Below are 49,347 nucleotides of genomic sequence, written 5' to 3'. Positions count from 1 at the left end.
AGGTATACCCAAGTTCGGCTGAAGGGATCGGTCTTGAAAACCGACAGGCGGCGAGAGTCGCGCGGGGGTTCGAATCCCTCTACCTCCTCCATTTTTTTAATTTAATATTGTCGCGGGGTGGAGCAGTACGGTAGCTCGTCGGGCTCATAACCCGAAGGTCGCAGGTTCAAATCCTGTCCCCGCAACCAAATGGTCCCGTGGTGTAGTGGTTAACATGCCTGCCTGTCACGCAGGAGATCGCCGGTTCGACCCCGGTCGGGACCGCCATTTATGTTGGCTCGGTAGCTCAGTCGGTAGAGCAGAGGACTGAAAATCCTCGTGTCGGCGGTTCGATTCCGTCCCGAGCCACCATTTTTTTTATGCCGGCTTAGCTCAATTGGTAGAGCAACTGACTTGTAATCAGTAGGTTGGGGGTTCAAGTCCTCTAGCCGGCATCATTTAGGGGCATAGTTTAAAGGTAGAACTGAGGTCTCCAAAACCTCCAGTGTGGGTTCGATTCCTACTGCCCCTGTAAAGTATATGGGCCTATAGCTCAGCTGGTTAGAGCGCACGCCTGATAAGCGTGAGGTCGATGGTTCGAGTCCATTTAGGCCCACCATATATTATTCCGCAGTAGCTCAGTGGTAGAGCTATCGGCTGTTAACCGATCGGTCGTAGGTTCGAGTCCTACCTGCGGAGCCATGGCCCGTTGGTCAAGTGGTTAAGACACCGCCCTTTCACGGCGGTAACACGGGTTCGAATCCCGTACGGGTCATACAAAAAAGAGTCAGCATTATGCTGGCTCTTTTTTATTTTGTTGATCCTTTTTATAATGTTACTTTCCAGAAATAAATAAAGGAATTTTGGAAAAGCTATGGTATGTATAAAAAGGAGGAAATAAATAATGACACGAGTTAGAGACTTAATGAGTACCCGTATTGTACATTGTACACCGCTAGACAATGTATATGAGGCAGCTGTAAAAATGAAGGAAGAATCGGTTGGATTAATTCCTGTTGTTGAAAATGAGCAAGTTGTTGGGCTTGTTACTGATCGAGATTTAGTTGTTCGAGGGATTGCTGAAAAACATCCTGGATCTAATAAAATTACAAATGTAATGACAACAAATATTATCTCAGTTTCTCCAAATGATTCTATTGAAAAAGCTACAGAGCTAATGGCACAGTATCAAATTAGACGGTTACCAGTAGTTGATAGTGGTCAGCTTATTGGCATGTTAGCACTAGGAGATTTAGCTATAAGGGAATCGGCAGATGATCAAGCTGGATTTGCCTTGAGCGAAATCTCAGAGCATACGGAATAAATCGAAAATTTAATTAACCAAGATTTTAATGGTCACTCATAAAGAGCTAAATTATATATAAAGTTCAGATGCATTATTCTAGTATATATGGATTAAACTAATATGTTAGCGTGATGTATCTGAGGCATTATATAATAAGTATATGGTGAATACTTTCGACAGTTTTTTAAAATTTGTTATTCTTAATTTTTAATAAGAGAAAAGATGATATACTGATAGATATAAGTATTATGATAGATTTCGAATATAACAATATTAATTTTTAATAGTACGATAATAAATTAATATTTCCTACATAGATGAAAAGGGAAGGGGAATTATATGAAGGCTGTACAGGGCGATCCAAATTGGAATTTGGTTACAGATACATATATAGAACCAAATAATTTCGCTGAATTATTTTCTTTGCTTGTACCTTGCCACCCAAAAGGTGAGGGGAAAGAACGAACTATATTAGTATGGAAAGAGAAAGAATTTTATAAAGAAGAAAATTTAGCGGCATTTATCGTATATGGCATGAATAAAGTAAAGAATTTACCGCAGTTTCATAAAGATGAAATTCCAACTTTAGTGCGTATTCTTCGCTTATGCCAAGAGATTGGTTGGTATGAAGAGGCAAATACTTTTATGATAGCGCAAGGATTAGCTGAGTTTGTTCATACTTCATTGGAATATGAAACATGGGATCTTTTGACGCAATCAGTTGCTTTAAACTATTTAATTATTAAATATCGTATCGGTGAGTTGATAGATAGGGATATTGAAATTTGGGATAGAGTTAAATTTAATGAGAAATGTATAACAGAGTGTAAACATTTATTATCTCATAAAGAAGTATTGGAATTTACATTCTTTTATATGTGCAAGAGAGCAAAATCATTATCAAAAGAGCAATTAAATAGTGATATGATGAGTTTAGCAATGTATTGTAATACTTTCGTATATGATTTATATACACATGATTTATTACGTAAATATCGTAAGTGTACAGATTTCCTATCATATTATGGACCTAGTCAGGCAGTTTTAGCATGTCAAAGAGCTGTATTATCTCAAATTTCCGATCGCTTAGACCCGTTAAAGACAACTCATGTAGATGATTATTTATATGTGATGAAAGAAATGATGGAGCATATGACGCTAGGAGTAATGGATCGATACGGTCATTTTATTGGCAAGCTACTATCTTACGTACCATTTTTCGAAATGATACAAGTTCCACAACATGCATATTATTGTGAAGAATTACTGTATATTTGTAAGGGCATTGAATATAAAGAAGAAACACTACGCAATTATATATTTATACAATTACATGATTGTTTACCATCATTCTTTAGGCTATTTCTTAAAAATAAGCGTTACGCAACGATTCATGATATTCTTTTCTATTGGTGCGATGACGAACAACGAATGAGCTTAGAGAAAAAATATAATCTGAGCTTTATTTATGAAAAATATGCTTGTGGATAAACAATATTTTCGATATGAAAAATTAATATAAATTAAAAAGGATCTCCAGTTTATGTGAGATCCTTTTTTGTTAGTAAAACAAGGAGAAAGTGATTAAGACAAGAAATAACATTCCATATAGGAGAAGTTGTGCAGTATAACTTCCTTGTATACCAAAAAAAGTATTGGCTTTCTTATACAAATTCAATATGTATTTTATTGGAGTATCTTTGAAAGATTGGTACACAGTGTCCCCTCTTTCTAAGCTTCTTGTTCTTGTTTTTGTTTATAAGGGACATTAATATATCTAGCTACAAATAATAAAACAGCCATAAAGAATACTGGAAATACAGTAGATAAATAAAAGCCATTACTAATTATATTTGTTATGAGAGCACTCAAAAGAAAAATAGCATTATAAATATGGGCAATTTTTTGTTTTAGTTGCACTTGAAATGATTCCATCATAATTTCTAATGCAACAAAAGCAATAATAATAGATAAAAATACAATGTTTGTATTGTAAATGATTAAACAACAGATTAAACCTAAAAAGGCTACGTATTCAATTATAAGAGGTATATTGCGTGGCATACAATTTACCTAACTAAATATGGCAGTGGATTTACTGCATTTGTTTTTTCAAAATTCCATTCTCCATTATGTAATTCAAAATGAAGATGTTGCCCGTATGAATGACCTGTGTTTCCCATATGACCTATTAATTGTCCAGTTTGTACTTGATCACCAGCTTGTACAGTGCGATCCTTCATATGAGCATAAACAGTTGTATATAATTTCCCATTGATTTGATGCGCAATGAAAACAACATTGCCATAGCTAGCTGAATAATAAGATTTCACAACTTTACCTGCAGCAGCAGCTTGGATAGAGACGTTTCCTGGAGCGGCAATATCTATACCATAATGCATTTGTTCCCAGCGTATATCAAAGGTTGAGCTAATTCTTCCTTGAGCGGGGAATTTGAAAGCAGCTGGAATTGATGAAGGCTGATCTGTTTTAGCTTGTGGTTGATTTTGTACTACATAGTGTTTTGCTACATATCCGTATCCTGTGCCAAAACGAATTTTATACCAAGTTCCTACAGTTTCTACTACTTGTACTTGTGTACCGTTTTGTAATGAACCGAGTAGAGCGCTACTTGTACTAGCGTTGCTACGTACATTTAGATTAGATGTTGCAACAGTATATTTTGTATTATTTTGAACGGTGATTCCTTTTACTAAGGGTTGTGAACCATTAGAGATGAATGTTTTTTGTACGTAACCTGTTTGGCCATTATGTGATATTTTATACCATTCGCCTTGATCTTCTTGAACGGTAATAAACTTGCCATTTGGTAATACATCTAAAATAGAAGATTCTAAATTAGGTTCAGAGCGAACGTTTAATGCATTAGCATTAACGATGTATTGATCATTAGATTGAAGTTTGTTTTTTAGTAAAATAGCATCTTTTTGTACATAACCTACTTTATTATGAACAGATACTTTATACCAAACATTAGTTGTTTCAAGGATGTTCACTTTTGTATTAAAGCGAATTGTATCAATTGATGTGCTTTTTACATTATCTTCTGTATGCAATGCTACTTGGTCAACTTTGACATACCCAGTTTTAATATTAGATAATTGTTCAGCGTTTGCTTTTTGTACATTTATTTCACCCATAGAAGGAAGTAAAGAAGCAATCGCTACAGTAGTTGCTGTTAAAGCAGTAGCTTTCATATTCATGGAATAGAGACCTCCTCTAGTTGTATAGTTGTAATTTTATTATAGTATAAAGATATAATATAGTGGGTGTATTCACATAAATGTAATATGAAATCAATATAAAAATAAATTTTTTGAGGATAATGATTCCTTTTTATACGATTAATTAGGGTTTTATATTCTAAAATAGAATGAATGCATTGTATAATTTAGATATTTTGTTGATAATTAAGAAAATTAAAACAGTTGATGATGTCTTATTAGGGTGTTATACTGACAGTGATAATTTTATAGTTTGCTAGGAGAGCTGGTGTTGCCAGCTGAGAGTAGGCCGTAAGCCTTTGATCCTTTTTATTACCTGATCTAGATTATGCTAGCGTAGGGAAGCAATTCGGACACTAACAATGAGTCCCCGTTTCTTTGCGTATAGAAACGGGGCTTTTTTATTTGAAAATTTCATATTGAAACCACTAGGGGTGCTTGATTTGCTGAGAGAGGAATAATCCTTAACCCTTACAACACCTGATCTAGGTAATACTAGCGAAGGGAAGTGGAACATCGAATAAATGTATAATTTTATTTGCTGTAACCACTTCTTATATATAGAAGTGGTTTTTTATTTAGATACATATATTGAAAGGGGATAGAGAAATGAAATTTTGCGATAGATTATTAGAAACTGTGCAACCGGTTTGGGAGATGAGTCATAATCATCTGTTTGTAGTGGGTATGGGAGATGGCACGTTAGAAAAAGATAAATTCAAGTATTATATTATTCGAGATTATTTATATCTACTAGATTATGCAAAGTTATATGCGATTGGTGTTGTAAAAGCAACGAATCCACAAGTAATGGGAAAGTTTGCTGAACAAATTGATGGAATATTAAATGGCGAAATGACAATTCATAAACAATATGCAAAAAGGCTTGGAATTTCTATAGAGGAGATAGAGTCTGCGAAACCATCTGCTAAAAATTTAGCTTATACAAATTACATGATGTCTGTATCTCAAAATGGCACACTTGCGGAATTAATAGCAGCGCTTCTTCCATGTATGTGGAGTTACTGGGAAATTGGAAAGCGTTTAAATGATATTCCTGGGGCAAGAGATCATGAGTTCTTTGGTGAGTGGATTCAAGGATATAGTTCTGAAGAATATGGTAACCTTTGTATTTGGTTAATAGATTTATTAAATGAAATGGCAGTTGGAAAGTCTGAGAAGGAACTAGACCGATTAGAGGAGATTTTCCTATATTCCAGTCGATTTGAATATTTATTCTGGGATATGTCCTATCGTAAGGAGATGTGGGGATTTGAGGAGCAAGAACATACTACAGTTTCATAATGTTTCTTTTCATTATGATGAGAAGCCAATCATCCATGAATTAAATGCTTCTATACACGAGAAAGAGTTTGTAAGTATTATCGGACCGAGTGGATGTGGGAAAAGTACTTTATTTCGCCTTATTACAGGTCTAGAGAAGGTAAGTACTGGACAGATAGAACTGACAGAAACGAAGCACCATCCTGTAGGGTATATGCCGCAAAAAGATATGCTTTTGCCGTGGAGAACAATTATTGAGAATGCCGCGTTGCCGCTAGAGTGCCAAGGTGTACAGAAGAACGAAGCACAAGTAAAGGCAAAGGAACTGTTACATAAATTTGGTTTACAAGGATATGAGACAAAACATCCGAAAGATTTATCTGGTGGTATGAGGCAACGCGTATCTTTTATCCGAACTTTATTAACGGGCGGGGAGATATTGTTATTAGATGAACCGTTTAGCGCGTTAGATGCTTTAACGAAGGCCTCTTTGCAAGAATGGTTGTTTGAACAATGGCAAGAGTGGGAAAAAACAATTTTATTCATTACTCATGATGTTGAAGAAGCGTTATTTCTTTCGAACCGAGTTTTAGTAGTGGAACAGCAGCCGATAACGACTTTGACTGAGCGGATTGTACCGCTTGATCATAACAGAACACGAAAAGATTTATATAAACCGGAAGTATTAGCGCTGAAAGATGAGCTTCTTAGTATGTTACAAAGGCAGGTACTTGTGTGATGAACCAATTGAAAGAATTAGTTCCTGCTATTACACTTTCTAGTATTTTACTTGCTGTGTGGGAAATAGGAGCAAGAATTGTAGATGAGATGTACATTTTACCGTCACCGTCTGCGATTGTAATGAAGATATGGAAACTAAAAGACATATTATTTACAGTTCATTTACCTGCAACGCTATACGTCGTTTTAATAGGTGTTGTTATCTCTATCGTATTAGGTGTAGGGCTAGCGATGTTAATGAATGCGAGTACATGGATGGAGAGAGCATTTTATCCATTATTAGTTGCTTCACAAACGATTCCGATTACTGCGCTTGCTCCGCTATTTGTTTTATGGTTTGGATACACAATTTGGAGTAAGGTTGTTGTCACAGTTTTAATTACGTTTTTCCCAATTGCGGTCAATACGTATGATGGACTGCGTAGTACAAAAAAAGAATGGGAGGAGCTCTTAGTTACATATGGAGCAACAAAAAGAGATATTTTTCTTAAATTAAAGTTGCCGTCTGCTCTTCCTTATTTTTTCTCAGCTTTAAAAATTGCAGTTCCGCTTAGTGTTATCGGAGCAGCAATTGGAGAATGGCTCGGTGCACAAGCTGGGCTTGGGTATTTCAGTAAGAGAATGATGACGCAGTTAGATGGAGCTGGCGTATTTGCACCCATTGTATTGTTATCATTATTAGCTATTTTCTTCGTCGTACTTATTTCCATATTAGAAAAGAAATTCATTAGTTGGAGGAAGCATTCATGAAATTTTTAAAGCGCATCTTTGTGTTTACATTATTAATTGCAATGATTGCAGGATGTTCGAGTAATTCAGCATCAGACAAAAGTAAAAAAGAGAAAGAAATAACAGTCATGTTAGATTGGTATCCAAATGCGGTACATAGCTTTATCTATGCAGCAATTGAAAAAGGATACTTTAAAGAAGAAGGTGTAAAGGTAAATATTAAATTCCCTTCTAATCCGACTGATCCATTAACACTGGCAGCAGCAGGGAAGGTGACAGTTGGCTTGTACTATCAGCCAGATGTTGTTATGGCGAGAGCGAATGAGCAAATTCCAGTGAAATCAATTGGGGCTGTCGTACGTTCACCATTAAATCATGTTGTATCACTGAAATCAGCAGGCATTCAATCACCGAAAGATTTAGAAGGAAAAACAGTAGGATACTCTGGAACACCTTTAAGTGAGATGTATTTAAAAACGATGGTAAAAGAAGCTGGTGGTAATCCTGATACAGTGAAAGTAGTTGATGTTGGATTTGATTTAGTACCAGCATTAATTACGAAGAAAGTAGATGCTGTAACAGGGGCGTACATTAACCATGAAGTACCTGTTATGCGTCATGAAGGCCATGAACCAGCGTACTTTAATCCAGCTGATTACGGAGTACCAAATTATCATGAGCTTGTGTTTGTAACGGGTGATAAAACGTTGAAAAAAGATAAAGAAGCGTTGCAAGCTTTCTTACGTGGTACGAAAAAAGGCTATGATTTCATGAAGAAAAACCCAGATGAAGCATTGAATATTTTATTAAATCATCAAGAAAAAGAAAACTTCCCACTTGTGCCGGAAGTTGAAAAGGAAAGTATGAAAATTTTATTAGAGAAGATGGAAACGAAAGATGAGCCATTCTTATCAGATTCAAAAGAGTCTTGGGAGAAACAAAATAAATGGCTGAAGGACAAAGGAATGGCGAAAGAAATCGTTCCGGCCGATGAGCTATTCGAAAATATTTTAAAGTAGGCGAATGAATATGAAAAATGAGCTCCACGTAATCTCAAATGGCCATATGTCATTCGAAGAGTTAGTGAATGTAGCGATGCAGATTGAGAGTGAGATTGATTATTTGCATATTCGTGAGCGTGAGAAGAGTACGAAGGAATTATATGAAGGGGTAGAAGGTCTTTTAATGGAGGGATTTCCAGCTTCTAAAATTGTTATAAACGATCGAATTGATATCGCCATTTTATTAAATATTCCTCGTGTTCAACTAGGATATCGAAGCACAGATGTAAAGTCAGTGAAAGAAAAGTTTTCGTATTTGCATGTCGGTTATTCTGTGCATTCGCTAGATGAAGCGATTGTAGCATTTAAAAATGGAGCGGATTCACTCGTTTATGGCCATGTATTTCCGACAGAATGTAAAAAAGGTGTGCCAGCGAGAGGGCTTGAAGAAATCGCAGACATTTCAAGGTGTTTATCTATACCGATTACAGCAATTGGAGGAATTACTCCAGAAAACACAATGGATGTTCTTACTAACGGTGTAAGCGGTATAGCAGTTATGTCCGGAATTATAAGTAGTAGTAACCCATATAGCAAAGCGAAATCTTATAAGGAATCAATAAGAAAGTGGGCGGAAAAACATGTGTGAGAAGTATGATGTAGCGATTATTGGTGGTGGTGTAATTGGTAGTTCAGTTGCACATTTTCTAGCAGAAAGAGGACATAAAGTAGCGATTGTCGAGAAGCAAAGAATTGCATCGGAAGCTTCGAAAGCAGCTGCTGGTTTACTTGGTGTTCAAGCAGAATGGGATGCGTATGATCCGCTATTTGAACTTGCTAGAGAAAGCCGAGCTATATTTCCACAACTTGCAACAGTTTTACGTGAAAAGACGGGTATTGATATTGGATATGAAGAAAAAGGAATTTATCGTATTGCTCAAAATGAAGATGAGAAGAAAAGAATTCTTCACATTATGGATTGGCAGCAAAAAACAGGTGAAGATTCCTATTTTCTAACGGGGAACCATTTGCGGGAAAAAGAGCCGTACCTATCTGAATCCATTATAGGAGCAGTATATTATCCGAAAGATGGTCACGTTATTGCACCAGAGCTTACGAAAGCATTCGCACATTCTGCGGCAACTTCCGGTGCGGATATATATGAACAGACAGAAGTGTTTGATATTCGTATTGAAAATAATAAAGTGACCGGAATTGTTACAAGTGAAGGTATGATTGCATGCGAGAAAGTTGTTATTGCTGGTGGTTCATGGAGCACGAAGTTACTAAGTTATTTTCACCGCGATTGGGGTACATATCCAGTTAAAGGAGAAGTGGTTGCAGTAAGAAGTAGAAAACAACTTTTAAAAGCACCTATTTTTCAAGAAAGATTTTATATTGCTCCAAAGCGCGGTGGACGTTACGTAATTGGGGCAACAATGAAGCCTCATACGTTCAATAAAACTGTACAGCCAGAAAGTATTACTTCTATATTAGAGCGGGCTTATACAATATTGCCAGCTTTAAAAGGAGCAGAATGGGAAAGCACGTGGGCAGGGTTAAGACCACAATCGAATCATGAAGCTCCTTATATGGGAGAGCATGAAGAAATAAAAGGTTTCTATGCTTGCACGGGCCATTATCGAAACGGTATTTTATTAAGTCCTATTTCTGGCCAATATATGGCCGATTTAATAGAAGGAAAGCAAGAGAATCATTTACTAGATTCATTGCTTTCTAGAAGAGTTTAGAAAGGGGATGGAAGTTTGAAATTAAAAATTAATGGTAACCAAATTGAAGTGCCAGCGAGTGTAAAAACAGTAGCTGAGCTACTTACACATTTAGAGCTAGATAACAGAATTGTTGTAGTAGAGCGTAATAAAGATATTTTACAAAAAGATGATCATACAGATACATCTGTTTTTGATGGAGACCAAATTGAGATTGTAACTTTCGTAGGAGGCGGTTGATTATGTTAAACATTGGGCCATTTTCATTTCATTCTAGACTTTTATTAGGAACAGGTAAATTCCCTGATTTTGACGTACAACAAAAAGCAATTGACGTTTCTGAAGCTGAAATTTTAACGTTTGCAGTACGTCGTATGGATATCTTTGATGCAAAGCAACCTAATTTATTAGAGAAACTTGATGTGAAAAAATATACGTTATTACCAAATACAGCAGGGGCAAAAAACGCTGAAGAGGCTGTTCGTATTGCAAAATTAGCAAAAGCTTCTGGGCTTTGTGACATGATAAAGGTAGAAGTTATTGGTGATGATAGAACGTTATTACCGGATCCGGTAGAAACGTTAAAGGCATCTGAAATGTTACTGGAAGAAGGATTTATCGTACTTCCGTATACATCTGATGATGTTGTATTAGCACGTAAATTACAAGAACTTGGCGTGCATGCGATTATGCCAGGAGCATCTCCAATCGGATCAGGACTTGGTATTGTAAATCCATTAAATTTGAGCTTCATTATTGAACAAGCGACAGTACCAGTTATCGTTGATGCCGGTATTGGTAGCCCAGCTGATGCGGCATTTGCAATGGAATTAGGAGCGGATGGTGTGTTATTAAATACGGCTGTGTCAGGAGCAAAAGATCCTATTAAGATGGCACAAGCAATGAAATTAAGTATTGAGGCAGGACGTTTAGGCTTTGAAGCAGGTCGTATTGCACGTAAACGTTGTGCAACGGCAAGTAGTCCTTTAGAAGGAATGAGCGTAGTTGAATAATCGATATTCTCGCCAAGAATTATTTTCTCCGATTGGGGAAGAAGGCCAGCAAAAGATAAGAGAAAAGCATGTGCTTATTATCGGCGCGGGCGCACTAGGTAGTGCAAATGCAGAGATGTTTGTAAGAGCAGGTGTTGGCAAGATAACAATTGTTGACCGTGATTATGTCGATTGGAGTAATTTACAAAGACAACAATTGTATGCAGAGAGCGACGTAAAGAATAATCTTCCAAAAGCTATAGCGGCTAAAAAACGTTTAGAAGAGATTAATAGCGATGTAACAATAGAAGCTCTCGTTCAAGATGTAACAGCTGAAGAGTTAGAAGAACTTGTTACAAATGTTGATGTAATTATTGATGCGACTGATAATTTTGAAACACGCTTTATTGTGAATGATATAGCACAAAAATATTCTATTCCATGGATTTACGGTGCATGTGTAGGTAGTTACGGTCTTTCTTACACAATCCTTCCTAGTAAAACACCATGTTTATCATGTTTATTACAGTCGATTCCGCTTGGCGGGGCAACATGTGATACAGCCGGTATTATATCACCTGCTGTATCTCTTGTCGTTTCTCATCAAGTAACAGAAGCTCTTAAACTGTTAGTAGAAGATTACGAATCACTTCGAGATGGGCTTGTATCGTTTGATATGTGGAAGAATGAGTATTCATGTATGAATGTGCAAAAGCTTCGCCAGCATAATTGTCCTTCATGCGGAGAGAATGCATTATATCCGTATTTAAATAAAGAGAACACATCAAAAACAGCAGTTTTATGCGGGCGAAATACAGTTCAAATTAGACCACCTCATAAAGAGGAAATGAATTTTGAACAATATAAAGAGTTGCTGGAAGGTCGTGTGAATGATTTAAATGTAAATCCATATTTACTATCATTTTCTGTTGAAGACAAGAGGTTAGTCGCCTTTAAAGATGGCCGTGTGCTTGTACATGGAACGAAAGATATAAGCGAAGCAAAAACGATTTATCATCGCTATTTTGGATAGAAAAGGATGAGTGGGATGAAAGTGAATAAAGCTTTAACAATTGCAGGGTCTGATAGCGGCGGCGGTGCTGGAATTCAGGCAGATTTAAAAACATTCCAAGAGCTTGGTGTATACGGAATGACGGCTATTACGGCAATTACTGCTCAAAACACGCTTGGCGTTCAAGGGGTATATCCTGTTCCGTTAGAAGGTGTTACAGAACAGCTGAATTCAATTGGTACGGATTTAACACCAGATGCAGTGAAACTAGGAATGTTATTTAGTAGTGAAATAATTCAAATTGTTGCAGAACAAATTAAAAAGTTTGGCTGGAATAATATTGTGCTAGATCCCGTTATGATTGCAAAAGGCGGTGCATCATTATTACAGCAAGAAGCAGTTCAAGCATTAAAAGAATATTTATTACCAGTAGCAACTGTTATAACACCGAATGTCCCAGAAGCAGAAGTGTTAACTGGGATGGAGATTCATAACGTTGAAGATAGTAAGGAAGCTGCAAAAGTATTGCACGAATTAGGTGCTAAATATGTGCTTATGAAGGGCGGACATGCAGAATATCAAGGTAATGAAGTAATTGATTTCCTCTTTGATGGAGAAAAATTTATTGAGTTTAGAAGCGAGCGAATTCCTTCAAAGCAAACGCACGGAAGTGGGTGTACATTTGCTTCAGCGGTTACAGCAGGACTTGCGAAAGGATACTCAATTGAAGATGCTGTTCAAGAAGCAAAACGATTTATTAGTATAGCAATTGAAGAGCCATTGAATATTGGTAGTGGCCATGGGCCGACGAATCATTTTGCATATAAGTTGAATAAAACGCGCGCATAGGTGAGTAAAAAGTCAGTTTGATAACTGGCTTTTTTTCTGTTTACTTTTTCAAAATACAGGAGTAATATATCAGCCAGAATATATTTTTTGTAAACGCTGAGTCCAATTATATGGAGCGGGGGAACCAATTTGTGCGTCGGCACTAGGGGTGAATCTTTCAATTTTGAAAGTAGGGCTACTCTCAAAGTCCGAATCCGACAGCTAACTTCGTAAGCGTCTTGAGAGAGGACGGTGCCATGATGGATACATCACTTCATCGATCTGATTAGTATAGGGGAATATCAATCTATGCTTGATTTCTTTTATACTAAGGAGGATGAGGTACATGGAACTAACACTTATTTGTGTTGGAGAAGAGAACAAGATAAAGAGTTTAAGAGAGCTAGTATCATTTCAACATGAGTTAATTATTTGTACAGCAAATGAAGAGATAGCGGCTGAAGTTAGGAATTGTGGGTTTGATTGGACTTATAGCTGCAGTAAGGAGCAGGACTTTACTAGTATTTGTGAGTGTATTAAGAAGGTGATTTTACTAGGGGATGAGCTTCCAATCGTTAGTTTTTTCACAGAACACATTCGCTTTTCTTTTCAAGCACCTATTACTGTTGTTACAAGGAATAAACGATATCCAGCGAGGCTCTATGAAACAATTGGAGCTAAGTTTGTCGTGTTTACAAATTGTGATAATATTTCTTTTTTATTTTTTGAATAGGGCGGGGGAAGAAATGATGAAGGTATTATTACTTGGAGATATAGCAAATCGTTGGGCAGTATCGGTAGAGCGAGTTCAAGAATTGGTTCAGATCGATCCCCTTTTTCCAGGGCCATATATTATATTACCATCAAAAGATGCTTTGTATTTAGAGATGGATATTACCGAGTATGAGCAGCTACATGCAGAATTGACACAAGTTTATATTCGCGGGAGAAATTTACGTGCATTTTTACGAGGAGAATAAAGGTTGAATAAAAAAGAGCGAATGCTGAGTGCGACAAGCTATGCACTTCATGTCATTCGCTCTTTTTATTTCATATTTAAAAGGTCATTTTTAAGAAAAAAGAAGAGAAATAAAGAAAATAGATGAAATAATAGTAATAATCTTCAATGTAAGCGTTTAAATGAATGTAAATATTATTATTTTCAGTAATTTACCCCTTTACAAGTGAAATATAGAGGAGTATATTTACTCTCATAAATCATTCATAAAATTTCCAAAAAAACCTAAAATCGCTGAGTTCCAGAAATGGAGCGGGGGAACCAATTTTGTGCATCGTCACTTGGGGTGAATCTTTCAGTTTTGAAAGTAGGGCTACTCTTTAGGCCCGAATCCGACAGCTAACCTCGTAAGCGTTTAGAGAGGAGGTTTACTTTTTGTTGTTCATTTTTGAACACTGAGTAGAGCTCAGTGTTCTTTTTTAATATTTAAATGGTAAATTTTAACAAAAGAAGTGAGGGATAGCTATGTTAGATGTTGTAATGGTCGGGATTTTTATTTTATTAGTTGCATCGATGGCAAGTCTTGCAAGTTGGTCAGATAAAGTTGTGAAAGAAGGAAAACAATCATGATGATTGTCTTATCGGTTATTGTCGCAGCAATTACAGTGTATTTAGTGTATGCATTATTAAATCCAGAGAAGTTTTAATTAGGGGGAATCATTCATTATGATTTGGGTTGCAGTCATTATTACAATGCTCTTGTTTATTTTAGTAGCAAAGCCAACGGGGATTTATTTAGAAAAAGCTTTTCAAGGTAGCAAAACGCTAGATAAAGTATTCGGGCCTTTTGAAAAACTTATTTTTAAAATTACGGGTGTAAAAGAATACAATCAAACGTGGAAACAGTACGCATTATCATTAGTTTTACTCAACGGATTTATGATTGTTGTTGTATATTTCATTTTCAGATTACAAGGTGTGTTGCCGCTAAATCCAGCGCATATTGAAGGGATGGAGCCTACGCTCGCTTTTAATACAGCGATTAGTTTTATGGCTGATACAAACTTACAGCATTATAGCGGTGAAAATGGTTTATCCTATTTATCACAATTGATCGGGATTACATTTTTAATGTTTGCGGCACCAGCAACGACATTAGCGCTCGTTATGGCTTTTATAAGAGGACTTGCTGGAAAAGAACTTGGTAACTTTTTCGTTGATTTTACGAGAGCGTTAACGAGAGTGTTTCTTCCTATCGCATTTATTGCAGCACTAGTTTTTGTCGCACTTGGCGTACCACAAACGTTAGATGGGGCGGTTACAGCACAAACGATTGAAGGTGCAAAGCAAAGTATTTTACGTGGACCTGTTGCATCATTCGTTTCCATTAAGGAACTTGGAAATAACGGCGGTGGATTTTTCGGAGCAAACTCTACGCATCCTTTCGAAAATCCAGGACAAATGAGTAATATTTTGCAAATGATGCTTATGATGTTATTACCAACAGCACTTCCATTTACGTACGGACGAATGGTAGGAAATAAAAAACAAGGTCGCATCCTTTTCGTGTCACTATTTATGGTATTTTTACTAGGGTTTATAACAATTACGACATCTGAACTAAACGGGAATCCGGCATTAAATGGAATGGGTATCGAACATGTACAAGGGAGTACAGAAGGGAAGGAAGTACGATTTGGAACAGTATTTTCTTCACTATACGCAACGGTAACGACAGCTGCTGAAACAGGCGCTGTTAATACGATGCATGATACATTAACACCAATTGGCGGTCTAGTTCCACTTGTAAATATGATGTTAAATACAGTGTATGGCGGCGTTGGAGCAGGTTTTGTAAACATTATTATGTATGCAATTATTGCAGTGTTTATATCTGGGTTAATGGTTGGACGGACACCAGAGTTTTTAGGTAAAAAGATTGAAGGTAAGGAAATGAAATTAATTGCGGTCACGATTTTATTTCATCCATTGCTCATTTTAGGATTTTCGGCATTAGCTCTTTCAACAAATTTAGGGACGGATGCTATTTCTCATTCCGGTTTCCACGGTTTAACGCAAGTTGTATATGAATATACATCGTCAGCTGCGAATAACGGATCTGGATTTGAAGGATTAGGAGATAATACACCGTTTTGGAATATTACGACTGGTTTAGTTATGTTTTTAGGACGCTACTTCAGTTTAATTACGATGTTGGCTGTGGCAGCTTCGCTGAAAGAAAAAGCGGTAGTGCCAGAAACAGTCGGAACGTTCCGTACAGATAATAGTTTATTTGGTGGCATCTTCATCGGAACAATTGTAATTGTCGGTGCATTAACATTCTTCCCGATGTTAGTACTTGGACCAATTGCAGAATTTCTTACATTGAAGTAATGGAGGGTAAATGATGAGACCGGTAGTAGTAAAAGAAAAACAATTAAATAAGTCACAAATACATGCTGTAGAAGATGAAGTTAGACAAGCAAAAACGATGGATCGTGATATCGTAACACATGCGATGAAACAATCCGTTGCGAAATTGAATCCGAAAGTCATGATAAAGAATCCGATTATGTTCGTTGTGGAAATTGGGTTTATCATTACGTTCATTTTATCTTTTATTCCAAGCAGTTCTAGTAGTATACCAGGATGGTTTAATATAACAGTTTCTCTTATTCTATTATTTACAGTTTTATTTGCAAATTTTGCAGAAGCATTAGCAGAAGGTCGTGGTAAGGCGCAAGCCGATTCTTTAAAGCAGTCGAAGAAAGATGTGTTTGCAAATGTTGTAAAAGAAAATGGAGACATTGTCCAAGTTTCAGCAACTGATCTTAGAAAAGGTGACGTTGTTATCGTAAAACAAGGAGAAATGATTCCGAATGATGGTGAAGTTATTAAAGGATTAGCGTCTGTAGATGAATCTGCAATTACAGGGGAATCAGCTCCTGTTATAAAAGAAGCAGGCGGTGATTTTTGTTCCGTAACAGGTGGAACGATGGTGGTAAGTGATGAAATTACAATTGTCATTACGAGTAATCCTGGTGAATCATTTATCGACAAAATGATTTCTTTAGTAGAAGGAGCTGCTCGTCAAAAAACGCCGAATGAGATTGCTTTAAATACAGTATTAACGAGCTTAACTCTTATTTTCTTGATTGTCGTTGTGACGTTGCCGATTTTTACAAATTATTTAGGTTTTCAAATTGATACAGCTGTACTCGTAGCATTGTTAGTATGTTTAATTCCAACGACAATTGGTGGTTTGCTATCAGCGATTGGTATTGCTGGGATGGACCGGGTGACAAAATTTAACGTGTTAGCGATGTCAGGGAAAGCAGTAGAAGCTGCGGGCGATATTAATACAATTATTTTAGATAAAACAGGTACAATTACTTTTGGGAACCGGATGGCTCATACATTATTGCCTGTAGGAAATGAAACGATTGAGCAAGTTGGAAAGTGGGCTGCTATTAGTTCTGTTTTAGATGAAACACCAGAAGGTCGATCTGTTATCGAGTATGTGCAGGGAAAATCTATATCATATAATAGAGAACTTGCAGAACAAGGTGAGTTTGTTCCGTTTAAAGCAGAAACGAGAATGAGTGGTGTTGATTTACAAGACGGAACGAAAGTGAGAAAAGGTGCTGTAGGTGCCGTTATTGAATGGGTTGGGTCACAAGGCGGAACAATTCCGAAAGATGTAAATCAAAAAGCAGACTTAATTTCAAAAGAGGGTGGAACACCACTTGTAGTTGCAGTAGATAATCGTATTTACGGTTTAATTTATTTAAAAGATACAGTAAAACCGGGTATGCGTGAGCGTTTTGAACAGTTACGCCAAATGGGGATTAAAACGGTTATGTGTACAGGTGATAATCCGTTAACAGCAGCAACGATTGCAAAAGAAGCAGGGGTAGATGAATTCGTTGCCGAGTGTAAACCAGAAGATAAAATTGCTGTTATTAAAGCAGAGCAAGATAAAGGGAAACTTGTAGCGATGACAGGTGATGGTACAAATGATGCTCCAGCATTAGCACAGGCTGACGTTGGATTAGCGATGAATAGTGGTACGACAGCAGCGAAAGAAGCGGCGAACATGATTGATTTAGACTCGAATCCGACAAAAATTATTGAGGTTGTAGGAATTGGTAAGCAATTGTTAATGACGCGTGGTGCGTTAACGACATTTAGTATTGCGAATGATATAGCGAAATACTTTGCGATTATTCCAGCGATGTTTACACTTGCAATTCCGCAAATGGAAGCATTGAACATAATGAAGTTAACATCACCACTGTCAGCGATTTTATCAGCATTAATATTTAACGCTGTTATTATTCCATTACTCATTCCGTTAGCGATGAAAGGTATCGCATATAAACCGATGAGTTCTAATGCATTGCTTAGCCGAAACTTACTTATTTATGGGCTTGGTGGAGTTATCGTTCCGTTCATTGGAATTAAGGTAATTGATATGATTGTCGGCTTGTTCATATAAGGAAGAGGGGAAAAAGATGGAGAAGAAACAAAGTATAGTATCACCAATTATTCGTATTACTTTTACATTTCTAGTGTTGTGTGGACTTGTATACCCACTTATTGTTACTGGTATTGCACAAGCAGTGATGAAGGATAATGCGGATGGAAGTCTAATATATAATGATAAAAATGAAGTGATTGGTTCTAAATTAATCGGGCAAAACTTCACGGATCCACGTTATTTTCAAGGGCGTGTTTCTAGTATTGAATATAAGGCTGAAGCATCTGGTTCAAATAACTATGCACCATCTAATCCAGATTTAGCAAAACGGGTAGAGAAAAGTATTGAAGAGTGGAAGAAACAAAATCCAACTGTTCCAGTTACAGAAGTGCCGATCGATTTAGTAACGAATTCAGGTTCAGGGCTAGATCCTGATATTAGTCCGAAGGCGGCGTCCGTACAGGTAGAGCGCATCTCGAAATTAACGAGAATCCCGAAAGAAACGCTGGATCAGTTGATTAAAGATCAAACAGAAGGTGCAGCACTTGGTTTATTAGGAGAAGATCGCGTGAACGTTTTAAAGTTAAATTTAGAATTACAGAAACTACTGAAATAGTAACAGTGCTACCTCAATCTAATGGATTGAGGTAGCGTTGTTTCGAAAGAAAGGTTGTGAATGTTTTGTATGCAGATGACTATAAACCGACGTTTCAAAGGCGAACGCCAGAGGAATATTTAGAATATATTCGTCAGCAAAACCGCGGGAAGTTAAAGCTATATGTAGGGGCAGCTCCAGGCGTAGGAAAAAGTTATAAAATGCTCTTTGATGCAAGAGAGATGAAAAAAGATGGAATTGATATTGTAATTGGTTTAATTGAAACGCACGGAAGAAAAGAGACGGAAGAAGCAATTGCTGATTTAGAAAAATTTCCTTTGAAAGAAATACAGTATAAAGGAAAGGTATTTTATGAGCTTGATGTGGAAGGAATAAAAAAACGCGCACCGCAAGTAGTTGTAGTGGATGAACTCGCACATAGTAATGTTCCTGGTTCTAAGCATAAAAAACGTTATATGGATGTGCAGGAATTGTTAGAGGCTGGTATATCGGTATTATCAGCTTTTAATATTCAACATTTAGAAAGTGTTCATGATATTGTAGCTCAAATTACGAATGTAAAAGTAAGAGAACGAATTCCAGATTTTATTTTACAAAAGGCAAATGAAATTCAGCTTGTTGATGCAACGCCCGAGGTATTAAGGAAGAGACTAATAGACGGAAAGATATATAAAGAAGAAAAAATTCAGCAAAGTTTACAAAACTTCTTTACACTTAATAATTTAGGAGCACTTAGGGAATTATCACTTCGAGAAGTTGCTGATGATATGGACGAGAAAATTAGCCAAACAGTAATAGAACCGATTGGTGTAAAAGAAAAAATTCTCGTTTGTGTACAATACAGTTCAACAGCGGAGAAATTAATACGACGGGGATGGCGCATGGCTGATCGGTTAAATGCTGAATTGTACGTATTAAACGTTGAGAGGGAAAATATAGATTCTATTTCAGCTGGAAAAAAGCAGACGATTGAAGAGTGGAAGTTGCTAACGAATCAATTTGATGCAAGTTTTATATTAGAAGAAGCAAAGGGAAGAAAGCCAGCAGATGTTATTATTGAAGTGGCAAAAAGATTACAGGTGACGCAAATTTTACTTGGACAATCGGCAAGAACAAGATGGGAAGAAATACGAAAAGGCTCTATTGTAAATGAAATTATGAGACAAACAAAGTATATTGATATTCATATTGTTGCGGATCAAAGAGGGTAAAATAGAGCCGACCTTTTTGGGGGGCTCTATTTTACTTTTTGTACAGCATGAAAGCGTAGCATTTTCATTGCATATAAGATTACAAGTAAAAATATAATTGCGCCTAGGAAGAAAATCCAAAAGTGATTTTGGTTAAATAAAAGAAATCCACCTATAAGTGGCCCTGTGCCCATACCAATATAGCGGATGAAGTTGTACATACCGATAGCTGTTGCGCGCTCTTGTACGAATTCTGCTGTTAATAAAGTAGTGTGAGTTGGCATAGAAAGTCCCATACTAAAACCGTACAAAGATGTAGCGATAATGATGAATGGGATATTGATGCTATATGTGAAAGAGAATAAAACGACACATATAATATTGAAGAAACTCGTAATAAATAAAGCTTGCTTTGTTGTGAGGCGTTTTTGCAAAAACTTGTAGCAATAACTCCCTAGCATAATAGAAAGAGACATTGGTACAAACATAAGACCAATTTCACTTGCAGTTAAGTGAAATGAATTTGTTAAAATGCTCGGTAAAAAAACGAGGAAGCAAAAGTAAATACAAAATTGAATGAAGCCAATAAGAGTAATAGAAAATCCAGTTTTATTTTTTAAGATAAGAGAGTAATTCTTTCGTGCTTTAGACTGCTTAATTACATTTGGCTTTGTTTCTGGAAGTAGTGAAATGTTTATAATTAATAAGATAATGCCAAGTATAGATAAAAAGAGAAATACAGATAAGTGACCATTTATACTGCCGAGATAACCACCTATGAGAGGGGCCATTGCAGGTGCGAGGGCAAGTAACATTTGGTATAGGCTCATCGCTTTACCTCGTTCTTTTCCCTCAAATAAATCGCCGATAATCGTTGCTGAAACTACAGGTATAGCCGCTATTCCTATAGCTTGAACAGCTCTAAAAAATAGAAATAAATAAATGTTCGCCGAAAAAGCACATCCGATTGAACCAATTGTACTAATGACTAAACTAGGGATAAGGACAGATTTTCTCCCTTTTGTATCAATTAAAGGTCCATATATGAGCTGCATAATCGCAAGAACGAATGTGAAAAGTGAAACTGTTACATTTACAAGATAAAGAGAAGTATGAAATGAATTTTGAATCATCGGTAAGATAGGTGTATAAATATTTTGAGCGAAGGAACCAAGTAAGGCACTAATACAGATAACATATAAAATGAAATTTAGTTTAGATTTTTTCATCATGTTAACCTCCTTGTAATTTAGTTTCCTTGGAAACTAAATTTATTTTAACATGTTTTTCTCACTTGTAAATATGAAAAAATAATTTTAAAATGATATATAGTTAAATTGTTTCTTTGGAAACTTAGGGGGCGAACGGATTGGATCATGCAACGAAACAAATGGAAATACTTTCGGACATTCGTACACTTTTGCATAAAAAAGAAGAACATTTAAAACGACAAAACGAGAAATTTCTTCGTGAGACAGGTGTAAGTGGCATGTCATTATCTGAGTTACATGTAATCGAATGTATCGGAAAAAATGGTTTGATGAATGTAACGGCAATTACGACAGAAATGGGCATGACGAAGGGAGCAATCTCTAAAATTTGTACAAAGTTGTTTCAAAAGCAATTCGTTGAGAAGATGCAAATGTTAGATAATCAAAAAGAAATCTTCTTCCGCTTAACGGAAAGTGGAAATGAAATATATATAGCTCATGAAAAATTGCATAAGCAAGCTGAAGAAAAGTGGTTGTTACTTTTAGATGGATATACGAAAGAAGAGCAAGACTTTATTCAAAGGTTTATAAAGGATGTCTCCGATTATTTGGAAATATAATTGGAAGAAAAAACTCCTTTTTCTCAAGTCTTTTCAATATAATTTCTGAAAGAACTCATATATAATAGAAAAAGATACTTAACATGGTGAATAATTAAAGAGTCAATATATATAGAGGAGAGAGTAACATGCTTGAAAGTACGGGGTTAGTATTAGAAGGCGGCGGTATGCGTGGTGTATATACGGGCGGGATATTAGAATACTTTATGGAACAAGATTTATATTTTCCATATGTAATTGGTGTATCAGCTGGTGCTTGTCATGCAGCGTCGTATCTTTCCAGACAAAGAAATAGAAATAAAACGGTCAATATTGATTACGCATCACATCCGAAATATTTATCGTATAAAAACTTATGGAGAAAACGTCAACTATTTGATATGGATTTCATTTTTCATGAAATTCCAGAAAAGCATGTACCGTTTGATTTTGAAACATACTTTAATAGCCCAGAGCGTTTCCTTGTAGGAACGACGGATTGTGAAACAGGACAATCAGTTTATTTTGAAAAAGAAGGAACGAATGATGATGCGCTAAATTTATTACAAGCGTCTAGTTCATTGCCTTTCATTGCACCGGTAGTAAATTATCGTGGTAAGCAGTTATTAGATGGTGGGATTTCTGATCCAATTCCAGTTCGTAAAGCACAGGAAGATGGATTTGAAAAATCAGTCGTTATTTTAACGAGAAATCATGGTTACGCGAAGAAAAAATCAAAATTCGGATGGATTGCAGGAAAAGCTTATAAAAAATATCCGAATCTTGTTAACACGATGCTCAATCGTTATGAAGTGTATAATGAAACACTACACTATATTGAAAAAGAAGAGCAAGCTGGTAATTTATTTGTTATTCGCCCAGAAGTGCCGCTTCAAGTAGATCGTATGGAAAAAGATACAGCAAAACTACAAAATTTATACGAGCAAGGCTATGAAGATGCAAAGAGACAATTTGCAGATTTGCAGGCGTTTTTGCAAAAATAATAATTAGGCTGTGGAGATGGAGTTCTCTGCAGTCTTTTTATATTGTTTTTAAAAAATGTATAAATGTTTAAGCTTTTTAAGAGTTTGTAAAACATATAGTTTTCTTATTGAGGAACATGCGATTGAAAGATACTATGACGATGTAGCACTATTGAATTATTTATTTAAGAGGTGATTGTTATGAAGGGAAAAGTTTTTACAATAACAACATTCGTGTTATTAGCAACAGCAATCTCAACTAGTGCCTTCTACTCAACGTTAAGCGTTCATAAAAACGATAATCTGCTATCTTATAGAGCTCAAACTACTACGAATCAAAATGCATCCCATTGTTCTGTAACGATTTCTTTTATTAATTCAAATGGAAGTTATACATATATTGAAAGTGCCTCGGATAAATTAGGACCTTATGAATCGGGAAGGGCATTAAATGCTACTGTGAGTAACGATGCGTTTAACGGCTTTGGTGCAAAAGGAGTATACTCGGAGCATTATGCGAATGAGGATAATGACTATCAAGAAGATACACACAAAGGTACTTTTGATAGTAATGGTAACTTACGATTACAGTGGTAAAAAGCATTAAACAGTTGTCTTTATAAATATTTGGATAAGGAGAAGGGGATGTTCATTATCTCCTTCTTATTTAAAAGGAGCACAGACATGTACCTAGCTTTTAAAAATATAAAAAGCAATAAACTGTTTTTCTTAATTCTCCTTATGTCATTTTTTATTTCTTTTCTTTCTATATCAATAGCCGCACTTTTAACAGAGTCTAAACGAAACTTTATATCTGCTTTTCAAATCGGTTTTCCAGAGAAGAATCAAGTTTTAACTGTTCCGATAGCGAATGCAACTGAATTGGAAGAAATAATTCCTTTCATACAAGATACTTTTGTGAAAAGTGATATTTACGTAGAGCATTTAAAAGCATTAAATAGTTCAGGGGCAACAAAGATCATAGCTGTGAACTTAAAAGATGATTATTATTGGAAGCCATATATTTCTGAGGGACAATATTTTTATCGTGAAAATGTAAACGATATGGTTGTTGGCGATCAAACGAATGTAGAGGAATTATATGAATTTGATGATACATATAAAAAAATAGGAACTATATCGAGAAAAGACAGTGACGTCGGTGTAGCAGGCATATACGTTCCACTTCAAAACTTACCTACTATATCTAAAAAAGGTATTATCGCGAGTAAACAATTACAATTAACAGTTGTTAATCCTACATCATCTATTCATAACGAAATAAAAAAGTTTATGGATAGGAGTAAAGAAGTGCTTTCGGGAGATGTTCAAATACTGAATGAACGAGATCTTCAGGAACTACATGTGACACATATAGATCCAGCAAATAAGTATTATTATAAATTCATTCTTGTTGCAATTGTTTCTGGCATTTCTGCGGTTTTATTTTGGATTTATAAAAAAGAAAGAGAGATTTCATTAAAAAAGGCAGTAGGTGCTTCTAATATATCTGTTTACTGCGAACTATATATTCAAATTTTGTTTATTTCTCTAGCAGCGATGTTCTTAGTTTTTATTACGCTAGAAATATTTTCGGGAACAATTCATACGTATTTTCAGACATACTTAGTAAAACCGTTAACACTATATGTATTGATATGTAATGTTGTTTTTATAATTTTTCTTACATTTTTTGTTACTGTAATTCCAATCAAGCACGTTATAAATATATATCCCGGAAAACATTTAAGAACGTAGGAGGTCGTCATGTTTTTTATATTTGATTCTATACGGTCTGTGAAAAAACGGTTGTTACCAAGTTTGATTATAGTAATTTCTTTAATTATTGCATTTTCTTCAGCAATAGAATTTGTTAGTAATCTTTCGGGATATCGAAAAATGATGACGGTAGCAAATAATTTATCGACTAATAAAAATTTCTACGAGCTGTATGCAACACAAAATATAACGTTGTTTAGCAAAGAAAAAGCAAAAGATGACTATCAACATTTCATGAGAGGATTATCTAATACGATACCGATTACAAATATAACAAATTATTTGTTTCTTACATATTCATTTACCTTAAATAAAGAAAATAAAACGATAAAAACTTTGCTTGTGGATAAAGATATTAATAAATATTTTCATATACGTCTTTCGCAAGGAAGATATTTTGAGGAATCGGAATTTCATAAATCAGTATTTGATAGTAGACCTGTTATATTAGGGGCTAATTATAAAGGAAAGGCATCTATTGGTGATATCATACCATCTGGAAAAATGAAACTAAAAGTAATTGGCTTTTTAGAAAAAAATTCAGCATTTACATATCCTCGAAGCGGTGAAATATCGGATAATCGTATTACATTATTAGATGACATGGCGATTTTACCAATTGGAACAGAAGAAATAGAGTTCTATAGTGTAGACCTTTTATACAATGGGTTAATTATAGAAACAAATGAGAAGATAAATATGAATGAATTTCAAAAGAAAGTATTAAAGGTAACAGAAGGTAAGGGGTATTCGTATTATGTTACAAATCCGGATAAATTATTAGAAAATGAAAAGCAAGGCATTGATAATATGTCATATCCCTTATTATTAAGCGGTACAGTCTTATCTTTTTCATTTATATCTATTTTATTAACATCAATGGCCACGCTTTATATGGAACGTAAAAATATTTCTATTAAATCAGCATTAGGAGCAAGTACTTTTCAACTATGTCTTCCGTTTGTTATTGAGTATATGTTGTTATTCGTTTTATCTATATGTATAGGAATTATGTATTTTCAATGGGAGAATAGCGGAGTAATTGAAATTCAGAAAGGGCTAGAAAATAGTATATTATCTTTCTTTGGAACGTTAAAAGTCTCTATAGAATCATTGGTTGTTATAGTTGCTTTATCACTTGTAATGATCCTCGTTATATATGCAATCATTTATTTCAATGTACTAAAAATAAAAAATACATATATGAAAGAGGTGTTATAGATGATTCAGCTCGCAAATGTGGCTAAGGGATACGGAAAGAGTAATTTTAGTGCTTTAAAAGATATTAATCTTACAATAGAAAAAGGAGAAATGATAGCCATTATGGGACCATCTGGTTCAGGGAAATCAACCTTACTTAATATTATTGGCTTAATTGATAGCCCTTCTACTGGAAAGTATTTTTTAGATGGCATGGATACGAGTACATTAAAGTCAAACTATCATAAGTATAGAAATAAGGAAGTTGGATTTGTGTTTCAGAACTTTTCGCTACTAGATGATTATACAATTATTGAAAATGTAATGCTCCCGCTTATATATAGAAAAATTGCTCATAAGAAACGTATACAAATATCAAAAGAAATGCTTGAGATGGTAGGGCTGGAGAGGCATATTAACAAATATCCCCACGAATTATCTGGAGGAGAGCAGCAAAGAACGGCGATAGCAAGGGCTTTAGCACAAGACACAAAAATTATACTCGCGGATGAACCGACTGGTGCTCTCGATCAAGAAAACGGAGAAAAAATCATGAGCATTTTAAAAGAAATTAATAAACAAGGGAAAACGGTGCTAGTTGTTACACATGACCAAAAGGTAGCTGCATACTGCCAGAGGACGATACGTTTGCTTGATGGGTGTGTGGTATAATATGGATAAAAGTATGTGGAGAGGTGATACATATGGAAAATGTATATAAAGGGCTTAGACATACTGGATTTACTATGTTGCTTATTTTTGGTGGTGTATTTTTACTTCGCTGGTTTATTCATGATGAAATGCTATTAGATCAACTTATTGGTTTTAGTGTGGGCATAGTAATGGTTATTTTATCGGTTTTCATTCAAAAGTGCAGTAAAGAATTACAGGTAGAAGAGAAGTATTAAAAGGTTATAAGCACCTTCATATTTTGGAGATGCCTTTATAGTTTGAATAATTGTTGTAAAAGAAAAGTAGCGCATCGAATTTCGATGCGCTACTTTTTTATGTATAAAAAAATCCCTCTTTATGAGGGATTTTAATGTGGTAAGAATACCAATTGATAAGCGAACAAGATTCCGAATACATATACAAGTGGGTGAACAGAACGGAATTTACCTTTTGCCACTTTCATAAGTGGGTAGGAAATAAATCCAAGTGCGATACCTGTTGCGATACTTGATGTAAGTGGCATGCTTAAGATTACTAAGAATGCTGGGAATGCTTCATCAAATGCGTCCCAATCGATGTGGCGAACAGAGCCCATCATAAGACTACCAACGATAATTAATGATGGTGCAGTAATAGCTGATACACCAGAAACAGCACTTACTAATGGTCCGAAGAATGCTGCTAGTGCGAATAGAACAGCTACTGTAACAGTTGTTAAACCAGTACGACCACCAGCTGCAACACCAGCAGATGATTCAATGTAAGCTGTTGATGGTGTTGTTCCGAACATAGAACCAATTGTTGCTGAGAATGAGTCAGATAGAAGAGCTCGTCCTGCTTTTGGAAGCTTTCCGTCTTTCATAAATCCACCTTGTTGTGCAACGCCAAGTAATGTACCTGTTGTATCGAATAGTGTAACAAGGAAGAATGAGAATACAACGCCGTATAATCCGTAGTTAATTACGTCAGATACAGCAGTAATTGGATTTGAAACGATAATTCCTTCTGGTAATCCAGGCATTGATGTAACACCGTTTGAGAATGTTAATTGTCCTGTGAAGAAAGCGATAATACCAGTTAATAGCATGCCGATAAATAGTGCGCCATTTACATTTAAAGACATAAGGATAATAGTAATTCCAAGTCCAGCTAATGCTAGTAGAACTGGAGGAGAGTGAAGATCACCAAGTCCAACTAAGTTTGCATCATTTTTTGTAACGATACCTGTTAAACGTAAGCCGATAAAGGCGATAAATAGCCCGATACCAGCAGTAATTGCATGTTTTAAGTTTTCAGGAATTGCTTCCATTAATTTTGTACGGAAAGATGTAAATGATAGCAAAATTAAAATCATACCTGCTACGAATACAGCAGAGAATGCAATTGCGAAAGTCATGCCTTCATGCGCTTTTACAACAGAGTAAGAGAAGTAAGCATTTAATCCCATACCTGGCGCGATTGCGATTGGTAAGTTTGTAAAGATTGCCATAAATAATGTTCCGACAACAGCAGCAATAATTGTTGCTGTAAATGCTTGTTCAAATGGAACACCTGCATCTCCAAGGATAACAGGGTTTACGACAATGATATATGCCATTGTTAAGAAGGTAATAATACCTGCCATAATTTCAGTTTTAATAGAAGTTTTATGTTTTGAAAGGTTAAACATATAAACATCCTTTCTGTTTACGAATAATTTTCACAACAGTTATATATAATATTCGTTTTTTAACTATTTTGCAATAGCTTTGCATAAAAAGTTTATAACAATTCATATTTTGTGTCTTAAATTCGAATATTAATCGTAAACCAATGTGTGAATTTCAGCTTTTTATTGTGCACATGCTAAGAAAAAGGAGTTGAAAGTAGCTATGCCACAGCAAAAAAACTTTATAACAATGCCTGCGCAACATCAAAATAAGCAGCCTGGTATTGAATCATTAATGAGCCCCCTTCCGCAGTTTGAAGATCCAAATTATAAAGGAAGTGAAAAATTAAAAGGAAAGAATGTGTTAATTACGGGAGGAGATAGCGGAATTGGACGAGCAGTTTCCATCGCTTTTGCAAAAGAGGGAGCAAATATTGCGATTGCTTATTTAGATGAGGAAGAAGATGCAAATGAGACGAAACAACGTGTTGAAAAAGAAGGTGTAAAGTGTGTGTTGTTGCCGGGGGATTTGAGTAATGAACAGCATTGTAAAGATATTGTGGAAGAGACCGCCCGGCAGTTAGGTAGTTTAAATATTTTAGTAAATAACGTTGCACAGCAATATCCGCAGCAAGGGCTAGAGTATATTACAGCAGAACAGCTAGAAAAAACATTTCGTATTAATATTTTTTCTTATTTTCACGTTACGAAAGCAGCCCTTTCTCATTTGAAGAAAGGGGATGTCATTATAAATACGGCATCTATCGTTGCATATGAAGGAAATGAAACGTTAATTGATTATTCCGCAACGAAAGGAGCAATCGTAGCTTTTACAAGATCACTTTCTCAATCGGTAGTGCAAAAAGGGATTCGTGTAAATGGTGTTGCGCCGGGGCCGATTTGGACACCGCTTATTCCATCGAGCTTTGATGAGAAGAAAGTCTCTGAGTTCGGGAGCAATGTTCCGATGCAAAGACCTGGTCAACCATATGAATTAGCGCCAGCATACGTATACTTAGCGTCTGAGGATTCATCCTATGTTACTGGGCAAATGATACATGTAAATGGGGGCGTTATTGTAAATGGATAGTTTTCATTTATAAGAGCAAAGTAAAGTTAATTCCACTTATTATAGTGAGCGCTAGGGGGGATATAGATGAAAAAGTTATGTTTCGTCATACTATTATTTTTCATCCTACCGGTTAGTGCTTTTGCTGATACAGATCATTTAATATTAGTGAATCTTACGACAAACCAGTTGTCTTTTTTTGAAAATGGAAATTATACAAAAACATTCCCCGTAACAACTGGAAGAGATCGTACGCCTACGCCTGAAGGTAATTTTTGTATTATAACTAAATATAAAAATAAAGAATACCATCGAAAAAAAATAGCTGGGGGTGCACCAAATAACCCTCTTGGTACGAGATGGCTTGGGCTGGATAAGAATGAATATGCGATTCATGGGACAAATCGGGAATGGACGATTGGAAGTAGGGAATCAAATGGGTGTATTCGCATGCATGACAGGGATATACAATGGTTATATGATCGAGTCCAATTGCAAACAAAAGTAATCATTTCTCGTTTTCATACGAGCCCCGAATATGAAGCGAATAAGCTTGGTTATCGCGTTGTGAGCTGGAATGGTCGAAAAATAGAAGAAGAACAAATTGGACTACTTACGTTAGTAGACCGCGCGGATATATATTGGCAAGAGCCAAATGGACAGTTAACGAAAGTGAAAACGGTATTGCCAAATGAAAGATATCCAGTGTACTCAAAACGAAAAGATGGAATATATTATATAGGAAACAATTCGTATATTATAGATGAAACAGGAGAGAAAATTCGTTACGAGCAAATTCCTTCTTCGATTTTAAGTAATATATATAAACGGAAATACAATGTTCCGTAATGGCTACCGTATTATAGACGGTAGCTTATTTATACTTGGAGTTTAACTGCAACTATTGTATTTTGCTGAATATAATACAGTACAGATAGGGGGCGGTTATATTATGAAAAGTGAATTTGCGTTTAAAGTTTTCTTAGTAACGACCTGTTTATTTATCGTGTATTTATATGCGTTTCTCGTCTTTTCTTTTTATGTTCCATATGTTGATTTAATATTATTCTTCGGATTTATTTGGGCGTTTGTGAAAGCGAGGGAAGGAGAGAAGAGTATATATCGGCGCATTACCCTATGCGGGACGGCCGTTCTCGTTATTTTGTATTTTTTTATTATGCATGATTTTTGGAGAGGGATGTAAAAAAGCATACGATGAATCGTATGCTTTTTATGTTTAATATTTAGACTTAAATGTATGACAACAAGTCTCTACACTCGTTGCTACAGAACTTTCTAGCGTCTCGTTTGTTAAAACAGCAGCTGTATATGAATCATTTTCAGTTTGACCAGTTTCATCTGCATCAGGCTGAACGACGATCGCACTTGCTTGACAAAAGTTACCTTGTCCCCAAAAAGAACAGTTGGAAACAGAACATCTTACTTCTGGCATAAAGCCCCCTCCTTATACATTAGTGTGGGATTTTACACCCATTTCATGTGTAGAAGGAGTTTCCTTTTCTCGTTACTTTTTCGTTTGCTCAAGCCATTCTTTTAATTTATCTTTCGGCTGTTCACCGCTAATACGGCTCACTTCTTTGCCATCTTTAAAATGAATGATTGTTGGTGTTCCTTGAATTTTATATTCATCCCAAGGAGCATCTAATTTTTCAATATCCATAACTTTCATATCAACGTTTAAGTCTTTAGCCATTGGCACTAGGACAGGAGATAATTTTTGGCAATGAACGCAAGATGTTTGATAAAAGTATACTGTTTCTTCTTTTTTCTCTTTTAAGTTCTTTTGAAGATCTGAAAGAGAAATTTTATTTGTGTAGTAGTCAGGACCGTTTGTCTTACTTTCAGCAGGATTATCAATTTTCTGGCTAGTTGAAGCGTTTTTTTCTTCCATTTGTGTTACAGCGAAAATTGCCGCAAACAAGGCGATAATAATACCACCAAATATAAGCATTTTTTTCATTCTTTCATCTCCTTATTTGTTTTTGATGACAATAAAGCTACAAACAGCGATTGTAATAAAGCCGATAAGTGCTAAAAACGGGATTGTCACAAAGCCGAACCAGTTTATGTATTCTCCCGTACATGGTACACGTCCACAAGCTGCCCCAGCGGCTGAAAATGCTGCGACTTTTTGAATTGCATAGTGATATAAAGAAATACAAGCACCAATAGTTGCGATTGGTAAAGAATAATTTGCGATGCGATAGTCTTTCTTTGCCACAGCGATACCGAGCCATAAAACGAATGGATACATAAAAATACGTTGATACCAACAAAGAACACAAGGCTCAAATTTCATGATTTCGGAAAAGTACAGACTTCCTAGTGTAGCAATAAAAGAAGCTCCCCATGCGGTAAGTAAAGCATATTCTTGCTTTTTTTCTCGTCCCATATTTTATACCTCTCTTATAATAGTTACATACTAAATTATAGTATGAAGTGGTATGGAAAAGAAAGAAAAAATATGTTTATCAATAAAAGTTTTATAAGGAGAAACTTTTATTGATATAAATATTTTAAAAAAGCGCCATTCTCCGGAAGAGAATAGCGCTATAGTTTACATTTGAATTTGTTCTACTTCTTCTACATGCGACTTTTGGGATGCGTGGTCAATATATTGAAATAGGAGCTGCAATTGTTTATCAACTTCTGGGAGTTCTTTACTGTATTGATAAGCGTGTAAAAAATGCTCAATACGCTTAGAAAATAATTGATCGTTCGTTTGAACCATGAGAACGAGTAATTTATCCCAATTACAGCAATACGTGTAATAGAGAGCTTTATCATAGTCGTTATATGTTTGCACTGTGTACCCTCCTTACCGAGAGTTATATATAGTGTGTGATAAGTAAGGAGAAATACACTTGAAAGAATTTGTTAAGAAAAAAAGTGAATGAAAAGAAAAAACGAGGAGTTTCCTCGTTTTTTAAGCTTTTGGCATTGGCGTAGGTGTTGGTTTGCCATAGCCTTCTTTGTATTTATTATCGATATAGTTACGAATTTCAAGCGTTGATTTTCCTTTTTGTTTCATGGAAGCAGATTCAACTGCGATTTCTAGGCAATTGACGCAAGTCGTTGCATGGGAGTCCCAAACAACTTCACCATTCTTTTTAATTTCACGAATAAAGCAGTTTTTATTATTTTTATGTCCTACACTTTCACCGCAACCACAATAGCATGGAATCCAATCTAATAGCTCTGCATTTTGTCCAGCGACGGTGTAGATATCTTTCATTTGTGGATCAAGCTTATCTAGGAAGGTCGGAAGTGTGTCGACTCCTTTTGTTTTCTCTTGAATGTCAGCTTGCTGAGTGTGCGATGCGTGGTCATGTTCTTCTTTTTTTGATTCAGAAGATTTTTGGTCATTTGTACCAGTACTTCCGCATCCAGCAAGAATTAAGCTTAGTACTGCAAGTAAAGAAAATACATACTTTTTCATTCGCTTGTCCCCTTTACAAATGTATTAATCAAATTGTATCAGACTAAGGGACACCTAGGGAGAAGTTTTTTTTGAACGATTTTTGAAGTGCCATCGTAGTGAATGAAATAAAAATAAAATAGGGATATAAGCGTATACAATATATAAACCCGCTTGAGATAGTACGGTATTTAATGTGTTGATACTTTCACGGTTTGTGAAAAGTAGAGAAGCTGAAAATATGATGAAAATAAAAAACGGTAATGTAAATTTAAATGAAATATGAAAGGAACGCTTCATCGTTTGACATGATGACCAAATGGTTAAGCAGAGGTTTGGTAAAATAATTAAAAACCAAACGAAAATAATAATATATTCAAAGCGCTGGATAAAAGGAACTTTAATTATTTTTAACATCGTTAAAGTAGGCCAAATAGTACGGTTTAATTGTCCCTCGCTGTAATACATAAAAGATACGATAGCTAAAACTACATAAATTAAGGTGCTAAAAGCAATTCCAGCATGGGCCCATCGCTTTAAAGATTTTCCTTTTTCAATAAAGGGATAAAAGATAAGAATTGTTTCAAACCCCAGAAATTCCAATGCGGATTGTTTTGCAGATATAAGCATGTCAAAAGGTGAATGTGTAAAAATAGGTAAAATATTACGGAAATGAGCATATTTCATTGGATAGATTAAAAAGAATACAACGAAAATAGGAAGAACAATACCCCAAAAACATATCCCTGTCACAGAACGGAAGCCACCTTTTATAATGTAGTAAGTGACTAATAAAAACATAAGCGTAAGTTTCCATAACTTAATGGTAGGGAAAATCCAAACTTGTATCACTTCCATATATGTACGAAGAACAGTAAGGCAAAATAATAAGCAATAAAGAGTGAAAATTACAGAAAATATAGAGCCAAACCACTTTCCAAAGGTTGTTGTATGAATGCTAATTAAATCTCCGTCTTTTTCAAGCATTTTTAACATACAAAACAGCACAATATGAGTTGTAATTCCCGCAATAATAAGAGAAATCCAGGCATCATAACCAGCGTTTTTTAAAATTACACGTTGATATCCGAGAATTCCTATACCAATCTGGAGAGAATGCAATAAAATAAATGCAAAATATGGAGAGACTGTCTTTGTTTTATTCATTGTATTCATTGCTTATTTCACCTCACTATTCTCCGATTCCAGATTGTACAATATTAAGATCTAAATTTATATCCACCGCTACATTTTTATACATATTTCGAATTTGTTTTATATTCCATTTTCTCGTATGGCTTCTAATTTCATCTCGTATTCCTAAAGGATCAATTTCCTTTTCTTGAAATTGTTTTATTAAATCTTCACAGTCTTTTTTGACATTTCGTTCAATTTGTTTTTTTATATAGTTGATATTTGTTTTTTTTCTTAGATCAATCCAATTAGGAGAGTTTTTAATTAATCCATTTAATTTTAAATGGATTTTTACTTTTGGTATGTCGCCAGTTTGATCTATATCATACTTATTTTCCCCAGCTAAGTTTTGTATAACAACCATACCTTTATGTTTATCCTTTGTTATCGCTGCTTCGTAACGTCCATTTTTCGTAGGGTTAATAAGTAATTTTGCTAAAACAGAATGTCTTTTATCCGTATACATGACGACTTTATCGCCTTTTAAAAAGGCAAGTCCTTTGACAGCGACAGAATGATTATCGTCCATTTTAATATAAGGAACATAGGCATCACATACAGAAGAGTAATAATTATATAAAAAAATGTTTAATTCAGTTTGTGGAATGTTCTCATTTCTTATATTTTGCTCGAGTAAATCAGCAATATATAAAGACCCATTTTTTTTTCCGTAATTTAAAAGCTCTTCAGCCGATCCATCTACAATTGCTAGTTGTACATCACGCCCGATATTTGGGTCACGTTGTAAGTTAGTAATAATTTCTCCCATTCCGCGTTCTCCTAGAGCCTTTCCAAATAGGACAACACGCATTTGACCTACAACAACATTGTGAGGAGATTTCGCATTCAATCGTGAAGCAATTGTTTCAAGTGAACGGGCAGATGTTGTTTGAGTCTCTGGCTTAGACTTTACACCATGTGTGTACTCTGGGAATAGAATAGTTCCTTGGAATCTTTTGTTTTTTGTGATGTCAAATCCAGCAATATGAATAATACGCTGTGCATCCACTATATACGTTTGTGTACAGCCAGTTTGTAAAACGAAGAAGATAATGATAAGGTGCAATAAAACTTTTTTCATTCATTCTCACCATCACGTTTTTGCTTCGATTTGTTTGGATTATAGCGCCATTTTGATTTTGGTCTAAGAAAAGAAGGTCTTTGTGCCGTTTGACTAAATGGTAATCGAAGAAAACCTTCTGCTGTACCTAAACCACGAAATGGATATAAAGGTAATAAATAAGGTGATCCAAGTGATTTTAATTTAATTAAATGAGCTAAAATAAATACAAATCCGACAATAAGGCCTAATCCTCCGAACGCACCGGCTAAAAGAATAAGCGGAAAGCGTAATAATCGAATAGTAGAAGACATCTTTACGGTTGGTGTTGTGAATGATGCAAGAGCGGATAAAGCAACTGCAATTAATAAAATTGTACTTGTCAAAGCCGCTTCAACAGATGCTTGGCCAATTACAATCCCCCCAACAATCCCAATCGTTTGTCCGACTTTTGTCGGTAAACGCGCTCCTGCTTCACGAAGCAATTCAATTGTAATTTCTAAAAAGAGTGCTTCTAGAATAGGAGGGAAAGGTACGTTAGCTCTCGAGAAAATAATAGGACCTAGTAAATCGGCAGGAATCATTTGATAATGATATGTTAAAGCCGCTGTATAAATAGCGGAGGAAAAAAGAGAAAATATAGCTCCGAAAAAACGAATAATACGAAAGAACGATCCAATCATCCACGGTAAATAATAATCTTCTGGTGAAATGAAAAAATCCAGTAACGTTGTTGGTCCTGATAAAGCATATGGAGAGCCATCTGTTAAGATTAAAACTTCCCCGTTAATTAATGCAAATACAGCTCGATCTAATCGTTCTGTAGGTAATAGAACAGGAAAAGGTGAATTGCTATTATCACTAATAAATTGCTCAATCATAGTTGAATCAAATGGGACATCAAAGTCAATGTCTTCTAGCCGTTGAAGTGCGGTGTTGACAAATTGTTCATTTGTAATTCCTTCTATATAAGCAACTGCTACTTTCGTTTTTGATATAGATCCGACGGTAACTTCTTTAAAAATGAGTTGCTCCGTTACGATATTTCGGCGTAATAAGTGGATATTTGTATCAAGGTTTTCAACGAAACCGATTTTAGGCCCGATTACGCTATACTCATTTTCTGTATCGTTATATAATCGTTTTCCTAAAACAGTACTTTCGGCACGAATTAAAGCATATTGATCAGGATTCGAATTGTTTTTTAAGCGTATTAAAATATATCCACCTAATAATTTTTCACGAATATTATCAATAGAAGGGGAGGTAATAATGTCTTCAATAGAGATGATATTACATAAATCAGAGATGTTTTGGATTTGTTCCGATTCCTTTTTTATAGGAGTTAAAATGAATTGTTTAATAATAAGTGCTTCCACGACAGATTTATAATAAAACAGGCACAACGTTTCATCTTTAAGTATGTTATAAGAGACAAAATCGCTTGATTCTTTCATGGTTTGTATAAATTCTGGAATAGAACAAATTGTTTTTGTATTAGTCTTTTTTGATTTCTTAGATGATAAACCGAACATTTTCTCACCCCTAACATACGTCATTTACTTGTGTTAGTTTTTGGGAAAGACGGGAATTTATACTTCAAAGTTGAAAGTTTATAAAGAAAAGGAAGAGTAGTGAATACCTCTTCCTTTGTGGCGTGTTAATTTGTTTTCGTTTCTTTAATAGACTTCACTAATTTCATCATTTCCGTTCTTATATCTTCTCTTTTTACATTTAATTTTTCGGCGATTTGTTTCATGTCCATTCCGTCTTTTTTCATTTTTAATACATCATCAAGAGGGGTATTACTCTTTTGAGAGATGATTGTTAACACAGTAAGATGACGCAATTTGATGTTATATTCTTTCATTTTTTGTTTTAGCTGCTCCGGTGTGGATTTTTGCATAGTTGCTAACTGTTGTAGCAGTGCTTGCTTTGTTTCTTTACTCATATGATGCTTTTTCAGCTTACTTGGATCTACACCGAAATGCTCGGCTGTTTTCTCCCAAGATTTATTTTGCTTATAGTAAGATAAAACATCTTTTATTTCTTTTTTACTAATTCTTGCAATGTGAGCAGCTCTCCAAATTTCATGTTTGTTGTAGCCAAGTTTTTCTAGCGATTGCATTTCTTCTTCTGAAATTGGTTTATGGTGATGCATTGTTACTTCTTTTGGCGTGGCAGCGGAAGTAGGGAAGGTGGATATCCCGCATAATAATGCTGCCATAGTCATACTTACTACGATTTTTTTGTACATGTAAACTCCTCCTAGATGGATAATGTGGAAAACTGTACACATATCATTTCCATAAAATGTGAAATACTTGTGAACAAGTTAAGTTTTTTTATTCACAGCATGAAATGACGTTTTTAGAAGTTTTCCAACATAAAACATTGATTAATAGTAAAAAACTAAGGTATAATCGAAATTGAAAATCAATATCAATACTAACAATAAACTTATACATATAGATAAAAATAAGGGAGAGATAAATATGACTACATATACTTCCATCGCTAATGTGATTAAAGAAAGGCGTTCTGTACGTACATTTACAGATAAAGCAGTAGAAAAAGATTTATTAATTGAACTATTAAACGATGCAACATGGGCACCAAATCATAAACACCGTGAGCCATGGAATTGTAAATTATACATTGGGGACGGCCGCAAGAAATTAGTAGACGCAGTATTAAACTCTTTCACAGAAGAAGAAAGAGCGAAACGCGGTAAAATTTTATCAGATCGTTTCTTAAGCACGCCTGCACAAATCGTTGTTTACATGAATGAAGACCCACGTCAAATTCAACGTGACGAAGATTACGCTGCAACATGTGCATTTATGCAAAACTTTCAGCTTCTTGCTTGGGAACGTGGATTAGGTTGTGTTTGGAAATCAGGCGGATTAAACTATAATCCATTATTTATAGAAGGACTTGGTTTAACAAGAGGTCAACGTATCGTTGGAATTCTTCACCTTGGCTATTTCGATAAAGCACCAGAAGGAAAAGCTCGTACTCCGATTACGGAGAAGATGGAGATTATTGAAGGTTAATAGATAAGACATTCTCGTTTTTGCGGGGGTGTCTTTTTATTATGCAATCAATCCTCATGAAAGCTTGTTCTCCATCATACACTTTCTTAAGGGAAAGTGTAAGGAGGGAAAATAATGAGAGCAAGTGACGATAAAGCACTGCAATATGCGATTGCGGAAATTACGGAAATTGCGACTGGATTTGGGCTTGATTTTTATCCGATGCGTTATGAAATATGTCCAGCGGAAATTATTTATACATTTGGTGCATATGGGATGCCGACGCGGTTTTCACATTGGAGTTTTGGAAAACAGTTTTTCAGAATGAAATTACAATACGATTTAGGTCTTAGTAAAATATACGAACTCGTTATTAACTCTGATCCATGTTACGCCTTTTTATTAGATACGAACTCTTTAATTCAAAACAAATTAATTGTAGCGCACGTTTTAGCACACTGTGACTTTTTCAAAAATAATATTCGTTTTTCAAATACGAAGCGAGATATGGTAGAAAGTATGGCGGCAACAGCGGACCGTGTTAAAGCATATGAGCATAAGTATGGAAAGGAAGAGGTAGAAACATTTTTAGATGCCGTACTTGCCATTCAAGAGCATATTGACCCATCGATTATGCGTCCAAAACTTGCGTGGAGTATTGAAGATTTAGAAGAGGATGTAGAAAAGAAAAAGATATCACAGTACGATGACTTATGGAATTTAGATGATCGAAACAAAAAGAGAGAACGACCTAATATGCATAAAAAGAAGAAAATTCCGCCGCAACCAGAGAAAGATTTACTCCTCTTCATTGAAGAATATAGCCGTGAGCTAGAAGATTGGCAGCGAGACATATTAACGATGATGCGCGAGGAAATGCTATATTTCTGGCCGCAGCTTGAAACAAAAATTATGAATGAAGGCTGGGCATCATACTGGCATCAACGCATACTCCGTGAAATGGACTTAACATCTTCTGAAGCGATTGAATTCGCAAAGCTTAATGCAGGTGTAGTTCAACCATCTAAAACAAGTATTAACCCATACTACCTCGGTATTAAAATGTTTGAAGATATAGAGGAGCGCTACAATAACCCGACAGAAGAAATGAAACGACGCGGTGTAAAACCAGGATCTGGCCGTGACAAAATCTTTGAAGTACGCGAGATCGAATGGGATGTATCATTCTTAAGGAACTACTTAAACAAAGATCTCGTAATGAGAGAAGATATGTACTTATTCCAGCGCCAAGGAAAAGAATATAAAGTAATAGATAAAGAGTGGGAACATGTACGTGATCAGCTTGTAAATATGCGTACAAATGGTGGCTTCCCGTACTTAGTAGTAGAAGATGGTGACTACTTAAAGAACGGAGAGTTGTACATTAAACATAGTTATGAAGGAATTGAGCTCGATTTAAAATACTTAGAAAAAGTACTGCCATACATTCATCAGTTATGGGGAAGAACGGTGCATATGGAGTCAATTGTGGAGAGTAAGGGCGTTGTGTTCTCTTATGATGGGAAGATGGTGCATCGGAAGTATGTGTGATGAAAAGAACGGACGTAGAATTCTATGTCCGTTCTTTTTATTTGGAACAAGGTTAAATATGCTATTCTTGAAAAAAGGGAGTTACATAGAGAAATGGAGCGATTCAAATGAGCAAAATAGGGGTATGCAAGATGGATATTACGCCTCCTGTAGGTATTGATTTTGTCGGATATTACAGAGAGACAGGAATAAATAATATTGAAGAGCATATTTATGGGACAGTTTTTGTATTTGAAAAAGATGAAATGAAAACTGTGTTTATAAGTATTGATAATATTGGGATGTTAGTAGAAGATACGAATATTATTCGTGAGCGAGTAGCGAGTACGCTTCATGTGCCATTTGAGCGAATAACAGTTGTTTATACACATACACATTCTGGTCCAGAAACAGTCGGTGAGCAACCTTTAGTAAAGTCGTATAAAACGATTTTAGTAAATAATGTAGTGCAAGGTGCGGTTACTGCGAATAACAACTTGAAGCTATGTGAAGTTGGCTGGGGTGTTACGACAGGTGATATTGGGGTCAACCGAAGAGAGAGAACATCTGATGGAAGAGCAAAGATGGGAACAAATATAGAGGGTGTTGTAGATAAACGAATTGGTATGCTAGCAATAAGAAATGCTGAAACGAAGGGGCTATCTGGGATTGTAGTATTTTGTACGGCGCATCCGAATGTTTTAAAAGGTGATAGCGATGTATTGTCAGCGGATTATCCGGGAATGACGAGAGAGATTCTTGAAAAGATTGTAAACTGTCCTGTTATTATTGTGCAAGGAGCTGCTGGTAATGTAAATGCGAAGTATCGTGGTTCAAGAGAAGCATTAAAGAAAATGGCTTATACACTTAGTGGACATGTATTAACGATGTTGCCAACAGTTGTATATAGCCCAATTGTAAATTTAAGAACAATTTCGAGTACGATACAAATGAAGTTGAAAGATATTCCTGAAATGAATGAGATACGAAGCATGGCTCAATTGGCGAAGAGGCAGTGGGGTGTGAATACAGATGAATGGCTTACTATCATTCTAGAGAAATATAAGCAAGGTATTCGGCAGTTACGTATTGATTTAGAAGTTCAACTGTTTCAAGTTAATGATGGTATGTTCTCTGGTATACCGATGGAACCTTTTTCAGAGACTGCGTTAGAAATGAAAGAGAGTCTTCAAAATGAAATAGTCTTTCTTGGTGGATATACGAATGGATATATTGGTTATTTACCGACAAGGGAAGAGTTTACATATGGTGGATACGAAGTAGAGCTAAACCCTGTTGTATATGGGCCTGTTACGAATTTATTGATGCCACCGGAGGAAAATACTGCGGAGCTAATTGTGAAGAAGGTTATGGGTTTATGTAATAAAATTAAGATTTAATGAGACAGATTTTTGAACGCAGAGTAAAGAATATGACTCATTGTTTGATTTTGTTAAGTCAACGTAAATAATAATGATAATCATTGTTATTTACGTTGACTTCTAAAAAAAGAAAAACTAGAATTTATAAAGGGATCTTCAATTGTTCGCTATCATTTGTATAGGAGGTAAGTTATGTTGGATAGCTTTATTTCTATAAGATGTAGGTTGGCTCTTTATAGTTTTGGTGTTCTTTTTATCTTTTTTTGTATAGTATTTTTTGTGAATCAGAAGGTGTATGCAGAAGATGTACCGTGGACATCAGTTTCAAATGAGGGAGAACGTGTACTTTTTCAAGAACAATCTTTGTATAGTAATGATCGAAGGGGAGAAGATCTTGTTTCACCTTCATTTGAAGGGCGTAAACATAATAGGGAAGATTGGGGAGCCTTTTTAGAAAATACAAAGTTAAATTATTCACCTAACATTCTTACCTATTCTGTTATAGGAATAGATGATCGAATACGGGTTAATGATACAACTTCATATCCGTATAGCGCCATAGTCCATATAGCAACTCAGTATAATAGCGGAGAAATTTATGGATGTACAGGGGCACTAATTAGTAAAGATACAGTGCTGACAGATGGACATTGTATTTACAATAAAGAAATTGGTGGATGGGCGACAAATGTTATTGTAACTCCAGGACGTAATGGAGGACAAGCACCATATTTACCATATAAAGGAACAAAACTTTACTCGGTAAGTGGATGGACTGATAATGAAAATTCAAATTATGATTATGGAACGATTAAATTAAATGGGTCTCCTGGAGATTATACAGGTTGGTTGGGATATAGAACTACCTATGTAGATTCACCAAAAGGTTTACTTGCGGTGATTCCTGGATATCCAGCTGATAAGGTAGGAAATGAACGTTACACAATGTGGAGAGACTATGGTCCAATTGAAGGCGTTAACCCTAGAATTTTAACATATAAGATTGATTCTTATGAGGGGCAAAGTGGATCACCTGTATACCATTATTTTGATACAGGTATCAAAATAATAGCTATTCATACAAGAGGAAATAAAAATAAGAATTCTGGAAATCGGATAACAGACAATGTGTTTAATAATATTAAAAAATGGTCTGAATAAATATAGTAATTCTATTTGGATTTTGTATTGCATATTGGTCATAATCATGATGTCTAGTTATATAGCAAATAACGAGGAGAATGTTAGTAAAGTTGTTAATCCTATAACTTTCTGTGTTCAAAATAAAGAGAAACAACAGATAAAAGACTTTGAAATTATGCTTATAAAAGATGAATCACCTCAGCCTAGTAAAGAAATCGTGATTTCAATAGGGAAAACTAATCAAGAAGGAAAATTGATTTGGAAGACTCCTAGAAAAGGAAAGTATATAATTTTACTGCCGAATAATGAGAAAAAAGAGATTGTGATTAATGATAGAAATGTAGTTGAATTAATAATGATTAACGTAAATTAATAAAAATAGGCCGAAACCAATTATATGGTTGATTCGGCCTATTTTTATATGATTTAGAAAAAGTGTGAAGTAAGTATAAAATTTAGGCTAAAAATTAAAAACTTTACGACATACCCTTTAGGGTATATGATATTATACAAAGTTACAAAGTAATGTATAATATAGTTATAAATACGGAGGTGGTCTACAGTGGAATATAATCAAGATATGAAAAATAGATTGAAACGCATTGAAGGTCAAGTTCGTGGTGTGCTTCGTATGATGGAAGAAGGAAAAGATTGCCGAGAAGTTATTACACAGTTAACGGCATCTCGTTCTGCCCTTGATCGTACAATTGGACTCGTTGTTGGAACGAATTTAGAGCATTGTTTACGTGAACAGTTTGAAAGTGGCAATGGTTCAAATGAAGAGTTAATTAAAGAAGCTGTTCAATTACTTGTAAAAAGCCGATAATCTGTCAAACGTAAGTGTTGACAGATTTTCAAAAACATTTTAATATACCCCTACAGGTATATGTATATAAATTGTGGAGGAATCGATTATGAGTATAAAAGTGGATATGAGTTTAGATTGTAAAGGTTTGGCTTGTCCGATGCCTATTGTGAAAACGAAGAAGGCGATAGAAGGATTAGCACCAGGGCATACGATTGGAAGTACGTCATTCATTGTAGATGATTCTTATTTATTATCAGGCGATATTTTATTTGTAGATTCAATCGGGCGTCCTGATCTTGCTGGTAAGGCTGAAGATTGGGTGAGTGATTTAAGAAATACGTTATATACATTTTATAAGGAACTGTCTCAAGATTTAATTGTTTTACCAGCTCATTATTCAAAAATAAGTGAAATGGATGAAAGAGGCATTGTGAGTGCGAGCTTACAAGATCTATTTAAAGAGAATGTAGGGTTAAATATTGCTGATGAAGTAGAGTTTCGTAAAACTGTGACAGAAAACTTACCGCCACAACCAAATGCATATGAAGAAATTCGTCAAACGAATATGGGGAAAATTCATCCGAGTGTGGAAGAAGAGCGTGAAATGGAGATTGGTCCAAATCGCTGTGCAGTGCATGAGTCATTATAAAAATAACAAATTGGAGGAATTGATGATGAATATAAAACAAGTATTAGATGCGAAGGGTTTAGCATGTCCAATGCCAATTGTAAGAACAAAGAGAGCAATGGATGCTTTACACACTGGAGAAGTGTTAGAAATACATGTAACGGATAAAGGGTCAATTAAGGATATTCCAGCGTGGGCAAATAAAATTGGTCATGACATCGTAAAGCATGTAGAAGAAGCTGATGTGCTGAAGTTTTGGATTAAGAAGGCGTAGGAAAAAATATTGTTATAAATGCAGAGAGGGTGGTTATATGAACACAATAGTAAGTACGCTTTTCATTGTACTTGCTGCATGGTTTGTTATTTCACGATTTTTACCAGTGAAAGGTGTGCAAAATATCAGTGGAAAAGAATTAAAGAATATAGTGGAAAAAAAGGAGAAACAACTTATCGATGTTCGTACAGTAGGTGAATATAGAGGAAATCATATGAAAGGATTTCAGAATATCCCGTTAAATGAGTTAGCTAGTAAAGCAAATCAATTAGATAAAAATAAGGAAGTAATCGTTATTTGTCAGAGCGGGATGAGAAGTAAGCAAGCAGCAAAGGTATTAAAGAAATTAGGGTTTCAGCACGTTATGAATGTTTCAGGTGGTATGAACGCTTTGTAAGGAAGGAATAGAAAAATGAAAGAAATAACAGCGAAAGAAGTAGAGGAAAGATTGTTACGAAATGAAGAGTTACATGTAATTGATGTTCGTGAAGTAGAAGAAGTGGCGGAAGGAAAAATGCCAGGAGTGATTCCTATTAGGTTAGGATTACTAGAGTTTCGAATGCATGAGTTGGATAAAAACAAAGAGTATATTATCGTTTGTCGCTCTGGCGGAAGAAGTGCAAGAGCAGTTCAGTTTTTAGAGAGCTACGGTTTTCAAGCAATCAATATGGTAGGTGGTATGTTAGCGTGGGAAGGTAAAGTCGTATAAGAATGGGGTAAATGATTTCAGCTTTTTATAAACAAATAAATACCCCTATAGGTAATTGGAGGGAGAACAACATGGAACAACAGAATAAGACAACAATCGTTTTATTTAGCGGAGATTATGATAAAGCGATGGCTACTTATATTATTGCAAATGGTGCAGCGGCGTATGATCAAGAGGTGACTATTTTTCATACTTTTTGGGGATTAAATGCTTTAAGGAAAGATGAACATGTGAATGTAAAGAAAACATTTATAGAAAAAGTGCTTGGAAAAATGATGCCGCGCGGTGCTGATAAGATGGGATTATCAAAAATGAATTTTGCAGGTATGGGACCAAAGATGATTAAAGGTATTATGAAAAAACATAATGCGATGCCTTTACCAGATTTAATAGATTTGGCGAAAGAACAGGGGATTAAACTTGTAGCTTGTCAAATGACAGTAGATTTATTAGGGTTAAAAGAGGAAGAGATTATGGAAGGGGTAGAGTTTGCAGGTGTAGGGGCATATTTAGCAGATGCTTCGGACGGGAATGTGAACTTATTCATTTAAATCACCTTCTTTTTAGAAGGCGGGGGATATAAGGTGAGTTTAGTCGTATTACTTTTTATAATTGGGTTTATAGGATCGTTTATATCAGGAATGGTTGGAATTGGCGGTGCGATTATTAATTATCCGATGATCTTATACATTCCGGCATTGCTAGGATTTGCGGGATATACATCACACGAAGTGAGTGGTATTACAGCGGTGCAAGTATTCTTTGCAACTTTTGCAGGGGCATGGGTCTATCGGAAAAGTAATGATATGGATAAAACATTAGTTGTGTATATGGGAGCTAGTATATTAATAGGAAGTTTTATAGGAAGTTTTAGTGCAAATCTACTAAATGAACATGCTGTAAATGTTGTTTATACAGTATTAGCGACCATTGCAGCTATGATGATGTTTGTACCGAAGAAAAATAATAGCGGAGCAGTTAATTATAATAAATGGTTAGCAAGTGTGTTAGCGTTTATTGTAGGAGGTGTTTCCGGTATTATTGGGGCTGGCGGTGCATTTCTTCTAGTTCCTATTATGCTAGTTATTTTAAAATTACCACTGCGCATGACGATAGCAACTTCTATTGCTATTACGTTTATTTCCTCAGTAGGGATTACGACTGGAAAAGTGATAACTGGGCAAGTAGTTGTAATTCCAGCCCTTATTATTGCGGTTGCAAGTATCTTTGCTGCGCCGCTTGGAGTGCGAGTTGGGAAGAGGATAAATCAAAAAGTACTACAATATATGTTATCGATTTTAATTGTCGGCACTGCTGTTAAGATGTGGATCGATATGATATCAAAATAAAAGGATGGTGCTGCTTACAGCCCATCCTTTTATTTATTGCCCGTAAACCTCACGGATTATAGTTTTACTTTATGCCCAAATAACTTTCATTAAGTTTTTATATTCGTCATTTGCTAATTTATATAGCATTCTCGTATGTTCAAAGACAAGTGCTGGATTAAAGTTTGGTTCTGAGAATGCAAGAGATGCTGAAATATCAATTGCGTTTTGCTTGTTTAATGTGAATTTTGCAAAGCGATAAGATGTGTTTAATTCATTGATGACATGTAAAATATCATTTGTTGATGTTGCATCAGGCACGTGAGCAACATTGAAGCAGTATATATCCACCGTAGGATGTTCGTTTTGGAAAGCGGCGATAAGTTGAATTTTTGCGCCAGCTTCTGTCTCTAATCCTACTGAAAAATGAACAGAGCCATCATTTTCATCTATATTTTCTTCCATGTATATATCGTTGGATTTTAAGTAGTCTTTAAAATCTGAGATGTTATGTTTTACTGCAGCTTTCATATGTATGAGCCCCCTGATAATTGGAATAGATTGCTACTATTTATTATAATTTAAAAATATTAAAAAAGATAGTTAGAAAGTTCTGATTTTTGATTCTGAAGAAATAAAAAGAAGCCGTACTCTACCTCCATAGAGTACGGCTTCTTTACTATTCATTGTCGTTAGACGATGTTTCTGTATCTTCACTGCTATTTTTGTTCTTATTTTTCACTTCATTGTTACTTGATCCGCGTTCACTTGAATTTTCAGACTTAGATTCTTTTGTCTTTTTCGAATCAGAGTCTGAGTCAGACTTTGTATATGCAGGTAGCCCAAGATGAGTACGAAGTTCATTTGTAACATTAGCTAATTCTTTTTTATCTGGATTGTAGTAGTAAGTTCGACCACCACCAGCAGATTTGCTACATGTATCGTCACCTTTTGCCATATAGCAATCATCACCTTGGATTTGTAATTTCTCAATTTCCGAATCCGATCCGTACTTATAGAATGAAAGCATATCATCAAATGTTAAGTTTGTAACGAATTGTCCGTTAATATCATCAATGATGTTGCCAACTTTTGTTACAGAACCAGCATTTGTTAGTTTCTTTAAAATAGCTTCGATAACGAGTTGTTGACGTTGTCCACGCATTGCATCACTATCGATGTGTCTTGTTCTAGCAAGAGCAAGAGCTTCTTCGCCATTTAACTTTTGAACACCTTTTTCTAGGTGAATTGCCTCAGCATTATCATTGCTATCTTGCTCAGTAAATTCAACTGGTACATCAACTTCAACACCGCCCAAGTCATCGACGATTTTTATAAATGATTTAAAGTTAAATTTCACAAAATAATCGACAGGAACATTCATTAATTTTTCAACTGCATCAATGCTTGCTTGTGGTCCACCATTTTTCCCGTTTTTAGCAGAACCGAATGCATGAGCGTGTGTAATTTTATCTTTTTTCTTTTCTATTGGAATATAAGTATATGTGTCACGTGGGATACTTAATAGTTTAACAGTTTTGCTATCTTTATTAAATGTTGCAAGTAAAAGCGCATCTGTTCTTATAGCTTCCCCATATTCTTTTCCTCGGACATCGCTTTCATCAACACCCATTATTAAAACAGAGACGTTATTTGTAATAGGTTTTACAGCTTTATCTCGTAAATCTGATTTATCACCGCGTGCTAAATCGTGTGCGGCATTTCGAACAGCAGAAGATGCTTTATTTACTAAAAACCAAGTATAACCGCCGCCTATTAATAGAACGAATAGTATAGCGCTTATAATAATTTTTATTTTTTTCTTGTTTTTTTTCGGGTTACTGCGTGTATTTTCTTGCAAAGATGGGTTTTGCTCCATTTCCTGTACTCCTTCATTTGGATTGAAATACGACACTCATATCCACTTATTATAATGAAATTTAGCGAAAAAAAACATTACAAATCATTTACATTTCGTAAAAATTCAATTTATTTATAAAAAGTCAGATTTTCTATATATTCTTTTTTAGATGTAGAATAAGTATAAGGGCTTTTAGTAGAAATGAAAACATATATTATGAGAAAGTGATAGGGAAGTAAGATTTGTTGAAATATAGCCAAGAAGAAATGAGTAGGTTTACTTGTTTCTTCTATATAATAAAGAAGAATTTGACGGATAAAGGAGAGGACATAATGAATCATACATCATTCCGAGCAATCGTTGTGAACGAAACAGAAAATAAGCAGTTTGTAAGAAACGTTGTCGAGAGAGAAGTAAATAGTTTGCCTGAGGGGGACGTATTAATACAGGTTCATTATTCTTCATTAAATTATAAAGATGCGCTTTCAGCTACTGGTAATAAAGGTGTTACGAGAACATATCCTCATACGCCAGGAATTGATGCAGCAGGGGAAGTTGTGAGTAGTGAAGATGCTACTATTAAGGTAGGAGATCAAGTCATTGTAACGGGATATGATTTAGGGATGAATACTTCTGGTGGTTTCGGAGAATATATTCGCGTGCCGACATCTTGGATTGTCCCTTTACCAGAGGGAATGTCATTAAAGGAAAGTATGATGTATGGGACAGCAGGTTTTACTGCTGCTTTGTCGGTATATAAGCTTATTGGAGTAGGAATCAAGCCTAGTATGGGAGATGTTTTAGTAACGGGTGCTACAGGCGGCGTAGGCAGTGTAGCTGTTAGTATATTAAGTAAGTTAGGGTTTAACGTAGTAGGAGCGACAGGAAAAATGGAAGAGGAAGATATGCTACTACGTCTAGGAGCGAAAAAAGTGATTCATCGCGCGGAATTGAATGATGAATCAGGAAGACCGATGTTAAAAGGGATATACGCCGGAGTTATCGATACTGTAGGTGGACGTATGTTAGAAACAGCTTTAAAAACAGTAAAGTATGGTGGTTGTGTAACGACATGCGGTAATGTGGCAGGCCAGGAACTACAAACAACGGTATATCCGTTTATTTTACGAGGCATAAGCCTTTTAGGGGTAGATTCAGTGCAATGTCCAGTAGATGTGAGAAGAGATGTGTGGACATTGTTAGCGGATGAGTGGGAAAATTCAAAGTTAGCGTCTTATACAGAAGAATGTACATTAGAAGAATTAGATGAGAAGTTTGTACTTATATTGCAAGGAAAGTTAAAAGGAAGAACAGTTGTTAAAATAAAGTGAAAAAAGAGACGCTTAATGTAGCGTCTCTTTTCTCAGAGTGTTGGGAAACCCTTTAGGGTTCCCCACACTCTGGAATCATTTTGATTTTAGCGAATAAAAACAACATAAAATAATAGAGTTTCAAAAAAATAGCCCTCCACCAGACCTTTTTTGGTCAGATGGAGGGCTATTTTTTTCATGTTTTGACAAGTTGCGGTAAGATAAGCCTGCATTTGGACAGACTTCAGCCCCCGAAATCGAGCATATCGATAGCCATGTAGTTCTTTGGCGTCCGCAAAGCTTCGCTCTATAGTTGAACAGCGTACTTTGTACAACTTTTTCCCTGTAACTGTTAGTTTGTTTTTTCTAGCGATATCCTTATATTTCTCCCATA

57 protein-coding genes, 8 tRNA genes, 2 pseudogenes and 4 riboswitches are annotated in these 49,347 nt (G+C 35.5%); of the genes and pseudogenes, 51 read left to right on the top strand and 16 right to left on the bottom strand.

The genetic code is table 11. The features are described from left to right. The first annotated feature begins 111 nt into the window (after positions 1–111). The 10 genes from C4S65_RS29370 (at position 112) to C4S65_RS29325 (ending at position 2,776) form a co-directional block, all read left to right on the top strand. Positions 112–188 (top strand) — tRNA-Met (locus C4S65_RS29370). Between the two features lie 3 nt (positions 189–191). After that, a tRNA-Asp gene (locus C4S65_RS29365) sits at positions 192–267 on the top strand. Positions 268–275: 8 nt separating this feature from the next. Beyond that, a tRNA-Phe gene (locus C4S65_RS29360) sits at positions 276–351 on the top strand. A gap of 10 nt (positions 352–361) precedes the next feature. After that, positions 362–434 (top strand) — tRNA-Thr (locus C4S65_RS29355). A gap of 6 nt (positions 435–440) precedes the next feature. Continuing rightward, positions 441–511, top strand: a tRNA-Trp gene (locus C4S65_RS29350). Positions 512–521: 10 nt separating this feature from the next. Then, positions 522–598, top strand: a tRNA-Ile gene (locus tag C4S65_RS29345). Between the two features lie 8 nt (positions 599–606). Further along, positions 607–681, top strand: a tRNA-Asn gene (locus tag C4S65_RS29340). A 1-nt stretch (position 682) separates the two neighbouring features. Next, positions 683–754 (top strand) — tRNA-Glu (locus C4S65_RS29335). 129 nt (positions 755–883) lie between these two features. Continuing rightward, positions 884–1,303, top strand: a complete 420-nt coding sequence (locus tag C4S65_RS29330) for a CBS domain-containing protein (protein ID WP_000199019.1) — start codon at positions 884–886, stop codon at positions 1,301–1,303. Between the two features lie 321 nt (positions 1,304–1,624). Further along, positions 1,625–2,776 carry a DUF3965 domain-containing protein gene (locus C4S65_RS29325; RefSeq protein ID WP_000648917.1) on the top strand — a complete coding sequence of 384 codons (1,152 nt, stop codon included), beginning with the start codon at positions 1,625–1,627 and terminating at the stop codon, positions 2,774–2,776. 240 nt (positions 2,777–3,016) lie between these two features. Here the strand turns inward: C4S65_RS29325 and C4S65_RS29315 are convergent, their stop codons facing one another. Together C4S65_RS29315 and C4S65_RS29310 are read right to left on the bottom strand one after the other, a co-directional pair. Then, positions 3,017–3,349, bottom strand: a complete 333-nt coding sequence (locus C4S65_RS29315) for a hypothetical protein (protein WP_001137821.1) — start codon at positions 3,347–3,349, stop codon at positions 3,017–3,019. Between the two features lie 5 nt (positions 3,350–3,354). Then, entirely contained in the window at positions 3,355–4,509 is a 1,155-nt protein-coding gene (locus C4S65_RS29310; protein ID WP_061667665.1) for an SH3 domain-containing protein, read from the bottom strand. 269 nt (positions 4,510–4,778) lie between these two features. Continuing rightward, a riboswitch (TPP riboswitch) is annotated at positions 4,779–4,890 on the top strand. Between the two features lie 60 nt (positions 4,891–4,950). After that, a riboswitch (TPP riboswitch) is annotated at positions 4,951–5,054 on the top strand. Between the two features lie 85 nt (positions 5,055–5,139). Between C4S65_RS29310 and tenA the strand changes: the two genes are divergently transcribed. The 18 genes from tenA (at position 5,140) to kdpDN (ending at position 20,112) form a co-directional block, all read left to right on the top strand. Further along, positions 5,140–5,835: a thiaminase II gene (tenA, locus tag C4S65_RS29305; RefSeq protein WP_103945732.1), complete on the top strand. Its 696-nt coding sequence runs from the start codon at positions 5,140–5,142 to the stop codon at positions 5,833–5,835. After that, complete coding sequence (locus tag C4S65_RS29300) at positions 5,804–6,553, top strand: ABC transporter ATP-binding protein (protein ID WP_001256794.1); 750 nt, start codon at positions 5,804–5,806, stop codon at positions 6,551–6,553. The genes tenA and C4S65_RS29300 overlap by 32 nt, the downstream gene beginning before the upstream one ends. Next, positions 6,553–7,305, top strand: coding sequence for an ABC transporter permease (locus tag C4S65_RS29295; RefSeq protein WP_001072530.1), 753 nt, complete (start codon positions 6,553–6,555; stop codon positions 7,303–7,305). The genes C4S65_RS29300 and C4S65_RS29295 overlap by 1 nt, the downstream gene beginning before the upstream one ends. Then, entirely contained in the window at positions 7,302–8,303 is a 1,002-nt protein-coding gene (locus tag C4S65_RS29290; protein WP_097959975.1) for an ABC transporter substrate-binding protein, read from the top strand. Before C4S65_RS29295 ends, C4S65_RS29290 begins: the two co-directional genes overlap by 4 nt. Before the next feature lie 10 nt (positions 8,304–8,313). Then, positions 8,314–8,934, top strand: coding sequence for a thiazole tautomerase TenI (gene tenI, locus C4S65_RS29285; protein WP_000787177.1), 621 nt, complete (start codon positions 8,314–8,316; stop codon positions 8,932–8,934). Further along, complete coding sequence (thiO, locus tag C4S65_RS29280; RefSeq protein ID WP_000333303.1) at positions 8,927–10,036, top strand: glycine oxidase ThiO; 1,110 nt, start codon at positions 8,927–8,929, stop codon at positions 10,034–10,036. Before tenI ends, thiO begins: the two co-directional genes overlap by 8 nt. A gap of 15 nt (positions 10,037–10,051) precedes the next feature. Continuing rightward, a complete protein-coding gene (gene thiS, locus C4S65_RS29275; RefSeq protein ID WP_000768350.1) occupies positions 10,052–10,255 on the top strand; it encodes a sulfur carrier protein ThiS in 204 nt (67 codons plus the stop codon). Between the two features lie 2 nt (positions 10,256–10,257). Beyond that, the gene (gene thiG / locus C4S65_RS29270) at positions 10,258–11,028 is read left to right on the top strand and encodes a thiazole synthase (protein WP_000931981.1); all 771 of its coding nucleotides are present in this window, start codon (positions 10,258–10,260) and stop codon (positions 11,026–11,028) included. Beyond that, positions 11,021–12,040: a thiazole biosynthesis adenylyltransferase ThiF gene (thiF, locus tag C4S65_RS29265; protein WP_061667661.1), complete on the top strand. Its 1,020-nt coding sequence runs from the start codon at positions 11,021–11,023 to the stop codon at positions 12,038–12,040. The genes thiG and thiF overlap by 8 nt, the downstream gene beginning before the upstream one ends. Positions 12,041–12,055: 15 nt before the next feature. Further along, positions 12,056–12,868 carry a bifunctional hydroxymethylpyrimidine kinase/phosphomethylpyrimidine kinase gene (thiD, locus tag C4S65_RS29260; protein WP_000867391.1) on the top strand — a complete coding sequence of 271 codons (813 nt, stop codon included), beginning with the start codon at positions 12,056–12,058 and terminating at the stop codon, positions 12,866–12,868. Between the two features lie 84 nt (positions 12,869–12,952). Further along, positions 12,953–13,100: riboswitch (cyclic di-AMP (ydaO/yuaA leader) on the top strand. A gap of 93 nt (positions 13,101–13,193) precedes the next feature. After that, positions 13,194–13,580 carry a hypothetical protein gene (locus C4S65_RS29255; protein ID WP_000424064.1) on the top strand — a complete coding sequence of 129 codons (387 nt, stop codon included), beginning with the start codon at positions 13,194–13,196 and terminating at the stop codon, positions 13,578–13,580. A 13-nt stretch (positions 13,581–13,593) separates the two neighbouring features. Beyond that, positions 13,594–13,827, top strand: coding sequence for a hypothetical protein (locus C4S65_RS29250; RefSeq protein WP_002025339.1), 234 nt, complete (start codon positions 13,594–13,596; stop codon positions 13,825–13,827). Positions 13,828–14,087: 260 nt separating this feature from the next. Beyond that, positions 14,088–14,233, top strand: a riboswitch (cyclic di-AMP (ydaO/yuaA leader). A 97-nt stretch (positions 14,234–14,330) separates the two neighbouring features. After that, the gene (locus C4S65_RS29240; protein ID WP_000887894.1) at positions 14,331–14,435 is read left to right on the top strand and encodes a SipW-dependent-type signal peptide-containing protein; all 105 of its coding nucleotides are present in this window, start codon (positions 14,331–14,333) and stop codon (positions 14,433–14,435) included. Next, positions 14,432–14,512 (top strand): K(+)-transporting ATPase subunit F, encoded by an 81-nt coding sequence (gene kdpF, locus C4S65_RS29235; RefSeq protein WP_000973728.1) that lies wholly within the window; start codon positions 14,432–14,434, stop codon positions 14,510–14,512. Before C4S65_RS29240 ends, kdpF begins: the two co-directional genes overlap by 4 nt. A gap of 19 nt (positions 14,513–14,531) precedes the next feature. Beyond that, positions 14,532–16,199 carry a potassium-transporting ATPase subunit KdpA gene (kdpA, locus tag C4S65_RS29230; RefSeq protein WP_086406543.1) on the top strand — a complete coding sequence of 556 codons (1,668 nt, stop codon included), beginning with the start codon at positions 14,532–14,534 and terminating at the stop codon, positions 16,197–16,199. Positions 16,200–16,212: 13 nt separating this feature from the next. Then, the gene (gene kdpB / locus C4S65_RS29225; RefSeq protein ID WP_001248005.1) at positions 16,213–18,303 is read left to right on the top strand and encodes a potassium-transporting ATPase subunit KdpB; all 2,091 of its coding nucleotides are present in this window, start codon (positions 16,213–16,215) and stop codon (positions 18,301–18,303) included. 16 nt (positions 18,304–18,319) lie between these two features. Then, the gene (gene kdpC / locus C4S65_RS29220) at positions 18,320–18,901 is read left to right on the top strand and encodes a K(+)-transporting ATPase subunit C (protein ID WP_086406542.1); all 582 of its coding nucleotides are present in this window, start codon (positions 18,320–18,322) and stop codon (positions 18,899–18,901) included. 56 nt (positions 18,902–18,957) lie between these two features. Further along, positions 18,958–20,112 carry a KdpD-like non-kinase potassium sensor gene (gene kdpDN / locus C4S65_RS29215; RefSeq protein ID WP_003306340.1) on the top strand — a complete coding sequence of 385 codons (1,155 nt, stop codon included), beginning with the start codon at positions 18,958–18,960 and terminating at the stop codon, positions 20,110–20,112. Between the two features lie 26 nt (positions 20,113–20,138). Here kdpDN and C4S65_RS29210 read toward each other — a convergent pair whose 3' ends face one another. After that, positions 20,139–21,320 (bottom strand): MFS transporter, encoded by a 1,182-nt coding sequence (locus C4S65_RS29210; protein WP_086406541.1) that lies wholly within the window; start codon positions 21,318–21,320, stop codon positions 20,139–20,141. Positions 21,321–21,460: 140 nt separating this feature from the next. On the opposite strand from C4S65_RS29210, the gene C4S65_RS29205 reads away from it, so the two are divergent. From C4S65_RS29205 to C4S65_RS29175, 7 genes are all read left to right on the top strand, one after another. Continuing rightward, positions 21,461–21,922: a MarR family transcriptional regulator gene (locus C4S65_RS29205; protein WP_061667657.1), complete on the top strand. Its 462-nt coding sequence runs from the start codon at positions 21,461–21,463 to the stop codon at positions 21,920–21,922. 128 nt (positions 21,923–22,050) lie between these two features. Then, complete coding sequence (locus C4S65_RS29200) at positions 22,051–22,905, top strand: patatin family protein (protein ID WP_061667656.1); 855 nt, start codon at positions 22,051–22,053, stop codon at positions 22,903–22,905. Positions 22,906–23,085: 180 nt separating this feature from the next. After that, positions 23,086–23,481, top strand: a complete 396-nt coding sequence (locus C4S65_RS29195) for a hypothetical protein (RefSeq protein WP_000676994.1) — start codon at positions 23,086–23,088, stop codon at positions 23,479–23,481. An 87-nt stretch (positions 23,482–23,568) separates the two neighbouring features. Beyond that, positions 23,569–24,642, top strand: coding sequence for an ABC transporter permease (locus tag C4S65_RS29190; protein WP_061667655.1), 1,074 nt, complete (start codon positions 23,569–23,571; stop codon positions 24,640–24,642). A 9-nt stretch (positions 24,643–24,651) separates the two neighbouring features. Continuing rightward, positions 24,652–25,884 (top strand): ABC transporter permease, encoded by a 1,233-nt coding sequence (locus C4S65_RS29185; RefSeq protein ID WP_000465080.1) that lies wholly within the window; start codon positions 24,652–24,654, stop codon positions 25,882–25,884. After that, positions 25,885–26,535, top strand: coding sequence for an ABC transporter ATP-binding protein (locus C4S65_RS29180; RefSeq protein ID WP_000615292.1), 651 nt, complete (start codon positions 25,885–25,887; stop codon positions 26,533–26,535). It abuts the gene before it with no gap. 32 nt (positions 26,536–26,567) lie between these two features. Then, a complete protein-coding gene (locus C4S65_RS29175; RefSeq protein WP_000432820.1) occupies positions 26,568–26,771 on the top strand; it encodes a hypothetical protein in 204 nt (67 codons plus the stop codon). Between the two features lie 131 nt (positions 26,772–26,902). Here the strand turns inward: C4S65_RS29175 and C4S65_RS29170 are convergent, their stop codons facing one another. Then, the gene (locus tag C4S65_RS29170; RefSeq protein ID WP_061667654.1) at positions 26,903–28,204 is read right to left on the bottom strand and encodes an NCS2 family permease; all 1,302 of its coding nucleotides are present in this window, start codon (positions 28,202–28,204) and stop codon (positions 26,903–26,905) included. 202 nt (positions 28,205–28,406) lie between these two features. Here C4S65_RS29170 and C4S65_RS29165 point away from each other — a divergent pair, with 202 nt between their 5' ends. The 3 genes from C4S65_RS29165 (at position 28,407) to C4S65_RS29155 (ending at position 30,456) form a co-directional block, all read left to right on the top strand. Further along, the gene (locus C4S65_RS29165; protein ID WP_098328715.1) at positions 28,407–29,273 is read left to right on the top strand and encodes an SDR family oxidoreductase; all 867 of its coding nucleotides are present in this window, start codon (positions 28,407–28,409) and stop codon (positions 29,271–29,273) included. Positions 29,274–29,339: 66 nt separating this feature from the next. Beyond that, the gene (locus C4S65_RS29160) at positions 29,340–30,101 is read left to right on the top strand and encodes a L,D-transpeptidase (RefSeq protein WP_061667653.1); all 762 of its coding nucleotides are present in this window, start codon (positions 29,340–29,342) and stop codon (positions 30,099–30,101) included. 103 nt (positions 30,102–30,204) lie between these two features. Continuing rightward, entirely contained in the window at positions 30,205–30,456 is a 252-nt protein-coding gene (locus C4S65_RS29155) for a hypothetical protein (protein WP_000834195.1), read from the top strand. A 33-nt stretch (positions 30,457–30,489) separates the two neighbouring features. Here C4S65_RS29155 and C4S65_RS29150 read toward each other — a convergent pair whose 3' ends face one another. From C4S65_RS29150 to C4S65_RS29110, 9 genes are all read right to left on the bottom strand, one after another. Continuing rightward, positions 30,490–30,705, bottom strand: coding sequence for a DUF1540 domain-containing protein (locus tag C4S65_RS29150; protein ID WP_098838711.1), 216 nt, complete (start codon positions 30,703–30,705; stop codon positions 30,490–30,492). Positions 30,706–30,777: 72 nt separating this feature from the next. Continuing rightward, a complete protein-coding gene (locus tag C4S65_RS29145) occupies positions 30,778–31,233 on the bottom strand; it encodes a thioredoxin family protein (protein ID WP_061667652.1) in 456 nt (151 codons plus the stop codon). 12 nt (positions 31,234–31,245) lie between these two features. Beyond that, positions 31,246–31,665 (bottom strand): disulfide oxidoreductase, encoded by a 420-nt coding sequence (locus C4S65_RS29140; protein ID WP_000532261.1) that lies wholly within the window; start codon positions 31,663–31,665, stop codon positions 31,246–31,248. A 165-nt stretch (positions 31,666–31,830) separates the two neighbouring features. Then, complete coding sequence (locus tag C4S65_RS29135) at positions 31,831–32,079, bottom strand: YhdB family protein (RefSeq protein ID WP_001195459.1); 249 nt, start codon at positions 32,077–32,079, stop codon at positions 31,831–31,833. Between the two features lie 120 nt (positions 32,080–32,199). After that, complete coding sequence (locus C4S65_RS29130; protein ID WP_000761026.1) at positions 32,200–32,712, bottom strand: PCYCGC domain-containing protein; 513 nt, start codon at positions 32,710–32,712, stop codon at positions 32,200–32,202. Between the two features lie 54 nt (positions 32,713–32,766). Next, positions 32,767–33,867: a GerAB/ArcD/ProY family transporter gene (locus C4S65_RS29125; RefSeq protein ID WP_061667651.1), complete on the bottom strand. Its 1,101-nt coding sequence runs from the start codon at positions 33,865–33,867 to the stop codon at positions 32,767–32,769. A gap of 16 nt (positions 33,868–33,883) precedes the next feature. Continuing rightward, positions 33,884–34,966, bottom strand: coding sequence for a Ger(x)C family spore germination protein (locus C4S65_RS29120; protein ID WP_098838710.1), 1,083 nt, complete (start codon positions 34,964–34,966; stop codon positions 33,884–33,886). Next, positions 34,963–36,480 (bottom strand): spore germination protein, encoded by a 1,518-nt coding sequence (locus C4S65_RS29115; protein ID WP_097820846.1) that lies wholly within the window; start codon positions 36,478–36,480, stop codon positions 34,963–34,965. Before C4S65_RS29115 ends, C4S65_RS29120 begins: the two co-directional genes overlap by 4 nt. 125 nt (positions 36,481–36,605) lie before the next feature. Continuing rightward, complete coding sequence (locus C4S65_RS29110; RefSeq protein ID WP_141528180.1) at positions 36,606–37,202, bottom strand: hypothetical protein; 597 nt, start codon at positions 37,200–37,202, stop codon at positions 36,606–36,608. A 238-nt stretch (positions 37,203–37,440) separates the two neighbouring features. Between C4S65_RS29110 and C4S65_RS29105 the strand changes: the two genes are divergently transcribed. From C4S65_RS29105 to C4S65_RS29050, 12 genes and pseudogenes are all read left to right on the top strand, one after another. Continuing rightward, positions 37,441–38,001 (top strand): nitroreductase, encoded by a 561-nt coding sequence (locus C4S65_RS29105; protein ID WP_061667649.1) that lies wholly within the window; start codon positions 37,441–37,443, stop codon positions 37,999–38,001. 114 nt (positions 38,002–38,115) lie between these two features. After that, positions 38,116–39,531: a stage V sporulation protein SpoVR gene (gene spoVR, locus C4S65_RS29100; protein WP_061667648.1), complete on the top strand. Its 1,416-nt coding sequence runs from the start codon at positions 38,116–38,118 to the stop codon at positions 39,529–39,531. Between the two features lie 107 nt (positions 39,532–39,638). Beyond that, complete coding sequence (locus C4S65_RS29095; protein WP_042972344.1) at positions 39,639–40,910, top strand: neutral/alkaline non-lysosomal ceramidase N-terminal domain-containing protein; 1,272 nt, start codon at positions 39,639–39,641, stop codon at positions 40,908–40,910. Between the two features lie 174 nt (positions 40,911–41,084). Continuing rightward, the gene (locus C4S65_RS29090; protein ID WP_141551119.1) at positions 41,085–42,053 is read left to right on the top strand and encodes a serine protease; all 969 of its coding nucleotides are present in this window, start codon (positions 41,085–41,087) and stop codon (positions 42,051–42,053) included. Next, on the top strand, positions 42,019–42,408 hold the full coding sequence (locus C4S65_RS29085; RefSeq protein ID WP_000335659.1) for a DUF2606 family protein: 390 nt from the start codon (positions 42,019–42,021) through the stop codon (positions 42,406–42,408). The genes C4S65_RS29090 and C4S65_RS29085 overlap by 35 nt, the downstream gene beginning before the upstream one ends. A 189-nt stretch (positions 42,409–42,597) precedes the next feature. Continuing rightward, positions 42,598–42,861, top strand: a complete 264-nt coding sequence (locus C4S65_RS29080) for a metal-sensitive transcriptional regulator (RefSeq protein ID WP_000456202.1) — start codon at positions 42,598–42,600, stop codon at positions 42,859–42,861. Positions 42,862–42,937: 76 nt separating this feature from the next. Then, positions 42,938–43,492: pseudogene (locus C4S65_RS29075) on the top strand (sulfurtransferase TusA family protein); the annotation flags it as partial. Between the two features lie 22 nt (positions 43,493–43,514). After that, positions 43,515–43,745 (top strand): sulfurtransferase TusA family protein, encoded by a 231-nt coding sequence (locus tag C4S65_RS29070; protein WP_003306356.1) that lies wholly within the window; start codon positions 43,515–43,517, stop codon positions 43,743–43,745. 37 nt (positions 43,746–43,782) lie between these two features. Beyond that, complete coding sequence (locus C4S65_RS29065; protein ID WP_001092537.1) at positions 43,783–44,142, top strand: rhodanese-like domain-containing protein; 360 nt, start codon at positions 43,783–43,785, stop codon at positions 44,140–44,142. A gap of 15 nt (positions 44,143–44,157) precedes the next feature. Continuing rightward, positions 44,158–44,454 (top strand): rhodanese-like domain-containing protein, encoded by a 297-nt coding sequence (locus C4S65_RS29060; protein ID WP_000659148.1) that lies wholly within the window; start codon positions 44,158–44,160, stop codon positions 44,452–44,454. A 71-nt stretch (positions 44,455–44,525) separates the two neighbouring features. Continuing rightward, positions 44,526–45,005, top strand: a complete 480-nt coding sequence (locus tag C4S65_RS29055; RefSeq protein ID WP_097820843.1) for a DsrE/DsrF/DrsH-like family protein — start codon at positions 44,526–44,528, stop codon at positions 45,003–45,005. 33 nt (positions 45,006–45,038) lie between these two features. Further along, positions 45,039–45,803, top strand: coding sequence for a sulfite exporter TauE/SafE family protein (locus C4S65_RS29050; RefSeq protein WP_061667642.1), 765 nt, complete (start codon positions 45,039–45,041; stop codon positions 45,801–45,803). Positions 45,804–45,872: 69 nt separating this feature from the next. Here the strand turns inward: C4S65_RS29050 and C4S65_RS29045 are convergent, their stop codons facing one another. Next, on the bottom strand, positions 45,873–46,313 hold the full coding sequence (locus C4S65_RS29045; RefSeq protein ID WP_000642361.1) for a hypothetical protein: 441 nt from the start codon (positions 46,311–46,313) through the stop codon (positions 45,873–45,875). Positions 46,314–46,461: 148 nt separating this feature from the next. Then, entirely contained in the window at positions 46,462–47,661 is a 1,200-nt protein-coding gene (locus C4S65_RS29040) for an LCP family protein (RefSeq protein ID WP_000437429.1), read from the bottom strand. Positions 47,662–47,888: 227 nt separating this feature from the next. Here C4S65_RS29040 and C4S65_RS29035 point away from each other — a divergent pair, with 227 nt between their 5' ends. Continuing rightward, positions 47,889–48,974 (top strand): YhdH/YhfP family quinone oxidoreductase, encoded by a 1,086-nt coding sequence (locus tag C4S65_RS29035; protein WP_141551120.1) that lies wholly within the window; start codon positions 47,889–47,891, stop codon positions 48,972–48,974. A gap of 75 nt (positions 48,975–49,049) precedes the next feature. Here the strand turns inward: C4S65_RS29035 and C4S65_RS29030 are convergent. After that, a pseudogene (locus C4S65_RS29030) lies at positions 49,050–49,347 on the bottom strand (transposase); the annotation flags it as partial.

The sequence above is a fragment of the Bacillus sp. ok061 genome (genome assembly GCF_900108285.1).
In the GTDB taxonomy this organism is placed as follows: Bacteria; Bacillota; Bacilli; order Bacillales; family Bacillaceae_G; genus Bacillus_A; species Bacillus_A thuringiensis_S.
The sequence above is the reverse complement of the archived record's forward strand: the minus strand, read 5'-3'. Positions and strand labels throughout refer to the sequence as shown.

What these genes read in the sequence shown, in the direction of transcription:
- thiO (WP_000333303.1), top strand. Translation starts at nt 8,927, where the DNA reads ATGTGTGAGAAGTATGATGTAGCGATTATTGGTGGTGGTGTAATTGGT.
- C4S65_RS29130 (WP_000761026.1), bottom strand. Translation starts at nt 32,712, where the DNA reads ATGAAAAAGTATGTATTTTCTTTACTTGCAGTACTAAGCTTAATTCTT.
- C4S65_RS29315 (WP_001137821.1), bottom strand. Translation starts at nt 3,349, where the DNA reads ATGCCACGCAATATACCTCTTATAATTGAATACGTAGCCTTTTTAGGT.
- C4S65_RS29170 (WP_061667654.1), bottom strand. Translation starts at nt 28,204, where the DNA reads ATGTTTAACCTTTCAAAACATAAAACTTCTATTAAAACTGAAATTATG.
- C4S65_RS29115 (WP_097820846.1), bottom strand. Translation starts at nt 36,480, where the DNA reads ATGTTCGGTTTATCATCTAAGAAATCAAAAAAGACTAATACAAAAACA.
- C4S65_RS29055 (WP_097820843.1), top strand. Translation starts at nt 44,526, where the DNA reads ATGGAACAACAGAATAAGACAACAATCGTTTTATTTAGCGGAGATTAT.
- C4S65_RS29140 (WP_000532261.1), bottom strand. Translation starts at nt 31,665, where the DNA reads ATGGGACGAGAAAAAAAGCAAGAATATGCTTTACTTACCGCATGGGGA.
- C4S65_RS29240 (WP_000887894.1), top strand. Translation starts at nt 14,331, where the DNA reads ATGTTAGATGTTGTAATGGTCGGGATTTTTATTTTATTAGTTGCATCG.
- C4S65_RS29180 (WP_000615292.1), top strand. Translation starts at nt 25,885, where the DNA reads ATGATTCAGCTCGCAAATGTGGCTAAGGGATACGGAAAGAGTAATTTT.
- kdpA (WP_086406543.1), top strand. Translation starts at nt 14,532, where the DNA reads ATGATTTGGGTTGCAGTCATTATTACAATGCTCTTGTTTATTTTAGTA.
- kdpC (WP_086406542.1), top strand. Translation starts at nt 18,320, where the DNA reads ATGGAGAAGAAACAAAGTATAGTATCACCAATTATTCGTATTACTTTT.
- C4S65_RS29060 (WP_000659148.1), top strand. Translation starts at nt 44,158, where the DNA reads ATGAAAGAAATAACAGCGAAAGAAGTAGAGGAAAGATTGTTACGAAAT.
- C4S65_RS29250 (WP_002025339.1), top strand. Translation starts at nt 13,594, where the DNA reads ATGATGAAGGTATTATTACTTGGAGATATAGCAAATCGTTGGGCAGTA.
- C4S65_RS29160 (WP_061667653.1), top strand. Translation starts at nt 29,340, where the DNA reads ATGAAAAAGTTATGTTTCGTCATACTATTATTTTTCATCCTACCGGTT.
- C4S65_RS29165 (WP_098328715.1), top strand. Translation starts at nt 28,407, where the DNA reads ATGCCACAGCAAAAAAACTTTATAACAATGCCTGCGCAACATCAAAAT.
- C4S65_RS29105 (WP_061667649.1), top strand. Translation starts at nt 37,441, where the DNA reads ATGACTACATATACTTCCATCGCTAATGTGATTAAAGAAAGGCGTTCT.
- C4S65_RS29325 (WP_000648917.1), top strand. Translation starts at nt 1,625, where the DNA reads ATGAAGGCTGTACAGGGCGATCCAAATTGGAATTTGGTTACAGATACA.
- C4S65_RS29085 (WP_000335659.1), top strand. Translation starts at nt 42,019, where the DNA reads ATGTGTTTAATAATATTAAAAAATGGTCTGAATAAATATAGTAATTCT.
- C4S65_RS29195 (WP_000676994.1), top strand. Translation starts at nt 23,086, where the DNA reads ATGAAGGGAAAAGTTTTTACAATAACAACATTCGTGTTATTAGCAACA.
- C4S65_RS29190 (WP_061667655.1), top strand. Translation starts at nt 23,569, where the DNA reads ATGTACCTAGCTTTTAAAAATATAAAAAGCAATAAACTGTTTTTCTTA.
- C4S65_RS29145 (WP_061667652.1), bottom strand. Translation starts at nt 31,233, where the DNA reads ATGAAAAAAATGCTTATATTTGGTGGTATTATTATCGCCTTGTTTGCG.
- kdpB (WP_001248005.1), top strand. Translation starts at nt 16,213, where the DNA reads ATGAGACCGGTAGTAGTAAAAGAAAAACAATTAAATAAGTCACAAATA.
- C4S65_RS29155 (WP_000834195.1), top strand. Translation starts at nt 30,205, where the DNA reads ATGAAAAGTGAATTTGCGTTTAAAGTTTTCTTAGTAACGACCTGTTTA.
- C4S65_RS29070 (WP_003306356.1), top strand. Translation starts at nt 43,515, where the DNA reads ATGATGAATATAAAACAAGTATTAGATGCGAAGGGTTTAGCATGTCCA.
- C4S65_RS29255 (WP_000424064.1), top strand. Translation starts at nt 13,194, where the DNA reads ATGGAACTAACACTTATTTGTGTTGGAGAAGAGAACAAGATAAAGAGT.
- C4S65_RS29185 (WP_000465080.1), top strand. Translation starts at nt 24,652, where the DNA reads ATGTTTTTTATATTTGATTCTATACGGTCTGTGAAAAAACGGTTGTTA.
- thiD (WP_000867391.1), top strand. Translation starts at nt 12,056, where the DNA reads ATGAAAGTGAATAAAGCTTTAACAATTGCAGGGTCTGATAGCGGCGGC.
- C4S65_RS29095 (WP_042972344.1), top strand. Translation starts at nt 39,639, where the DNA reads ATGAGCAAAATAGGGGTATGCAAGATGGATATTACGCCTCCTGTAGGT.
- C4S65_RS29090 (WP_141551119.1), top strand. Translation starts at nt 41,085, where the DNA reads ATGTTGGATAGCTTTATTTCTATAAGATGTAGGTTGGCTCTTTATAGT.
- C4S65_RS29200 (WP_061667656.1), top strand. Translation starts at nt 22,051, where the DNA reads ATGCTTGAAAGTACGGGGTTAGTATTAGAAGGCGGCGGTATGCGTGGT.
- C4S65_RS29045 (WP_000642361.1), bottom strand. Translation starts at nt 46,313, where the DNA reads ATGAAAGCTGCAGTAAAACATAACATCTCAGATTTTAAAGACTACTTA.
- C4S65_RS29120 (WP_098838710.1), bottom strand. Translation starts at nt 34,966, where the DNA reads ATGAAAAAAGTTTTATTGCACCTTATCATTATCTTCTTCGTTTTACAA.
- tenI (WP_000787177.1), top strand. Translation starts at nt 8,314, where the DNA reads ATGAAAAATGAGCTCCACGTAATCTCAAATGGCCATATGTCATTCGAA.
- C4S65_RS29065 (WP_001092537.1), top strand. Translation starts at nt 43,783, where the DNA reads ATGAACACAATAGTAAGTACGCTTTTCATTGTACTTGCTGCATGGTTT.
- tenA (WP_103945732.1), top strand. Translation starts at nt 5,140, where the DNA reads ATGAAATTTTGCGATAGATTATTAGAAACTGTGCAACCGGTTTGGGAG.
- thiG (WP_000931981.1), top strand. Translation starts at nt 10,258, where the DNA reads ATGTTAAACATTGGGCCATTTTCATTTCATTCTAGACTTTTATTAGGA.
- C4S65_RS29310 (WP_061667665.1), bottom strand. Translation starts at nt 4,509, where the DNA reads ATGAATATGAAAGCTACTGCTTTAACAGCAACTACTGTAGCGATTGCT.
- spoVR (WP_061667648.1), top strand. Translation starts at nt 38,116, where the DNA reads ATGAGAGCAAGTGACGATAAAGCACTGCAATATGCGATTGCGGAAATT.
- C4S65_RS29110 (WP_141528180.1), bottom strand. Translation starts at nt 37,202, where the DNA reads ATGTACAAAAAAATCGTAGTAAGTATGACTATGGCAGCATTATTATGC.
- C4S65_RS29175 (WP_000432820.1), top strand. Translation starts at nt 26,568, where the DNA reads ATGGAAAATGTATATAAAGGGCTTAGACATACTGGATTTACTATGTTG.
- C4S65_RS29150 (WP_098838711.1), bottom strand. Translation starts at nt 30,705, where the DNA reads ATGCCAGAAGTAAGATGTTCTGTTTCCAACTGTTCTTTTTGGGGACAA.
- kdpF (WP_000973728.1), top strand. Translation starts at nt 14,432, where the DNA reads ATGATGATTGTCTTATCGGTTATTGTCGCAGCAATTACAGTGTATTTA.
- C4S65_RS29295 (WP_001072530.1), top strand. Translation starts at nt 6,553, where the DNA reads ATGAACCAATTGAAAGAATTAGTTCCTGCTATTACACTTTCTAGTATT.
- C4S65_RS29210 (WP_086406541.1), bottom strand. Translation starts at nt 21,320, where the DNA reads ATGAAAAAATCTAAACTAAATTTCATTTTATATGTTATCTGTATTAGT.
- C4S65_RS29290 (WP_097959975.1), top strand. Translation starts at nt 7,302, where the DNA reads ATGAAATTTTTAAAGCGCATCTTTGTGTTTACATTATTAATTGCAATG.
- C4S65_RS29330 (WP_000199019.1), top strand. Translation starts at nt 884, where the DNA reads ATGACACGAGTTAGAGACTTAATGAGTACCCGTATTGTACATTGTACA.
- C4S65_RS29040 (WP_000437429.1), bottom strand. Translation starts at nt 47,661, where the DNA reads ATGGAGCAAAACCCATCTTTGCAAGAAAATACACGCAGTAACCCGAAA.
- C4S65_RS29125 (WP_061667651.1), bottom strand. Translation starts at nt 33,867, where the DNA reads ATGAATACAATGAATAAAACAAAGACAGTCTCTCCATATTTTGCATTT.